A 57,671-nucleotide genomic window follows, 5' to 3' on the forward strand; every position below is an offset into this window, starting at 1 on the left:
ATAAAAGCGCTAAGGCCATATCGGTGACATCTTCGGTTAAAATGCCAAGAGTGGTCGTGACATCAATATTGCGGCGGCGCGCCTTTTTAATGTTAATTTTGTCAAAGCCGACACCAAAAACCGCTATGAGCTTTAAATTGGCTAGGCGATCAAACCAGCTCTCATCAAATCCCGTCATTGGCGAAACGACAGCATATTGAACGCTTTTTAGAACATCATCGCTAGGATTATCCTTGGCGAATATTGGTGTTGCAACTGCTTCGATACCAGCGATAATTTTTGCTGGCAAGCTGTTATCAAGAATTAGGCACGATGGTAGCATAAAAACTCTCCCTAAGCTAAAGGCTATAAAACAAGTATATAGCAAGTTTAACAAGGAACGGCACAAATAAATGTTATTTAAGTTTTTCTTAGTAAAGCATGTTCCATAAAACATGGTGCGCCAACTGTATTGTTTCCCCCAATGGATTTTAAATATGGATCGTGCTAGGGTCAGGACCTATTAATTTTTTGGATTCCTTTTTTTGTTGATTTGTGATTCATTGGTTTTGTGGAGGTGAAACTAATGAGTGATTTGTTTTTATTGAGCGAAGAGCAGAAGGCGCGAATATCGCCCTGTTTTCCACTGTCTCATGGGGTTGCTCGTGTCGATGACAGGCGCGTTATCAGCGGCATTGTCTATGTCATCAAACATGGTCTGCAATGGAAAGATGCGCCCCTCGGTTATGGTCCGCATAAAACGCTCTATAATCGCTTTATCCGCTGGAGCAGGTTGGGTGTATTTGACCGCATCTTCGCAATGCTGGCCGGACAGGGCCCCAAACCTCAACGCATCATGATTGACGCCACACACCTCAAGGCGCATCGCACGGCTGCCAGCCTGTTAAAAAAGGGGATATTCCCCGCCGTATCGGGCGCACGAAAGGCGGCTTGAATTCAAAGCTGCACACGGTCTGCGATCAAGATGGAAAGCCAATATGTCTGCTACTAACTGAAGGGCAGATGAGTGACTACAAAGGAGCCGCTCTTTTGCTAGCGCATCTGCCAGATGCCAAGGAACTCATTGCAGACCGGGGGTACGATGCTGACTGGTTCCGGCAGGCATTGCTTGACAAAAAAATAAAGGCTTGCATTCCGCCCAGAAAGGGCAGAACCACCGAGATAGCTTATGACAGGCAAACTTATCGGTTGCGTCACATAATCGAAAACCTCTTTGCCAAGCTAAAAGACTGGCGGCGCATCGCGACACGCTATGACCGATGTGCACACACCTTCTTCTCGGCTATATGCATCGCCGCAACCGTAATATTCTATCTTAATTAATGAGTCCTGAGCCTAGATTAGTTAGGAAAATAGATTTTTCTTATTTTTGTTAAATATTTGGCTTTAACAGCAATTAACATAAAACATGGTTTATCGCCCGTTGATTCCAATTATCTCGTTTTGTTTGGCTGATTGATAATTTAAAACCTTGCTTGCCATTATTATTGGTAATGGCTTGTTAATTTTGATTTTTACCTATGCTTTACACGATAAAATGCTACAAAATGTCATAAGCTTATAGACAAATGCTAGGTTTTTGTGCTATCGGCTCTTCACATTCTTCTTGATAGGTAATCAAGAGCAGAAGTTTTGACTTTATTTTAATAAGATCACCGGTTCTATTGTAGTGCTTATGTGCTGCTTAATTGATAGCAATCGTGTGAAAGTTTAACCAATATAAAGATTGCATGTAAGTGCATCTTTTATGGAGAAAAGCAGGATTACAAGTGCAGGTACTCGTTCGCGATAACAATGTTGACCAAGCGCTGCGCGCGCTTAAGAAAAAAATGCAGCGTGAAGGTATCTTCCGCGAAATGAAAATGCGTGGCCATTATGAAAAGCCTTCTGAAAAGCGCGCCCGTGAAAAGGCTGAAGCTGTTCGTCGCGCTCGTAAGCTCGCTCGTAAGCGCGCACAGCGTGAAGGTTTGGTTTCAGGTCGCGCTGCTCGCTAATTTCTGCGTTGCAAGAATCAAAAATACCATTATTGAGGGCAGGCGTTTACGTCTGCCTAATTTATTTTTAGACCAAATTTATTTATAGAATCAGCTTTTATCTGGCGTTTGCTTAAGTTTTATAAGCATGGTCAACACCAATATGATCTTCATTGAAGTGATATGCTTTAATGGGAAATAGTGTGATTCCATTAAATATTAATGGGTCTATAATTACATTTAACCTGCTCCAAAATACACAAGGCCCACTATTTGCAGGGTGTGATGAGATGAAGCGCTAATGGTGATTTGGCTATAGTGTAAATCATATTTAAATAAATTATGACTATATTTGCAGCCAATTATGCTATTCATAATTGTTTGTAGTGATTCTGCCTTGATCTTGCCATAATAATCATTAACGGCAATTTAGATAAGGGGTGGCACAAGTTGTAACTTTGTTTTTAGCCTGTCATTATCTAAAAATGCGACATTATTTGCATGTTATTTTATAATGGAAAAATTTTGATATGCATTTTGGTGTGGTCGGGCTTCTTTAATTCTTGGGATTTAATATGGGTAAATTTCGTTTGAGCCTATGTGCTGTTTTGTTGCTTGCAGGCTGCACTACAACAAATTTTGTTGGTACTGCTGAGGATCTTGCGCAGGGGTCCAGCGAGAATATTTCTTCGCTCAGCGCGGTTATTCGCAATAATCCTAATGACGCTACTGCTTATAATGTGCGTGGTTCAGCCTATGGGCGTGCAGGTAAATATAGGGAAGCGATTAATGACTTTAATACAGCATTAAGGCTTAATCCGCAATTTGCCGCAGCTTACGCTAACCGTGCTTTGATTAATCGTCATATGAAAAACGATCAGGCAGCTGTAGCTGATTATTCGCGTGCCTTGGAGATGGATCCAGGTTATACGTCCGCGCTTGTCGGGCGGGGTAATGTTTATCGTGAAAATAACCAGCTTGATCTTGCCTATAATGATTTTTCACAGGCAATTTCACTTGGTACCACTGATGGTCGTGCTTGGTATGGCCGTGGTTTGGTTGAACAAGCGCGTGGCCAACATACACAAGCAATTGCAGATTTTGGTGCCGCAATTTCGCGTCAGCCAAGTCAACCTGCGCCCTATAATGGTCGTGGTGTTTCCTATGTCGCACTAAATGATTTGGAAAATGCGCAGGATGATTTTACGGCGGCGGTAAGGTTGGATAAGCAAAATGCTGAAAGCTGGTATAATCAAGCAACGGTATTAGAGCGTCAGGGCAATAAGCCTCAAGCCTTTCAGTCCTATCAACGCGCCTCGCTTCTTGATCCTAAATATCAAGCTGCCCGTGATGGTATGACACGCACTAGATAATATATGATCTATATTTGGTAAGCTTGCTGTTGATCAAATCAATAGATAGGTGATTACATAAATGTGGGTTTGACCTTGAGTTGCATTTATATTAAAGATCATGCTGCACATAATTGAATGAATGCCAGATTTTTGGCCAAAACCACGTTGGATTGAATTAGGGAAAATAGATGCAAAAGAAAACTTTACTTTCCTGCTTGTTTGCCTTGGGTGCATCTGTTGCCTTTGCTATGACACCGGCATCAGCAGATAGTTTAAAAGATGCATGGGCGCAGACATATAAAAATAATCCAACGCTTAACTCTGCGCGTGCTAATGCTCGTATTACCGATGAAGATGTTGCTATTGCGCGCTCAGGTATGAGACCAATTATTCAGGGAACAGGTAGCCTATCACGTTCTCGCTCGGCTCAAACGGGGTTGTACACCAATAGTGGGTCTTTAGCTATTCAAGTTAGCCAGTCATTGTTTGATGGTTTCCAGACCGCTAATAATGTACGTGCAGCACAAGCTCAGGCAGCAGCTCAGCGTGAGGCTTTGCGAAATGAAGAGCAAAATCAGCTAACCAATGCCGTATCTGCCTATGCTGATCTTTATGCAAAGCAACAGATCGTTGGTTTGCGTCGTCAAAATCTTGCAGCATTGGATGAGCAAGTGCGCGTTGATCAGTCGCGCCTTGATGTTGGTGAAGGTACGCAAACCAATTTGGCGCAGTCGCGTGCAGCTCGCTCGCAAGCCTTATCAGAATTAGCCCAAGCAGAAGCTGCGGTTAAATCTGCACAGGCCTATTATCGCCAAATTATCGGTGTTGAACCAGGCCAGTTAGAACGTCCTGCGCTAGCAAAGGCGCTCGCTGCTAATTTGAATGCTGGTTATACAATTGCAGATACAGAGCATCCTGCAATTGTTGCTTCAAAATACGCACTTGATGCGCAGCAATTTAATGTTAAGTCGAAAGAAGGTGCTTTATTACCACAGGCTGACCTTTCTGCTAGCAGTTCCTATAATCATATTTATAAAGGTCTCCCAATTGGTGAAGGCCGTGCCAATAGCGCTGGCGTTTCAGTTACTGTTCCGGTCTATCAAGGTGGGCGCTTGTCGGCGCAAGTTCGTCAATCTAAAGAACAAGTCAGCCAGGCAACGGTTGAAGTGGAAGTATCACGCGACACAGTACGTAGTGCTTTAACGTCTGCTTGGTCTCAGCTTGAGGGGGCCCGTTCTGCTGTATCTGCTTATAATGATAGTGTTAAAGCGGCACGAATTGCACTAAATGGTCGCAGTGAAGAATATCAAGTTGGCCAAGCAACTACTCTTGATGTTTTAGAATCTCGTTCAGTGCTGATCAATGCGCAAATTGCTCTTGCGCAATCAGAGCGTGATACGGTGATTGCGAGTTATAATGTGCAATCAGCTTTGGGGCGCATGACTGCTGATTACTTAGGGCTTGATGTTGATAAATATGACCCTATGAAACATTATGATGCAGTGCAAAAAAAGTGGATTGGTATTAATACTCCACAATAGAAAGTACTTCTTTTCTATTAGATTTAACTAATATTAATTTAGAATTATTAGAGTTTATAGTAATAACTATAAACTCTATTATCTTATTTGGAACTTTTTTATTGATTTATATTTTATATTGCATTAGTTGTTTCCCTATTATTAATTTATTCGGTTATGGGAAAAAATATGCAAAATAACTTCAATGTAAATCCAGAAGAAGCAAAGGGTTTTGTGAAAAACCTCTTGAGTTTAGATAAGTTTGTTACACCAAAACTTATACATGTATTCTATATTATAGGTTTAATTTGTTTGGCCATATTCTTTGTGGTGACTCTCTTGAGTGCTTTGATGGCTATTTTACAGGGCAATCTTATGGGGGGATTGGGGGTTTTATTGTTGTCTATTGGTGGAACAATAATATATACGCTTCTTTTGCGCGTTTCTGTTGAAATGACAATTTTGGCATTTAAAAATAACGAGTATTTGAAAAAAATTAGTGAAAAATAGTTAGAAGTTAACTTTTTAGATCTAATGATTTAATTATATTGATGAGAGCACCTTGAACTTACTATTGAGTTCAAGGTGTTTTTATTTGATTTAGACGTAAGACTTTCGTTTCAGGTCATCATTACTTGTACTTAGAAGAAAAGGCTTAAAATATAAATATGCGGCGTCCTAATTATCTATAGGGCTAAAACAACGCTATTTGATAATATTAGGTTAGATAGGCAATAAAATATATATTGTTTTAAAAAGAAATTAACTGTGCTATAATGTAAAAATTGTTAATGTGACGGGCTCTAGGAGGCATTCTGGAGGCCGTTTCTTTTTTGCATACTTTGTGTTTGCAAGTGTAAGAAAGGACAGGACATGGATAACGTCCCAATGACCAAGGCTGGTTTTCAACAGCTTAAAGAAGAATTGCGTGAGCGCCAACAAGATGGCAGGCCAAAAATTATTGAGGCAATTGCTGAGGCACGTGCTCATGGCGACCTTTCTGAAAATGCCGAATATCATGCGGCGAAAGAAGCACAAAGTTTGAACGAAGGGCGCATTCACGAGCTTGAAGATTGGATAGCGCGTGCTAATGTGATTGATATCGCAAAGCTTTCAGGCGACAAAATTGTTTTTGGTGCGACTGTAACGCTTATTGATGAAGAATCCGAAGAAGAGCGTTCCTATCAGATTGTTGGCGATCAAGAAGCTGATGTAAAAAAAGGGCGCATTTCTATTTCCTCGCCCATTGCTCGCGCGCTAATTGGTAAATCTATCGGCGACACAATTGAAGTGAATGCGCCCGGTGGTGCTCGTTCTTATGAAATTATAAATGTAAGATTTATTTGATAAAGCAATGCGTATATCGTTAAGTGAAACAGAAGTTATTGCCCCGAATTTTAAAAAACGTTTATCGGGGGTAACATCAACCATTGTCCAGCTTATTCCATTGCAAAGGAAAAGCGGTATACGCATTTCGACACTTGGGCCAGGATTGCCAGAAGACCTTCCCTCATTATCATATTTTTCGCTTTTTGGGCTTTGGAAAAAGCCTAAAGATCGTCGGTTTCGTATTTGGCATGCACGCCGCAATGTTGAAATGATTGCAGGCATATTGATGCGCGATATTTTGCGTATGAAAATAAAACTTATTTTTACGTCTGCTGCCCAACGTGACCACAAGTCTTTTACCAAATTTCTTATTCGGCGTATGGATCGGGTTATTGCTACCAGTGCTCGCTCAGGCTCGTATTTGCAAGTGCCGCATAAGGTGATCATGCATGGTGTAGACTTGCAGCGTTTTCATCCGCCACGCGATGCCGAAGATGATTTTAGCGTTAGTGGATTGCCAGGAAAATATGCAATTGGCTGTTTTGGGCGGGTGCGCCACCAAAAAGGAACAGATCTTTTTGTGGATGCTATGGTTGCGCTTTTACCAAATTATCCTGATTGGACAGCGGTTATCACGGGGCGCACCACTGCAGAGCATGCTGATTTTGAAGAAGATCTTCGCAAAAAGATTGCCGCTGCTGGCTTGGAAGACCGTATTTTTATTTTAGGCGAAGTGCCCGATGTTCGTGTTTGGTACCGCCGGGTCAGCCTTTATGTAGCGCCATCGCGCAATGAAGGCTTTGGTTTAACGCCATTGGAGGCAATGGCATCGCAAACAGCTGTGGTTGCCAGTGATGCAGGTGCTTATGCAGAGTTAATTACACCACAAACAGGTAGCGTCGTTGCTGCAGGTGATGGTGAAGCATTAACGAAAGCAATTGCACCTTGGCTCGCCAATATAGAAGATACAAAGGCAGCTGGGCAGCTTGCCTTGCAGCATGTCTGTGAAGCCTTTCCTTTAAGCAGAGAAGCTAATGCTATTGCGGAAGTTTACGAGGAATTGTTTTCTCAAAGCTGAAATTCAATCTATTGGCGCATAAAGATATTATCGTTAATTATACAGGCAAAAGGGTAACATTGATTGGGTGATCTATTCATAATCACTTCTATCATTTTGCATCTAGTATAAGTAATTTAAGCGCTTTACTCATAAGGTTTAAAATACCCAATGTCAACTTGCAAGAAAGTGCAGGCTTATTATTGATAGTTGAAATGATCTAAGATGAAATTATGATGGAGGCCTCGCCCGGAATCGAACCGGGATACAAGGATTTGCAGTCCTCTGCGTAACCATTCCGCCACGAGGCCTCACAAAGAATATTTAAAATATTCTTCAAATACCAAAACTGAATCACACTTTTAAATTGAAGTGAATTAAGTCAGTAGCAGCTCATTAAGTGATCAAAATCATTCCGTCAAGTAATTCTAAGCGGCTTTACGATTTTTTTTGAACATTTTCGTGAATTCTTACCTTTTTCAGGTGTTTTTGAAAGGCGAGTAGAATGCCACCATCGCAAAATGCGGACTTCTTGTTCACGGCGCCACCTTCTTATTTTAGGTGAGTCTTGCGACAGAACAAACAAGCCTACAGGAATCATCCAATATCCAAGAATTGGTAAAAAGCCTAACATGCCTCCAACCACTAAACTATATCCCAATATTTTCCGCATAAGACGTGATTGGGGAATCGGTATTTTTTGATTGAAAATACGAATCTCATGTCTTTTGGAAGCATTTTTCAAAATTTTCTTCTTTCACTTTAAAAATTTATAAAATGTTGGTGAATTTATCCACTAATTTAGATAATTTCTGCAAAGAAACAAGTTAATATCACGATTATTAGAAAAATTTGATGAAAATGTGTTTTTCCCTCTTGGCAAATCACTTTTTCTTTTGCTATAGGGCGTTCAGCACTTATTCAATTGAGCACTGTTCCCCGGTAGCTCAGTGGTAGAGCAACCGGCTGTTAACCGGTTGGTCGCTGGTTCGAATCCGGCCCGGGGAGCCACTTTTAAAAATCCAATAAATGACTATATTTCTTACTCTTGCAAGCTTTTGTGATGACTGTGTACTCATAGAGTTTTTCAAATTTAATTCATGTCTTCTGATAATCGAGCTATTCACCTTTAATTAAATTTAGGTATTTGAAATCGCTTTGGTCTTTATGAGAATTGGTGGTGAAGTTATCCCCATTTTTTACTTTTTTGATCTAATTTTGCATTTTTTTAATTTTTTCTCTTGGCAAATCAGTTCTTCTTTTGTATAGGCATTCATCACCAAGTGATTGAGCACTGTTCCCCGGTAGCTCAGTGGTAGAGCAACCGGCTGTTAACCGGTTGGTCGCTGGTTCGAATCCGGCCCGGGGAGCCATTTCATAATCGTAGATGGTTATTTATCAAGCAGATATAATCTGCTTTTATTTTAGCGCAAATATAATCTCTCTGTATGTCTATGCGCTAATATTTTTATCTTCTTAATAATTTTTTCTTAAATATCATCATTTTCAAATCTACAGCCAGTTTTAAAGGTAACATTTGTTTTGTTGGCTTTGAAATTAAAAAAATCTTTAGATATTAGAACTCTTTCAGATAGCATTTATTAGCATAATAAAAAATATGATAGTTTGGAATAGATCTATTTATTTATTGAATAATTTATATAATCATCGTCATTTTATTGCAATAAAATATGAAAAAAAATAAGATAATATAATGTACGAAGTGTTTTATAAATAGATAAAAGATTATCGATATATCTTGTATAAAATACAATAAATGCACTTGCGGAAATTTTAATTTTATTCAATGATGTATTTGTAAATTATTACGAAAAGCTTTATGATAACTTAGGATTTAAAAGGGAGTTTTACATGGCTAGAGAAGGCGTTCTTGCCCGTATGGGCCGTTTGATTGCAGGTATTACAAATGCTGCAATTGACAAGGCTGAAGGAACAAATCCCGTAGCAATCGTTGAGCAAGCTATTCGGGAAATAGATGATGCAGCAGAAGAAGCCCGCCTTGTACTTGGCCAATCTAAAGCTGAAGAATATCGCATTAAAACGCGTCGTGGTGCATTGGAAACAGAACGCACTAGTCTTGATGAAAAAATTAGACTTGCTGTTAATGAAAATCGCGATGATTTAGCAAAAGCTGCCATTGCTCGGCAAATTGATCTCGAATCTCAAATAACGGCGTTAGATAAAGCATTAAGCAATATCAGTGAAGATATGACAGAAGGGCAGCAAGCTCTCCAAGCAATTTTGGCGACCCGCCGTGAAGCTGAAGAAAGATTAGCAGAATTGAAACGTTCTTTTGCAGCATCTAGTAAAGGTGATGGTATTAATGGCATTAATCCCCGCGATAATGCTAGCGCACAGGCAGACCGCGCTGCGAGTGCTGTTTCTCGTGTGACTGGCGTACCGAAGGGCGAAAAGAACCAATCTAGTGAACTTGATGAATTAGATCGTTTGCACCGTGATCATGCTATTGCCGAGAGATTAGCCCGATTTAAAACTACCAATTGAGGTTAAAATGGCATTATTGTTTGCCCCTGAATGTCGATTTTTTCTTATCGCATTGGTTGTTATGCTTTGCTTGGTAGCTATTGAAGTTATGGCATTATTTACCGGTGCTTCGCTAAGCGATATTGTTGATAATAGTTTCGATTTTTCTTCAGTTGGTGTTATCAATTGGTTTAATATTGGTGGCGTACCGCTGATTATTTTACTTATCTTAATTTTTGCTTGGTTTTCGGCATTAGGGTTTTGTATTCAAGGTGTTGCTAGTGGATTTTATCATCCAATACCGCAATCATTAGCGGTCATTGGTGCCTTGTTCTTGACTATTCCTGCGGTACGGGAAAGCAGCCGTTTGGTTGCACGTTTTGTTCCACAGGATGAGACCTATGCAGTAGAGGTTGATGATTTTATTGGTCATATCGCTAAAGTAACAGTTGGGCCTTTGGATGAAGGCTTGCCGGGTTTGGTACGGGTTAAAGACAAGCATGGCAATTACCACAAATTGCGTGCGCGAGCAGCGCCTAATGTGGGTAAAATGGCTGTTGGTGAAGAGGTTTTATTAGCAGATATGCAAAATCATATATTTATCGCAATTCCATTTTCTGCAGATGAATAGTCATTTAAGTAGAACTTTACCTATTACAGATGAGCATATTGAAAATAAGCGCAGCTGTGGCGGTGCTTAATATTTGACTTAAAAGAGGGAAAATATGGATATTTTACTACCGGTTGGAATTATTCTTATTGCCATTATTGGTGTAGGCTTTGTGTTGGGATCGCTTTATAAGCGTTCATCGCGTGACCAAGCCTATGTTCGCACCGGACTTGGCGGTCAAAAGGTTGTACTTGATGGCGGTTCTATTGTTCTGCCGATTTTCCATTCCACCGCTTTTGTTAATTTAAAAACTTTGCGCCTTGAAGTACGGCGCGGCGAAAATGATGCTCTTATTACAAAAGATCGTATGCGCGTCGATATTGGTGCTGAATTTTATGTACGTGTAAAACCAGATGCATCTTCTATTGCCCTTGCGGCGCAAACATTAGGTGATAGAACCAATAATGCTGAAGAATTGCGTCTATTGATTGAAGCAAAATTTGTCGATGGTCTTCGCTCAGTTGCCGCCACCATGAATTTGGATGAATTGCAAGAACAACGGGCTGATTTCGTTAAAGCCGTGCAAGAAGCGGTGGGTGCCGATTTACAATCCAATGGGTTGGAGTTGGAATCCGTATCACTTACACGTCTTGATCAAACAGATATCAAGCATTTTAATGCTAATAACTTTTTTGACGCTGATGGTCTTGCTACCCTTACACGTATTACCGAGCAACGGAAAAAAGAGCGTAACGAAATTGTCCGTGATACTGAGGTTGCCATTGCACAAAAAGATCTTGATGCGCGCCAACAACAATTAGAAATTGAACGCACCCAACGCCAAACCGAGCTTAGTCAAGAGCGAGATATTGCGAATATTGCTGCATCTACTCGCGCTGAGACCGCTCGTCAAGAGCAAGAAGCCCAACGCGCTGAGGAAGAGGCGCGCATTGGCCGCGAGCAAGCAGTGGCAGAGCGTGAGGCAACGGCGCGTCAAGCACGTGAAACTGCTAATATTGAATCAAAATTGAATGTGCAACGGCGTGAAACCGAAGCACAACGTGATTTGCAATTGATTGCACAAGATAGCTCGATTGCGGTTGCCGATCGTAGTCGTCAAGAATCCGAGGCTAAGGCTCGTGCTGAAGAAGCCCGCGCTGATGCAATTTCAGCGGAAGAAAAAGTTGCGACTGCGCGAGCTGTTGAAATTGCAGAGCGTGATCGTCGCATCGCAGTTATTGATGCACGCCGTCAGGCAGAACAAGAGGCAACTTCAGTTCTTGTTTCTGCAGAAGCTGAACGCAATGCGGCTAATGATAAGGCAACCGCTGTATTAACGCTTGCAAAAGCTGAAGCAGATGCCGCAGCTGAACGCGCGCGTGGTATTTTGGAAATTGGCCGCGCTGAAGCTGAAGCTGAAGCTGCTCGCAACGAAGCGCGCAATAAATTAAGCGCGCAGGTTATCGAATATGAAATTACCCGCGCGCGTATCCGAATCATTCCAAGCGCATTGGCTGAAATCGTTAAACCAATTGAAAAAATTTCTGATATTCGTATTTTTGATACCGGTGGTATGCTAGGGCGTGGTGGCGATGGTAAATCAAGTGGTGTTGGCATGGGGGAGGGCTTGGCTGGCCAGTTACTTTCTTATAATGCGCAAATGCCGGTGCTCAATGAGCTTTTGAAGACTGCAGGCTTTGATGACAAGGATGCGGTTGCTTCTTTGTTAAACGAAGCAGTTGGTAAAAAAGAGCAAGCCACTGATCCTGAGCCATCGCAGCCCAAAGCACCTATTATTAATAGCCCAAACAAAAGCTAAATATATTACTATTGTTTATGCCGTTAAATCCCACATTTTAAAAATGTGGGATTTTTATTATATATTGCTTAAATTATTGTGGCTTGAAGTTGAAAGCTTACCAAAATTAAAATTGACCTGCTGCCTTTTGATTTAATTATGGCGTATATTAGCAGACACAATCTATTTTAATAATATAAATGCGAAAAACCCCGCCAGCGCGGGGTTTTAAAGTTTTTTAATGATTCGTAGAATTATTATGCAGCAGTGTTGTTTTCAAAAATAAGTTTTTGCAACATTTGTTCAGCTTGGGCTTCGCGCTGTGAACGAGCAATGAAACCGCCACCTAAAACGCGTGAACCATTATCTTCACTTTCATAAACAACACAAGCTTGACCTGGTGCAACTCCGCTTTCACCTTCTAATAATTCCACATTAAATTCGCCATCCTCATAACGAAGAATCGCTTGGCGTGGAGGGCGGGTCGAACGCACTTTGGCGGCAACCTCAATTCCTTCCACGGGAAAATTATTAAGATCATGATCGCCAAGCCAATTGGCATTGCGTAAATAAATGCGGTGGGTATGTAAGGCTTCCCTTTGGCCGACGATAACGCGCGCGCCCTCAGCATCAAGATGCACAACATAAAGCGCTTCACCTGTTGCAATGCCAATACCGCGGCGCTGCCCAATAGTATAATTCATGATACCTTCATGACGTCCCAAAACCCGGCCATCAATATGGACAATTATCACCTGGATTTGCTGCATCAGGTTTTAACTTGCTGATAACATCACTATATCGACCCTGTGGTACAAAGCAGATGTCTTGACTATCATGCTTTTGCGCAACCGTAAGGCCCATTTCTTCAGCAAGTTTTCGCACATCTGCTTTTGGCAACCCACCTAACGGAAAGCGCAAATAATCAATTTGCTCCTGTGTGGTTGCAAAAAGGAAGTAGCTTTGGTCACGTTCTGCATCAATGGGCCGATAGAGTGCGCGGTGAGCACCCTTTTGTTTGCTGCGGATATAATGACCAGTAGCAAGTGCATCTGCTCCTAATTCTTGGGCGGTTGCTAACAAATCAGCAAATTTTACTGTTTGGTTGCATGCAACGCATGGAATAGGTGTTTCTCCATGGGCGTAACTTTCTGCAAAGGGGTTGATTACCGCTTCACGAAAGCGCTGCTCATAATCCAAAACATAATGAGGAATGCCCAAAGTTTCACAAACTCTGCGCGCATCCTCAATATCTTGACCTGCACAACAGGCACCAACGCGGTGTACGGCGGCACCATGATCATAAAGCTGTAATGTTACTCCTAAAACATCATAGCCCTCTTGCTTTAATATACCTGCCACAACGGACGAATCAACGCCCCCGGACATGGCAACTACTACCCGGGTCTCCGCAGGAGAACGTGGTAGATCGAGACTATTTAAAGACATCAATGTCACCTTTCAGACATTATGGAAATATATACCGATCAAGGCTGGTATAAAAGCCATAGACTAAGTCCAACAAAGGAAATGTCGAATTTTGCGGCTATATCGCAAAATACAGCTCATTGTAAAATGAAAACTGGAAGATTGCACTCACAATTATAAAAAAATTTAATAGCTGTAGCGTCGTATATATGAAACTTTTTAAAAAAAATAAAGTGCTTGAAAAAATAAAATACTTTAGAAAAATATAATATTTAATTTAATGTATTGTTTTTAAACGATAAAACTAGAATTTTTATATTTAAATGTTAATTATTCGTTACACAGAGTTTAGTTAAATCTTAAAGCTAATAGAGTATTTTTGAGTCTGTGATTGGGTCCTTGAGAAGAGTAGAGAGTACAATGACCGATCTTGTTAGACAGAGAATAAAATATGTAATTGGTCCAGATGGAAGTCCTTTGACGATGTCTGACCTACCACCAAAAAATACAAGGCGTTGGGTTATACGACGCAAGGCAGAAGTTGTTGCAGCCGTTCGCGGCGGATTATTAAGCCTTGATGAAGCATGTCAACGTTATACACTCACAGTTGAGGAGTTTTTGTCATGGCAAACCTCAATTGACGAGCATGGCTTGGCAGGATTACGCACAACGCGTATCCAGCAATATCGCCATTAGGCAATTTCACATTTTATTTTTAAAATGGAATTACAAGACATTATGGCCGGATCTGATCCGGCCATAAATATTTTTGGATTGAGCGTTTACGCTCATAGGCATATAGCTGTCTTTATTTTTCAAAAATTGACTATATCGCTTACTTTTAAAGATCATTAATATGTGATTTGCGTATTATGGCTTTAATGGCGCAAACATATGACGAGCAATCCGATAATGGAGAATGCAATTATGGTTGATTTAGATGAGGATAAAAGGCGTTTTGGTAATGATCCAAAGAATTTATTTGCCGATAATTTAAAAGCTGTCCATAAGCGTATTGCAATTGCGGCTGCGGCAAGTGGCCGCCTAGCGAGCGATATTCGGTTACTGGTGGTCACAAAGACAGTGCCTGCCCATATTTTGCGGTTTATTCATGATCTGGGCATTGATAATTTTGGTGAGAATAAAATACAAGAAGCAAAGGAAAAGTCTGAAATCCTAGCTGATTTAAATATCCGTTGGAGTATGATTGGCCATTTGCAAAGCAATAAGGTTAAATATCTTGTGCGGTTTGCCTCTGAGTTTCATGCTCTTGATAGCCTTACACTCGCAGAAGAATTAAACCGCCGCCTCGATAATATGGGACGCGATCTTGATGTCTTTGTGCAGGTCAATACATCCGGCGAAGAAAGTAAATATGGACTTCATCCTGATGACTTGCTGCCATTTTTAGAGGGCTTGAAAAAATATCCACGTTTGAAGCCTAAAGGATTGATGACTTTAGCTATTTTATCCGATGATCCTGTGCTAATACGTCCTTGCTTTAAACTTTTAAAGCAATTGCGCGATGCTGCCCGCAACAAATATCCAGAAATTGAAAAACTCTCGATGGGAATGTCTGGGGATTTTGAAATGGCGATTGAAGAGGGCGCTGATATTGTTCGCGTTGGACAAGCTATATTTGGGCCGCGTCCTACAAAAGATTCAGACTATTGGCCAGCTTTATTTCATTAAAATTTTTGTTTTTAAAAGCAGCTTTTTAAAAAGCTGCTTTTAAATTTTTAAGGTGCAAAAAACTCACCAATAAGGCTAAAGCAATCTTTTTTAAGCCGTTAGACGCTTTAATACGAGATCACGATCAAGTAGAAGCAAGAAGCTTGCAAGCTCTGGCCCTGATTGTTCACCAGTCAAAGCAACGCGCAAAGGATGAAAGAGATCTTTGCCCTTGCGGCCTGTTTTATCTTTAATCGCTGCAGTCCAATTTTTCCATGTGGTTTTATCCCATGGGCTTTCTGGCAACAGTTTAGCAGCTTCGCATAGGAATTCTTTTTCTTCTGGCTCAGCAAAGGTGAGGTCGCTATTATTGGCAATATCCCACCAATGTGTTGCATCGCAAACTTTGGTCAAATTTTCATGGACTACATTCCAAAAATCTTCAGCCTTATCGCCATCAATACCAAGTTTTTCTAAACGATCTTTAACATCAATATAGCTATATTTATGGACGATTTGCATATTCAATGCATTAAGATCAGCAGGATCAAATTTAGCTGATGATTTTGAAACTGATTGAAGGTTGAAATGGCTAGCAAGCTCATTCATATCAAAACAGGAAATGACATTTTCAGCCGTGCCGGTAAGGGTCGCAAGTGAGCTGATAGCCATTGGTTCTAAACCATCTTCGCGAAGGCTGCGTAATGACAAATCACCTTTACGCTTGGATAGGCCTTCGCCTGAAGCTGTCGTTAAGAGATTGATATGACCAAAATTTGGCACATCACCACCCAAGGCTTCAAAAATGGCAATTTGAACACCAGTATTTGTAACGTGATCGTCACCACGAATAATGTGGCTGATCTTCATTTCAATATCATCGACAACCGATGGTAAGGTATAAAGATAAGTGCCATCTTCACGCACGAGAACGGGATCCGACATTGATGATAAGTCGATAACTTGTGGGCCGCGTACGATGTCATTCCAACGTACTTCACTGCGCTGGCGTTCAAACGGTGAGGACGCAAAATTAGGAAGCAAAAAGCGCCAATGGGGTTTGCGTCCCTCTTGCTCAAAAGCTTGCTTTTCGGCGTCAGTTAATTTTAGTGCATCGCGTTCATAAATTGGTGGCAATTTACGCGATAATAAAATTTTACGGCGGCGGTCTAATTCTTCTGCTGTTTCATAACAAGCATAAAGCAAACCTGCAGCTTTTAGTTTTTCAACTGCCGCATCATAAACATCAAAGCGTTTTGACTGGTACCAAATTTCATCGGGCGTAATACCAAGCCAATCAAGGTCTTGTCCGATGCCATTAATATATTCTTGTTTGGACCGTTCAATATCTGTATCGTCGAAACGTAAGATATATTGCCCTTTATTGGTTAGCGAATATAACCAATTAAAAAGTGCAATACGTGCATTACCAATATGAATATAGCCCGTTGGTGAGGGCGCAAAACGAACGCGTACCATGGTTCTCACTTATCTTTATTCTTGTTGTAAGTTCTAAAGCAGTTTATGCCTTTAAGAGGTAAAATGCTTTTATCATTTCTTTTATACTGCCAATTGATGATTGTCGCGATAATTATCACAATTTTATTGAATATTAATCACCATTTACTTATCGCGGAAGCGATTGGTAATCGGATAGCGTCTATCACGACCAAAATTCTTAGGCGTAATTTTTACACCCGGTGCCGATTGGCGCCTTTTATATTCAGCAATGTAAAGAAGATTTTCAATGCGCTTTACGGTTTCACGATCAAAGCCACGCTCTACAATCTGTTCAACACCCATTTCTTGCTCAATCAAACATTCAAGAATATCGTCAAGCACGGGATAAGGAGGCAAGCTATCTTGATCTGTTTGGTTTTCCCGCAACTCTGCGGAGGGTGCTTTTTCAATAATGTTTTGCGGAATAACCATGCCTTTAGGACCTAGGGCACTTTCTGGGCGATGATGATTACGCCAGTCGGACATAGCATAGACTTGCATTTTATAAAGATCTTTAATTGGATTAAAGCCGCCATTCATATCGCCGTAAAGCGTTGCATAGCCAACCGACATTTCCGATTTATTGCCTGTGGTTACCACCATTGAACCAAATTTATTGGAAATAGCCATAAGAATTGTGCCGCGTGTACGGCTTTGTAAATTTTCTTCGGTGATGCCGCTATCCGTACCTGCAAAAACTCCATCAAGAGCAGATAAAAAGCCCTCAACAGGGGCAAAGATCGGCACAGTTTCATATTTGCAGGTCAATAATTTGGCACATTCTTCTGCATCAGAAAAAGATTCTTGCGATGTATATTTATAAGGCAACATAATTGCCCTAACGCGTTCAGCGCCGAGCGCATCAACAGCAATTGCGGCGCAAATAGCAGAATCAATGCCGCCAGATAGACCCAAAACGACATCTTTAAAGCCATTTTTATTAACGTAATCGCCAAAACCAACCATGCAAGCGCAATAGTCTGCAGCAAGGCCTTCCAACAATTCTTCATTTGGGCCGTTTAAGAAATTCCAGCCAAATTGGTTTTCTTCCCATTCGGTTATGCTAAGATCCGATTGGAAATGTTTCATTTGAAAGGCAAGATTGCCGCCGCCATCAACACCAAAGGATCCACCATCAAAAACCAACTCATCTTGACCGCCAAATTGGTTGACATAAATTAAAGGTAACTGACAATTTTGCGCTTGAACCGCAGCAACAAGTGGTCTGCGTGCAGGCTTGTTGCGTGTATAGGGGGAGCCGTTGATGACAATCATCATTCGCGCCCCTTGGTCGGCTAGATATTTGCAAAATTCTTCGTCATTCCAGATGTCTTCGCAAATTGGCAGTCCAAGACTTATACCGCGATATTCAATTGGCTCTGGCATTGGTCCACAGCTAAAGACGCGCTTTTCATCAAATTCGCCATAATTGGGTAAATCAACCTTATAGCGCTCGCCGATGCAGGTACCATGGTCGAGAACCATGACACTATTATAGATTGCATCATCTCTATGCAGCGGGGTGCCAATGATAACGCCTGGTCCACCATCTAATGTGTCTTTGGCTAATTCCATCACGGCTTTTTCGCAAGCCTTGGTGAAAGCCGGTTTTAGCACAAGATCTTCTGGTGGGTAACCACTAATAAAAAGCTCTGAAAAAACAATGAGATCCGCATTTTGTGCTTTTGCTTGCAGTCGCGCATTGCGGGCTAGTTGCAAGTTTTTTTCAACGTCGCCCATAACGGGATTTAATTGTGCAATGGCAATGCGCAAAATTCGATTATGATTTTCATTGATCTCAGTTTTGGTCATCAAGTTACCTATAAATCTTTATTTTTTTACATATGTGGCAGAAGAATTAGAGCGTTTTCCAAAAAGTGTGAAGCGGTTTTTGGACAAAAAACGCGGTGTAAACAATGGATTGGAGCGCCGATCTGATCCAATCAGATCGAAATGCGCTCTAATTATTCAGATATGCTTTAATGTTTTATTAAATTGATAGCAAAAGGGCCACTTGGTAAACCAAATGGCCCTAATTTTTTAACTAGCCGCAGCCTTGCCCGCGCTTTCAGCATCGCGGTCACGCTTTAATAGCTCCGCCACCAAAAACGCTAGTTCAAGAGCCTGGTCGGCATTAAGACGAGGATCACAATGGGTGTGATAGCGGCTTGATAAATCATCACCGGAAATAGCTTGCGCACCACCAATACATTCAGTGACGTTTTTGCCGGTCATTTCAATATGGATGCCACCTGGATGGGTGCCTTCCGCACGATGCACATTGAAGAAAATTTCAACCTCTTTCAATATACGATCAAATGGGCGGGTCTTATAGCCAGCAGCCGTAATGGTGTTACCATGCATAGGATCGCATGACCAAACAACCTTACGACCTTCACGCTCAACAGCACGAATAAGTTGCGGCAAATGATCTTCAACTTTATCATGACCAAAACGTGCAATAAGGGTTAAACGACCTGCTTCATTTTCTGGATTTAAAATATCAATAAGGCGTAAAAGATCATCTGGTTCTAAGGATGGACCACATTTTAAGCCGATTGGGTTTTTAATGCCACGGCAATATTCAAGGTGAGCATGGTCGGCCTGACGCGTGCGGTCGCCAATCCAAAGCATATGGCCAGAAGTTGCATACCAATCACCACTGGTGGAATCCACCCTTGTCATGGCTTCTTCATAACCAAGCAGCAAAGCCTCATGGCTAGTGAAGAATTCTGTTTCACGCAGCATGTGGTTGGTTTTGGCAGTAATGCCAATGGCGCGCATGAAATCCATTGTTTCGGATATGCGCTGGGCTAGTGCCTCATAACGTTCACCTTGTGGACTATTGGACACAAAGCCAAGCATCCATTTATGGACATTTTCAAGATTGGCATAACCGCCCTGAGCAAAAGCACGTAAAAGATTGAGAGTTGCAGCCGATTGACGATAGACCATGGCCATGCGTTGCGGATCTGGAATTCGCGACTTTTCGTCAAACTCGATGCCATTGATAATGTCACCGCGATAGGATGGTAGTTCAATACCATTAATTGTTTCAAAATCACTGGAACGTGGCTTGGCAAATTGGCCGGCAATACGCCCAATTTTAACCACTGGCTTTGAAGAACCAAAAGTTAGCACAACCGCCATTTGCAAAAACACACGGAAAAAATCGCGGATCGTATCAGCCTCATGCTCAGCAAAGCTTTCCGCGCAATCTCCGCCCTGCAGCAAAAACGCCTTACCTTCAGCAACATCAGCAAGCTCGCTTTTAAGGTCTCTTGCTTCCCCGGCAAAAACAAGCGGTGGGAAACGGCTTAAACGGCTTTCTACATCGGCCAAAGCGGCGGCATCAGGATAGGCTGGAACCTGTTTAATCGGCATTGATCTCCAGCTGTGCGGTGTCCAGTTTTTTGTCATGGCTCTTAACTCACTTACCTTAATTCAAAATCTGCGTGAGGTCTCTCCCCAGAAGATAGTGAAACTTATAAGACATATAAATAGAAACTTCTAGTCCCCAATATAATAATGGCAGCAAATGCTGCCATTTGTTTTGTTAGATTTATTTAGATTAAAGATTAACTATCAATACGCACGCCGCTTTTATAAATATAGCTTGGCTTATACATGGTTACCAATTCTTCAGCTGCGGTTGGGTGTACTGCCATAGTTGCATCAAAAATATCCTTGGTTAGTTTGCCTTTGAGGCAAATGCCAAGAACTTGAGCAAGCTCGCCAGCATCAGGTCCCATAATATGGGCGCCAATCACAATACGGCTATCGCCATCAACAATAAGTTTAGTTAACATGCGCTCGCTATTTCCCGAAATTGTATTGCGCATTGGGCGAAATAATGCGCGGTAAACCTCGACATTGGCATATTGAAGGGCTGCTTCTTCTTCTGATAGGCCTACAGTGCCAATTTCTGGCTGTGAGAATACTGCGGTTGCAATAAGATCGTGATCGGGCGCCGTTGGATTACTGTTAAAAGCAGTTTGCAAGAAACACATTGCTTCATGAATAGCAACGGGGGTTAATTGCACACGGTCGGTAACATCGCCAACAGCCCAAATATGGGGATTGCTAGTGGTAAGATATTGATCCACAATAATCGCGCCATGCTTGTCGGTTTTAACGCCTGCCTTTTCAAGGCCAAGCCCCGATGTATGGGGAACGCGTCCAAGTGCTAGCATAACTTGCCCTGCTTCAAGCAATTCACCATTGGATAAGATAACGCTATAATCTTCGCCGGTTTTAGCAACCTGCTTGATGGATGCATTATAAATAATTTTAATGCCTTTTTGGCTCATTGCATCATGCAATAATTGGCGCAAATCATGGTCAAAGCGGCGTAGGATTAAGTCACCACGATAAACCAATGTTGTATCAACACCAAGGCCATGAAAAATATTGGCAAATTCAACGGCTATATAACCGCCACCTGCAATGACAACAGATTTTGGTAATTGTGGTAGGTCAAAGACTTCATTGGAAGATATGCAATATTCGCCACCGTTGATTTGCTCGGCCCCCTGTGGGCGGCCACCCGTGGCAACGAGTATTTTTTCGGCGGTTATTTTTTCACCTGTATTTTTAAGTATAAGGGTATGCTCATCAAGAAACTCAACGCGGCTTTCAAAAATAGTAACCTTACTATTTTCAAGGCCCATACGATAAAGACCTTCAAGGCGGGTGATCTCGGTGTTTTTTTGGTCAACAAGATAGCGCCAATCAAATTTGGGCTCATTAATTGTCCAGCCAAAGCCCTTTGCATCATGAATGGTTTCGCGATAATGAGAGGCATAGACATAAAGCTTTTTAGGAACACAGCCACGAATAACGCAGGTTCCCCCCATGCGATATTCTTCCGCAAGACCAACTTTTTTACCCAAGGCGCCTGCAAGACGCGCGGCGCGCACACCGCCAGAACCACCACCAATGACAAATAAGTCAAAATCAAAAGAAGACACAATTAACTCCAAAATCTATGCGCAATCGGCAATTTCTATTAAAATAATGACTATTGCATAAAACAATAATAGGCAATTGTTTTAGGCTTGTTTTCGTCATGTTTAATAAAATTATATAGGAAGTGATGAATGCGGCTTTTAGTGCTGCGCGCTTAATAAATCTGTCTTACTAAATATTGAGCCACGTGGATGAAACGCATAGTGGAATTAAGGATCCTATTAAAAGCAAAAAGACCTTAGCCATTATAGCTAAGGTCGGTATGATAAAACGAAATAAATCTCGTCAATTTTATTAATTTGCAGGCTTAGCTTCTTCAGTTGCAGGCTTAGCTTCTTCGGTTGCAGGCTTGGCTTCTTCGGTTGCAGGCTTGGCTTCTTCGGTTGCAGGCTTGGCTTCTTCGGTTGCAGGTTTTGCTTCTTCAGTTGCAGGCTTTGCTTCTTCGGTTGCAGGCTTTGTTTCTTCGGTTGCAGGCTTTGTTTCTTCGGTTACAGGCTTTGTTTCTTCAGTTGCAGGCTTGGCTTCTTCGCTTTCTGTTTTTGGTGCATTTGGATCAACAATAACATTATTTTGAACAAATTTGGCATTTAACTCTTTGCCAACATTGGCAGCTAAGTCCTGCGCAATTGCTTGACGCCATACATCAAAAGCCTTGATTGTTTCGCCAACGGCTTCAGGTCCTTTGCTTAAAAGTTTTTTTCCTGCTTCCGAATTATAAAATGCTGCAATATCATTTAATTCTTGTTCTGAAAAATATTTCGCATAGGCATAGGCAGCTTCACGCTCAAGATCGGCACGGCGAGAAACCAAAGCTAGCGCTTGCTCATTTACAATCTCTGAAATGTCTTTTTGCAAATTGGGATCACGGCGCATTAATTCATTTTTTAACTCGCGGGCTGTGTCTGGTAAAAATGAATCAAATTGATCTGTCGCATGAATTGCAGAAATAGCTTTTCTAGCGGCCTGCAAATGGCCTTCCGTTACGGATTGCGCAAAGCTTGGCAATAGGCCAAAACCTAGGATAGCCGCCACAGATAAAGGCATGGTAATCTTGTGCGCAATACGGCGAACATTTTTTGCAATAGTCATAAACTAATTTCTCCAATTTAACCCCCTTAATAGGGGAGTAGCATTTTCTTCTGGTAAGGTTTTACCAAGCCAAATTATCATCTGTCTACATTTTTAAAACCAATGTAACGATAAAATGATATATTTTATTATATTGTCCATCTGCCAAAATTTAGGCAAGATCACTTTAAAAAGATTTTTGATAAATTGATGCTTTGTACAATAAAAAATTCTTACATTTTGACAAAAATCAGATATTTCAATCTAATTCAATATCAATTTTTTCTCTTTCCAGATAGTTTTGCCCGATGAGGCGCTAATACTGGTTAGATATTTGATCAAATTATCATTTTTTACCTGTTATTTGGATACGGCAATATTTACCTAATGGCACAACTTTATATTGAAAAGTATTATCGGGACGTGCTTAACGGGATAAAACCAAAATTTCACCTTGCTTATCCGCGATAATGGCAATGCCTGCAAGACCAAGAAACATGCCATGTTCAACTACGCCTGGAATGGATACCAAGCTATCGGCTAAAGCCTGAGGTTGTATGATAACGCCAAAGCTCGCGTCAAGAATAAAGTGACCGCCGTCAGTTACATATGGTTTGTTGCCATCATGTCGTAAGCTCACTGCACCGCTTAGCCCAAGGGTAAGGGCTGCTTTTTCGATGGCGTGTTTTGTTGCCGCCAAGCCAAACTGATTTACTTCTATAGGTAATGGAAATGCACCCAACTTTTCCACAATTTTAGAGCTGTCAGCAATTACAAGCATCTGCTTTGAAGCTGCGGCAACAATTTTTTCACGGAGTAAGGCGCCGCCACCACCTTTAATAAGGCTCAAGTTTGGGCCAATTTCGTCAGCGCCATCAATGGTTAAATCAAGTTCAGGCATTTCTTCAAGTGTTGCCAAAGGAACGCCAAGTTCGCGGCATAAATCCGCACTGCGCTGTGATGTAGGCACACCGCATACACGTAAGCCATCATTTACCCTTGTTGCAAGAAGTTTGATGAATTCATTTGCTGTTGAACCAGTACCTATACCAAGACGCATGCCGTCTGATACATATTCAAGTGCTTTTGCTGCAGCGGCAATTTTTAATTGATGAGCGTCTTGCATGATGATTCTTTCCCTAAATACGTGTTTTCCATTAATATAGCATATTTGTAATTCTGTTAACCCTTCCTTGCTCTCCTAGTTTAAGTAAGATTGGAACGTTATCCACAGCTAAGCCTAATTATTAAGTATATACATATCTTAATTATTTTTGGAAATAAACTTCAAAATGCGTCATTTCTCTTTACAGTTTAGACTCCCTCTAAACTAGATAAAAAAAATCCATCGCTATAACTTAAAAATTGACGCTTAAACTTGTGTTTTAATGTCATGTTTAATATATTGACAAAATTCAATGGGTCAAACTCATTGTTTCCATTATTGAAATCAGTTTGGCGTCACCTTCTGGTTGTCTTTTAATGGCTGGTCAAAATCCTGGTAAGAGAGTTGACTAACATGATTGTTTGCCAATGTAATGTCCTTAGCGATAAAGAAATTGAAGGCATTATTTGGCAATTTCTTGAAGACGATTGTTGGACCCTTGTGGTGCCCGGTCGTGTATTTAATGCTGCAAAAAAGCTTGGACGCTGTTGCGGTTGTTTCCCGAACATAGTAGAGACAATTATCAAAGTAACAGAGGCTTACCACCTCGCTCATGTTCGCGATGAAGAGAAAGTCATTGATTTTCTTGACAGAGTTCGCGCGCTGAGAACCAAGTTCGGGAGTATGGAATACCATGAAAGGCGACGCAAGAGTTATAGAGCGGCTTAATGAAGCACTCTTTTTAGAATTGGGCGCAGTAAACCAATATTGGATGCATTATCGCTTGACTGAAGATTGGGGCTTAACCAAGCTTGCCAAAAAAGAGCGCGAAGAATCCATTGAAGAAATGAACCATGCTGATAAGCTGGTTAAGCGCATTATTTTCCTTGAAGGTCATCCAAACATGCAGACCCTTGCGCCATTGCGTATTGGTCAAACAGTTAAAGAAGTATTGGAATGTGATCTAGCTGGCGAATATGAAGCTCGTGAATCCTACCGTAAGTCACGTGAAATTTGCGCAGAACTTTCCGACCATGTATCAAAGCAGCTTTTTGATGAGCTTCTTGCTGATGAAGAGGGTCATATTGACTTTCTTGAAACTCAGCTCGAACTTTTGAATAAAATGGGTGAAGCTAAGTACATTCAGCTTAATGCTGGTAGTGCAGATGTAGCCGAATAATTTTATAAGTTTGTTATGCTAATATTATCATTTAATACTAGGTTATTTGGTTATTAATTGATTGCATGCAATTGAGATGCAAACGGCAGCTGCGTATAGCAGCTGCCGTTTTTTTTATTTTTAGTGTTTCGATCTGTTTGCAGCTTTTAAGAAAGGCACTCTATCTTATTTTTGAGTTGTATGATGTCGTAGTTTTGGGGATCAAAAAGCGCCATCATTCTGTTATATTTTTATATTTTTTATAAATCATGGAAGCCAATTAAATATACTTAAATATTGAGTTTTATCATAGTCGCTAACTATACTGCTTAAAATTCATTTTTTGTATTTTGGCTGTCATACATGTTTGCTCTTTAGTTTCTTAATAGCTTCCATTGTTGATGGGGCTTTATTTAAACCCTTATGCCAAGCGTCGCGTCCAATATTTTTTTTCTTTTGGAAGAAGCGAAGGAAAAATATATAATAGATTTGATATCAATTGAGTAGAAATTTCTTTTATTTTTCAATAATTGCAAAAAATACTGAATTACGATTGTTTTATGGGGATTTTAATTTTATTTAATCTGTTGCAAAAATACACATGTTATAATTAAATTTTTTTATATTATGTTTACTTGTTGCTTGGTTTTCTCGACCACTATATGTTTGCTAAACTTTAGGGGTGAATAATTTGGGAAATATTATTCGCGAATTTTAACTGATATATTTTATAAAAACTTGTTTTTTAAAGTATTATTGGCGAGGGACTATAATGCAAAAGAAAATTTTGAAATCTGCGGTTTCGGTATTGGCTCTTTCTACTGCTGCTATTGCACTAATGCCAATGGCTGCAAGTTTTGCCGGTTCAATTGATTATGACGGAACGCCTGCAGACCAATCTCTTTTGCAAGAAGAGTTTATTCAGGATAATGATCCCAATACAACTTGGTATAGTTTGTATCCTGGAACCTTAAATGCACCAGGAAATACAGGAAATATTATTAACGTAACCAATACAACTGGTCTTGTAATTGATCATGATCCTTTAAATCCCTTGCCTGATTCAGCTTATTATAATGCCCCTCATAGTGTGTATGGTGGCTATACTGATGCAATTGGCGTTGCAATTACCGATAATAAAGTTTTTGTGTCGGGCGGACTGATTTCTAGCGATGTTCGTGCTGGCCGTGGTAAGGATGTTGTTACTGGAAATAGTGTTGATTTTAGCGGCGGTTGGGTGTTGGGCTCAATTTATGGTGGCTGGAGTGACGCTACTATTAACTCTTCTAATAATAGTGTCAGCATGACAGGTGGCCAAGTTAATGGTTCTGTTTATGGTGCCTTTGCAGCTAGCGATGGCATAGCATATGTTTCAGGCAATAAGGTATCAGTTTCAGGTGCAAGCACTGAAGCTTGGTTTGTTGTTGGTGCTGAAGGCATGGGTGAAGGTGAAGTTAATGTTTCAGGTAATAGCGTTGTAATTAATGATGGTGCTAAGACAGGCCGTGTGTTTGGTGGTGCAAATAGCACGACGGGTATCGTAACAAATAATAATGTCATGATTGCAACAGGTGCAACAGCTGAAGCTGTTTACGGTGGTGCAACTTATGGTTCAGGACTTGTATCAGGTAATTCCGTTAGCGTTAATAAAGCGAGCGTTAGCGATGAAATTTATGGCGGCTATGGTGATGATGTTGGTGCAGTCAGCAATAATCGCGTGAATGTTGAAAATGAGTCAACTGTTAATCAAGTTTTTGGTGGTTTTTCCAATGGCAGCGGAGCTGTTTCGTCCAATATTGTTACGCTTACAAATAGCACATCTTCAGATAAGGTTCATGGTGGGGCGAGTTATGGTTCTGGTCTTGTAGATAGTAACACTGTTAATATAAACAAGGCAAAAACTGAAGCGCGAGTTTATGGCGGTTATGGAGATGGTACAAGTGCCATCAGTAACAATAAGGTTATCGTTGAAAATGGATCAACGATTAATCATGTTTACGGCGGCTTTTCAAACAGCAATGGAACAGTTTCATCAAATAGTGTGGTGTTTGCTGATAGTACTTCTGTAGGTGAAATTTTCGGTGGTTGGTCTGTCGAAGGTGATGCAAACAAAAATAGTGTTTCCATTTTAAGCGGTACAATAGAAAATCACGTGGTTGGTGGTTATTCTTCTAGGCTTGGCAATGTTAATGATAATAAGGTGACAATTGCTGGGGGGGCTCAGATTACTGGTTCGGTATATGGCGCAATTAGTGAAACAGGAGGAGGCAATGCCGCAAATAACCTTGTGGACATGAGTAACGGCACAGTCTTTGGTGAAATTCATGGAGGCGCGGCTTTTGCTGGAACTGCACGCTTAAATAGTGTCTCTATGACAGGTGGTCTGTCAAAGGGTAGTATCTATGGCGGTTCAAGTGAGAGGGGCGAAGCTAATAATAATGCCGTTAGCATTGTAAATGCAGCGGTTGAGGGGCAAATTAACGGCGGCGTGGGGCTTAGTTTAGCCGCTGAAAATAGTGTGACCTTGTCAAATGCTGTCGTAAGTAATTTAGTTATTGGCGGGCGTACTTTTGAAGCCTCTAGCAGTGCAGAAGGAAATAGCGTCATTATTTCTAATGGTACAATTGCTGCAGAAACAATTGCGGGTGGTTTTAGTCAATTTGGTAAAGTTTCAAAAAATACAGTGAATATATCTGACAGTAATATCGCGCAATCGGTGTTTGGCGGCCGTGTTGATGATGGCACACTTAATAATAGCTATGCGAATAATAATAGTGTGGTGATTACTAATAGTACTATATCGGGAAGAGTTTCTGCAGGCGAAATTACTGGCAGTAATAATACCATAATCGGTAGTGGGGATGTTATTGCAAATAAATTGACAATTACTGGAAGCAGCATTGCAAGAGATGCAGTTGGCGGTTGGGCTGATGCTGGTTTAGTACAGCTCAATAATGTAACTGTGTCGAATTCAATATTATCGAAAAGTGCTGTTGGCGGTTATGTTGGTGTAGGCGCTGGCAATGCAGAACAAAATAGTGTTACATTGACCAATAATACAATTGTCACCGAAATGGCTATCGGTGGATATACTGCTAGCGGCAATGCAACCGGAAATAGCGTTTCCGTTACAGACGCTAAAATATCTCAAAATGTTTATGGTGGTTGGTCAGCCAATGGTGATGCAATTAACAATACGGTTACTTTAAACGGTACCAATGTTAATATTGCTGGTTTTGTTTATGGTGGCTTTAGTGTTGATCAATCCGGCGATCAATTTACTGGCAATACATTAAATCTCAACGGTTATCGTGGTAGCGTTGCAAGTATCTATAACGTGCAAAATTATAATTGGGTGCTGCCTAAAGATGTTGTGAATAATGATGTATTGGTTCATGTAACAGGCGATGCTGTTGACCTAAATAATACCAACCATACTGTTGCCATTGAAAATGACGGTAATAGGTTGAATGCTGGTGATCAAATTGTCATGATTGATAAGGCGACCGGTGCACCTTTAACTACGCCAACCGAAGCTCAGCAAGGGCAATTTATTATTTATGAAGTAAGTATGGCTGTCAATGCTGACAATAAATTTGTGTTGAGTGTAGCCAATCAGAAGGATGATACGCCAACTGAAGGCAATGCTGATAATGGTGAAACTGGCAGCAATACTAGCAATGAAACGAGTACTAATACTGGTAATGGTGAAACTCAAGATAACAATGTAAGCACTATTATTAATGAAGCTAGTCGCCCAAGTGTTACACCCGCAGGGCGCATCAATCCGCGTACAAAGGCTTATTCTGAAGGACGTGCGGGTGCCCTTGCCTTTGTCAATCAAGGCGGTGACTTAATTGCGGGCAGTGGTATACAAGCCGCTCTGACTGCAATTAACGCTGAAAGTGGCAGCGCTCAGCGCTTCACTGTTGCTCCTTTCATGATTTTAAGTGGTTCATCACAACGATTTAACACAGGTAGCCATGTCGATATTGATGGTTTCAATATGGCAGTTGGCCTTGCTGGTGCTGCTCAAGTTGAGGCTGGACATAAAATTATGTTCGGGGCTTTCTATGAATACGGTCATGGCAATTATAAAACTTATAATAGCTTTGACAGGTTGGCATCTGTTCGTGGCGATGGTGATACAGATTACAATGGCGGCGGTATTTTAGGACGCATTGAATTTGCTGGAACGGGTTTAGGACGTGTTGAAAATCTTGCTAGCACCCAAACGGATGGGCTTTACCTTGACGCATCATTGCGTGGTGGTAAAACCAAGTTAGCGTTTGATACTAACGATCTTTATGACGGTGACGGCTATCGCGGTCATTATAATAGTAAAGCTAGCTATATTGGTGCACATGGCACACTTGGTTATGTTTTCAACTTTGACGAAAAGCAAGCGCTTGATATTTACGGTCGTTATTTATGGACGAGAGTAAATGGCGATAATGTGGTGATTGGTAAAGATACATTGCATTTTGATCGCAGCAATAGTTCGCGCGTACAGCTTGGTGGACGTTATAACTATAGCTATAGCCAGCAATTTATACCCTATGTAGGTTTGGCCTATGAGCATGAATTTAAAGGAACAATTTCTGCTAATGCCTATGGTCTTGCTCTTGGGGAGCCATCATTGAAGGGTGATTCAGGTATTGTTGAAGCCGGATTTATGGTTCGTCCGATTACCACAACACCAAATTTGTCAGTTAATATTGGTGGCCAAGGTTTCTTTGGTAAGCGTGAAGGTGGTGCTGGCTCGTTAAAAGTGAAATACCAGTTTTAATATTGTTCGACTAGCTATCTTCAATCTCTAGTCTAAATCATCAATGAAATGCCAAGGGCTCATAAGGCGCTTGGCATTTTTGCTTTTCTTGAGTTGCAGCTAAATTATCAATCCAATGCAGTTATTTTGAATATTGTCAGAAATAGTAAAAACTTTAGTGATTTTACAAATTAGGCTCCAATGTTTCCGATCAAATGGGGCAAGTTACTTGGAAAATACGTTTTTAAAATAATGATTTAAACTATTTGTCAAAATATTCATATTTGTTATAGGGTTACTATTTTTATTTACCTGCGCAATAGATAAAATAGTGACCTTGTTGCTGGTTGATTTATAAGATATTATTATAATAAAAGAGATACTATATATTTTATTGTCGCTGATTATACTTTGAAAGTTTGTTATGAAAAATAGCCCCGTTAACAATATAAGTATTGATGTTGAGCTTTTGCAAAAGATTGAGAAAATCGCCGCAATCAAGAATTGTTCAGTTGATGAGCTTATTTATGATGCGCTAAGTGCGTTTATTGCTCTTAATATTGAAGCCGAAGGTTCAAGAGAAAGCATCATGCGTGCTTATCAAGAAAGTCATAAAAAATATGCCAGCCTTTATGAAAGGCTTGCCCAATGACTTTATATTTACGGCCAATTGAAGCGGAAGCCATTCATAAAGACCAAATCGCACGTTATGGCGGCGGAGATGGTATTCGTGATTATGGCTTGTTTGAAGCGGCTCTTTATCGGCCGCAACAGGGTTATTATTCTAGCCTTTTACAAGAAGCGGCTGCCCTTTGGGAAAGCTTAGGGCAAAACCACCCTTTTATTGATGGTAATAAGCGTACGGCTTTTGCCGTTACCTATACATTTTTAGCTATTAATAACATTGAAATGACCGCGAATGCTGATGACATATTTGATTTTATTATTAAGCAATATGATGCAAAAGCATTTACATTTGCCAATCTTGAAAAGTGGCTTATTAATAATACCAAACAGCGCAATTAGACCACATTTTGTGGTTTAATCCATTTAGGCTCTATACCATTTTCACTTAAAATATACCAAAAGATGGAACAATCGGCCTAGAAGTGGTTGTGTTTTATAAAAAGGCTTCCTAAATAGACTTATAATTGCGTCGTTAATTGCTAAAGAAGGATGACGGCGGCAGATTAGGAGTTCATTATATGATAGATCACAAACCAGATACAATTTACGGCACAACCATTGTTACAGTAAGAAAAGGTGGCAAGGTGGTTATTGCTGGTGATGGTCAGGTATCGCTTGGGCAAACCATTATGAAGGGAAATGCCCGCAAGGTACGCCGTATTGGTTCAGGTGGCCATGTTATTGCCGGTTTTGCTGGTGCAACCGCTGATGCTTTTACTTTGCTTGAACGCCTTGAAGCAAAGCTTGAACAATATCCAGGTCAATTAATGCGTGCGAGTGTCGAACTTGCCAAGGATTGGCGTACCGACCGCTATTTGCGCCGTCTTGAGGCTATGATGTTGGTTGCCGATAAGAATGTAACCCTTGCTTTAACCGGACTTGGTGATGTGCTAGAGCCTGAAGATGGTATTATGGCTATTGGATCGGGTGGTAATTACGCCCTTGCTGCAGCGCGCGCCCTTGCTGATACCGATATTGATGCTGAAATCATTGCACGCAAAGCAATGAAAATTGCTAGCGATATTTGTGTTTATACCAATAGTAATTTCACCGTTGAAACATTGGATGCTGAATAGGCATTATCTTGGTAAATTCTAGTAGAAAACCATTTATATTATTTGAATTATAAAAGCTGAAAGTATTATTAATGAGTAATAATTTTTCTCCCCGTGAAATCGTATCGGAACTTGATCGCTATATTATTGGTCAAAAGGACGCAAAGCGTGCCGTTGCTATTGCTCTTCGTAACCGTTGGCGCCGTTTGCAATTGGAAAGCCCAATGCGCGAAGAAGTTATGCCAAAAAACATCTTAATGATTGGACCGACAGGCGTTGGTAAAACCGAAATTTCACGCCGTTTGGCGCGTCTTGCTGGTGCACCTTTTGTAAAAGTTGAAGCAACCAAATTTACTGAAATTGGTTTTGTGGGCCGTGATGTTGAGCAAATTATCCGTGATCTTGTTGAAGTAGCAATTAATCTTGTACGTGAAAAAAAGCGCGAAGAAGTTCGCGCTAAAGCCGAAGTTAATGCTGAGGAACGCGTTCTTGATGCGCTGGTTGGTAAAACTGCAAGTCCTTCAACGCGCGATTCATTCCGCAAAAAATTGCGCGAAGGCGAGCTTAATGACCGCGAGATTGAAGTTGAAGTAAGCGATAATAGCAATTCTGGTGCGCCAACTTTTGATATTCCGGGTATGCCCGGTGCCCAAATGGGGGTAATGAATATTGCTGACATTTTTGGCAAAATGGGTGGTCGTACCAAAACCCGAAAAATGACTGTTGAGGAATCTTTCAAACCATTAATGACCGATGAGTCAGATAAATTATTGGATGAAGAACAAGTCGTTCAGGAAGCATTACGCCTTACAGAAAATGAAGGCATTGTGTTTATCGATGAGATAGACAAAATTGCCGTAAAGAACTCTTCGTCTACTAATACGCCGCGTGAAGGCGTGCAACGTGATCTTTTGCCATTGATTGAAGGAACAACCGTTTCAACTAAGCATGGGCAAGTTAAAACTGATCATATTTTATTTATTGCATCGGGTGCGTTCCATATTTCTAAGCCATCGGATCTATTGCCAGAATTGCAGGGGCGTTTGCCTATTCGTGTTGAATTAAATGCGCTAACCCGTGAGGATTTCCGTGCAATTTTGACCGAGCCAGAGGCTAGCCTTATCAAGCAATATATAGCTTTGATGAAAACTGAAGGCGTAACGTTAGAATTTGCCGAAGATGGTATTGATGCTTTGGCCGATATTGCTGTCGATCTAAATTCTACGATCGAGAATATTGGTGCAAGGCGTTTGCAAACGGTTATGGAACGTGTTTTGGATGAAATTTCCTTTGCAGCCCCAGATCGCGCCAATACTAGTCTTACCATTGACGCTGATTATGTGAAAAAGTCAGTTGGTGACCTTGCTGCCAATACTGATTTATCGCGCTTCATTTTGTAATTTTTTATAAAAATATTCTGCCCCAACGAGATTAAACCTTGGGGCAGATTTTTTACTTAATTACTGCCATACAGGGTAGCATAATTGCCATGAAAGAAAAATTTCAGGATTTTATTGCACCCTTGGGTGTTAAAAACATTCCTTTTGGAGCTTTTTACAATTTTCCCCATGCTTTAAGATTTGAACTGGGTATTGGTGAAAATAGAATAAAGCGGATGGTATCTGCATTTGATCGCGCAAGAGCGATTTGTAATCATATTTTAGAGATGCAGATAGATGAAATCTATGCTGTTTTTCGCATTATCGATGAAAAGCGAAGATCATTCAATAAACAGCGATTTTTTGAAACTATGTTGGATTATCTAAATATTAAGGCAGACGATTTTATAAATTTAGGCATCGTTGAAATGCCTGATGGATTTAACAATGATGATGATAGTTTATGCTGCTATTGGTATGCGGTTAAATTAAAAAGTCTGGAAGATATAGATGGATTTTTATGGTTTCCTGTAAGTGCAGAAATGGGATTTAAGCCAATATTACTTGCAGATCTTTACATTTATGATCGCAAAAATGCTATTTTAATTCATCCCTATGATGATCGAGGAATGGATGTAATTGCTGCCCAAAAACAAAGTTTAGTTAGACTTTACCAAGATTTTAATGGTTGGTTGTTAGATTATAATAGAACAAAAATGGATGAAAACTTTGCTTCTTTCAGTGATTAACCCAATTATTATATTATGCAAAATAATAAACCGCTTTTAACTATTATTGGCAATTTCTGCGGCATTCATATTATCTTCTTGTTTTTTCCACGCACCAGCCGTTTGTGGTTTCACAAAAAATCGCACTATTTCAGGAATGGCTTGTTTTAGTTCAACTTCCAATCGCTCAACACAATTTTCAATTTCCGGTGCGGTCAAATGATCTTCAAATTCAAGACTTAGATTAACAAGAATCTGATGTGATCCAAGTTGTGCTGTTAAAACGCCGTTGACCTTTTGCACGTCTTTATCTTTTGAAGCAATATTGATAATTGTTGCTTGCATTTCAGGCAATGCCTGCTCACCCACTAAAAGCCCCTTACATTCTCGTGCTAAAAATATGGCTGTTAAAGCCAATACTAAACCGATGCCCATAGAAGCTATGCCATCATAAATAGGATTATGGGTTACAACACTTGCGGTAATTCCTATACCCGCTATAAATAGACCTAGTAAGGCTGCGCTATCTTCAAACAACACTGAAAAAACCGTAGGATCCTTTGATTGCCTTACTGCCGCAAAATAGCCGAGCTGCCCTTTTTGCATGCGAAAGGCGCGTAGAGCAACAAACCATGATGCCCCTTCAAAAATAATAGAAGCACCAATAACAATATAGTTCACAAAAACATCGCGTATTGGTTCAGGGTTTAAGACATGGATAATGCCTTGATAAAAGGAAACACCGGCGCCAAGCGCAAAAACCAATAGAGCTACAATGAAACTCCAAAAATATAGCTCTCTGCCATAACCAAAAGGATGGGTGCGGTCGGCAGTGAGGGCGGCGCGCTTTAAGCCATAAAGCAATAATAATTCATTGCCAGTATCGGTAAGTGAGTGTACGCCTTCGGACATCATCGCTGACGAGCCAGTAAAAAAGGCCGCAAAAAATTTGGTCATCGCTATAAAGAAATTACCAGCAAGCGCCGCATAAACTACAGTTTTTGAGCCTTTTGGTGTCGCCATTATCGGATTTCCTTGCACTATGGCTGAAATGGATTGTTGCCTTTAATTAAAGAGCTTTCAATGTCTTTTGGCTTGGATAGCAATCTGCAGCTAAGCCGTTTTTTTGCTGCCATTCACCTATGGAGCGGCGTGTTTTAAATCCTGCCAAACCATCAGCCTTGCCGATGTCATAGCCTTGTTTTTGCAAATATTGTTGGATTTTTAAAACATCAGAGCGCAGCGTAACATCAACATTTTGCCATTTTGCGAAAAATTGCGACGTGCCACCAATGCCATCAGCGACATGGCCAATATAAACGGCATAAAGATCGCTCATATTATAGCTTTTAATGACATAGAAATTGGGTGTCACCAAAAAGGCAGGCCCAAAGCGACCCGCTGGCATTAATAAAGAAGCTGGCGTTTTTAGATCCGTATTTGAAAAATTGCGCCTATCGGCACGCTTGACGCCAAGTTGCTGCCACTCAGCAAGGCTTTTTCGCATGTCTGGCCCTTCCAATGCGCAAGAAACGCTTTGCGGCAAAATCACCTCATACCCCCAGTTAAATTTACTATCCCAACCTTCCAGCTTTAGATAATTGGCAATGGATGCAAGGCTATCAGGAACGCTTTGCCAAATATCGCGATGGCCATCACCATCAAAATCAACCGCATGTTTCAAATAGGAACTTGGCATGAATTGTGGTTGTCCTAAAGCACCCGCCCAAGAGCTTTTTAATTCATTGGCATTTATATAATTTTTTTCAACAATAATAAGTGCGCTTAACAACTCACTTTGAAACATCTCTTTACGGGTTGCCATAAAGGCTTTGGTTGCTAAAACCTCAAAAGCATCGTAGGGAATTTTTACACTGCCATAGGCTGTTTCTCTTCCCCAAATTGCAAGTATAATATTTTCTGGCACGCCATAGCGTGTCTTAATTTGTGATAATAATTGCCCATATTGGCTTTTACGTTTCTTACCACCATTGACAATAATTTTAATTTTTTGCTCATCAAAATAGCGGGCAGGGGAGGAAAATTCTGCCTGAGTTTGTGGCTTTTGCGGCTTAGGTGCAGCGCCCGGTATAACAAGATTAGGCAGTTTCCAATTGATTTTAACATTCTTCAACGCGCTATCAAAGGTTTGGCGGCTGATACCATTGGCTTTAGCAATGGGCCAAAAATCATTTTCTAGCCATTGCTGAAAGCTTTTTTCAATTTGTGGCTTGTTGACTTGTGCAAAAGCCGTTGCACTTAAGCTAAACAGACAAAGGCATATAATGATAAAATAAGATTTTATGCTCCATAGTCTCATTATAAAATTTCCTTTTAATCTGTAAAACTTGCTTTAGTTGTGATCTATGGTGTTTATCAGCCAATGGGATAATTCCACCACCGATGGAAATAATAAGTCACAATTGTTTTGCAACTGCTCTTTGCTGCCAGTGCCGGATAATACGCCAATTGCAAGACCTGCATTGGCGTTGCGTGCGGCGCTTATGTCGTGATTATTGTCGCCAATCATGGCAATTTCATCAAGATTAAGTCGCGTTGTTTTGCTAAAAAGCATAATTTGATCGCCTGCCGGCTTAGCATTTTCAACTGAGTCCCAACCGATAATTTCGCTAAAATATTCTTGCCAGCCAAATTTTTCGACGCATTTTTTTGCACTTAATTCAGAATCATTCGTGGCAATGCCAAGGATATAACCTTGTTGTTTTAGTGCTTTTAAACTTTGGCTAATACCATCAATTTCGCAGACATAGAGCATAGATCTTTCTGCTCCATGATTGCGGTATTCAAGCACTTTATTATCAAGTGCTATGCCGTCAAGTTCAGGATGCCATAATTTGACAAGGTCAAGCAATGAACCAGATGCCATTGGACTGTCGCCCTTAAAACGTTCTGTTGTAAAATCATAACCACCTAATTCTAAAAGGTAGCACGCTTTATCATCATTGCCATTGGCTGCCATTAAGGCTTGCTCATAGGCGATAGCAAACCATGTCTTTTCAAAGTCGATTAATGTACCATCCTTGTCAAATAGTAGGCCACGAATTTTTTTAGCTTTTAAAATAGGCATATCATTACCAAAATACATCCAAAATCATTTTTTAAACACATAGCGTGTTTAATCCATTTAGGTTAATCAGCGCTGCATTTTTACAGTGCAACGCTTGTTTCCTTTAGTTTATTTATTGCGTTTGGCCTTAATATGCGCCAAAAGTCCAAGGGTAGAGCTGTCGCGATTTTCTGCTTTTTTCTCGCCGCTTATCATGGGCAATAATTCAGTTGCCATGGCTTTGCCCAATTCAACTCCCCATTGGTCAAAGGAATTAATATTCATTAACACGCCTTCAACAAAAACCCGATGTTCGTATAAAGCGATTAAGCGGCCAAGGGCGTAAGGGGTGAGCAAATCTTGCATCAAGGTTAGTGTAGGGCGGTTGCCGTCAAATTCCTTATGTGGGCAAAGGTTTTTCGCATCATTTTTGCTCATGCCTTGCTGTTCAAGCTCGTCACAAACAGATTTTTCATTTTTGCCAACCATTAAGGCTTCTGATTGCGCCAAGCAATTGGCAAGCAGCATATCATGCTGGCGTTGTAGTTTTGGCTCATGGCCATTCACTGCAACGATAAATTCAATCGGAATAATATCTGTGCCCTGATGTAAAAGCTGGAAAAATGCATGCTGGGCATTTGTGCCAGGTTCGCCCCAAACCTGAGGACCAGTTGGTGTGGTTACCGGCTTACCGTTAAGGTCGATATGTTTGCCATTTGATTCCATGTCAAGCTGTTGCAAATAGGCTGGGAAACGCTGTAAACGCTCTTCATAGGGAATGATAGCACGTGCAGGATAATTACAAATAACACGATGCCAATAGCCAACCAAACCAAGCATCATTGGCAAATTGGTATTAAGCGGAGCATCTTTAAAATGCATATCCATGGCATGGGCACCAGCAAGGAATTTTTTAAATTGTTGGGCGCCAATTGCTAGCATTAACGAAAGGCCAATGGCCGACCAAATGGAATAGCGACCGCCAACCCAGTTCCAAAAACCAAAGGTTCGCTCATGGTCAATGCCAAATTCTGATACTTTATCAAGGGCAGTTGATACCGCTGCAAAATGCTTGGCAACCGCTTCTTCGCCAAGGGCGTTGCAAATCCATTGCCGTGCCACGCGGGCATTGGTCATGGTTTCAGCCGTGGTAAAGGTTTTGGACGATATGATGATTAATGTTGCCGCAGGATCAAGCGGTTTTAAGACATCAGCAATATTTGCGCCATCCACATTGGAGACAAAATGACATCTTGGGCCATCATGATAAGGTTTTAACGCGGCCGTTGCCATACGTGGCCCAAGGTCAGAGCCACCAATGCCGATATTGACAATATCAGTAAAGGCTTTGCCACCGGTGCCATTAATATCGCCATCGCGCACTGCTGTTGAAAATTTAGCCATATGATTTAATACGTCATGGACATCTTCAACAATATTTTTATCGCCCAGGATAATTTCGCTGTCTTCTGGCATGCGCAGTGCAATGTGAAGGACCGCGCGCTTTTCTGTAATATTGATCTGGTCGCCGCGATACATGGCATTACGGTGGCCAACAATATCTGCCGCATGGGCAAGGTCATCAAGCAGGCAAAGGGCTTTTTGGCTTAATGCAGTTTTTGAATAGTCAAATAATAGGTCTTCAAAATTGAGCGAGAATTTTTCGAAACGTTGCGGATCATTTTGAAATGAGGCGCGTATATCAAAGGACGCGTCATTTTCTGCGTATGCTTTTAATGCGGTCAATGCTTTGTCAAACTGAGCTGCATCACGTGCCATATTATCCACTCCCGTTCATAGGATTTATTGTTAAAACAATTAAATAAAATTTTTGTTGAAACTCTATCAGTAAATGTCGCGATAAAATAGTTTATAGTAATCGATTAAAAGATAAATGACATTTTTGTGCCAGTTTTCCGTAATAAACACAATTTTGATATTATTTAGAAAAGATTGTGGATTTGCATGGAAATACGAGGTGAAGAGCACATTGCAGCTAGCCCTGACGCGGTTTGGCGTACGTTGAATGATACAACTTTACTAATTGATTGTATTCCTGGTTGTGAAAAATTAGAGCGGATATCTGAACATTTGATTGAGGCAACGATCGTGGTTCATTTAAGCCTAATTAAATTGCGCTTTCACGGGCGGTTAATTTTGTCTAATTTAAATCCACCCTATTCTTATACAATTGCTGGCGAAGGCGAGGGGTCTGTATCAGGTCTTGCAACTGGCAAAACTGACGTTAGCCTTGTGGCTGATGGTGATGGTACCATATTGAGCTATGTGATGTATGGGTCAGCTGAAGGGAAAATTGCCAAATTGGGTTCCGCTCTTTTGGCAGGTGTTGCGCGAAAAATTGCGGATAAGTTTTTTGCAAATGTTTCAAAAGTAGCAAGTACATTGCCTAATATGAATCTTGTAAACTGAAAGATAAATATATGACTTTGAAACGCCGTGATTTATTATCATTTGGCTTGCGGGTTGGTTTGGGATTAAGTTTTGTACCACTCTTTTTGTTGGGTAATAGTGTAAAGGCTAATCCACAACAAAATGAGCGGCGTGCATTAATGCTGATAGATGCGGCGCGCGCGCAAATTGGTGTTACAAGGTTTTATAGTGGAGCTTACCAAAAAATATCCTTTCCCAATGGTGATATTGACCGTAGCATCGGCGTTTGCACCGATGTGGTGATTAGGGCTTATCGTGATGCTTTTCAATATGATTTACAAAAGCATGTGCATGAAGATATGGCAGGTAATTTTGGACAATATCCTAAAATTTGGGGTTTAAAGACGACCGATCGCAATATTGACCACCGCCGCGTGCCTAATTTACAAACATTTTTTGCAAGAAAAAACGCGCGTATTCATTCAAAGCTTGATATGGCTAATTTGCAAGCAGGCGATATTGTCACTCAAATGGTCAATGAAAAGCTGCCGCATATCGTTATTATATCAAACAGAAAAAATGCTAATGGTATTCCTTTGGTCATTCATAATATCGGCCGTGGCACACAAGAGGAAGACCGCTTGTTAGAGTTTCCCCAAACGGGTCATTATCGCTTTTTTAGCTAAATTTTTGGCGATGCTAAATTTTTAGCGATGATTGTATGGCATAATGGGTTGTGAGACTGATGCTAGCCGCGTTTTTTTAAAACTTTTAGTTTTATGCTTGTAGTTTTATGAAGCAGGTGCCAATGGGTCGCGGTCTTACTTAAATTAGCTAAATAGATACCAACAATATTCAAAGTGCAGTGCCCAAGATTGTTGCTATATTTATGGGTGAATTATAACTCATCTTCATTGAATTCGTTTTTGAAGCTCTTTTAGGTTTAGCAATAATTATCATCCCATTATTGCTATTATCAGCATATTACTACGTTCAAATTATCAAATCCATACCTTGAGTAATAAATGACAATGAAACCCCATTTTTTACGGCGTATAGAAAATCTGTAAAAAATCATTATTGCTATTGCAAATCATTTGCAATATTGCCAAAAATAAAATGAAGCTGATTTCAAATGTTTCATTTGTGCCTTTGGGATCAAAAGCAAGCTCCTTTTATATGAATTTATGAAATGAATGGTTTGGCATCCAATGTTATATATTCCTGAAGAAATAAGAAAAGGTTTGCTCTCTCAGCAAGTCATAACCTCCAAACAAAAACAAGCAATTGCGAACATGCTGCGGTCGGTCGATGTGCGCCCAACGCGACCAAGGCTCATCGTTGCCCATTGTCTTTTTCGCGAAAAAAATAGGCGAGTTACCCCTGATGAGCTATATCGTGAAGTGACCGATGGGCGGCTGTTTATCTCACTTGCAACCGTCTATAATTGTCTTAACTTATTTGCGAGCGTTGGTCTTTTGCGCAAATATAGCATCACCGGTGATAAGACTTATTTCGATACCAATGTTGATGGCCACCGCTTTTTTTATTGCAGTGATAGTGATGCCATTTTGCCACTTGCGGTACCTACACTTTCACTTGTTGGCCAGCCGGATATCCCCGATGGATTTTACCTAGATAAGGTGGATATCATTATTCATTTAAAACAAAAGGATTGCAAAGGGCAGAGGTAATTTCGGGAAGAAAGGCCGTTGTGGTGGATAAAATATTTCCCAATTTTAATGACAATCAATTAAAGAGATGAAATTATGGGGTTCTATACTGATAATATTAAGGAAAATTCCAAACAAGAGTGCAAAAACACGGGGGCTGATGGGCTGCGTGTAATTAATGGCGGCGACCAAGATTGGCAAAATTATACAAAATTGGCCAATGAAGCTTTTAAGCATGGCGAGATAGAGCAGGCAGTGCATTTTTATAGCCAAGCATTTGGTGAAGCAGAAATATTATTTCATGCAGCCATAGCCGGTGAGGGGTGCGATACTGCACCTATGCTTTACAATATTTCTTGTCATAATTTAGCAGCTTTAGAAATGTGGCGTAATAATCGGTTAGAAGCTGATTATTATTATTACAAAGCCTATCATCAACTTCTTGATATAGCTTCTGCGGTTGATACTTTTCCAAATTTACGGCTGGCTTGTGTTCAGCATCTAAAATTTTCATTAATAGCTTTGGTAGATCATTTGGTAAGACATCAAATCGACAAGGATCATATTATACAACTTAAGCAGGATGCGGCAAAGGTTGCGTTAAATGTTTATCATATGGCAGAGCATATGCTTAAGGCCGAGCAGGATTGTCCCCATTGCTCGCCCCATTAGGCTTGATCGTCACCTTGGTGTTATGCGTGCGCATATTGCTAAAATGTTCAAGTTTAGAAAGTTTGTTGCAGTGAGAGTAGATAGATAATTTAAATATAAGGATAGGATATCCATGCTTAATGATGACATGAAAAGTTTATTGGCCAAGCAATTGCCAATTCAAGCTACAACGAGCAAAATGGGAATACCAGATATTGGTCCTAAGCGATCATTGCGTGTATTTGATGATAATACTCTAATTTATAATGAAAATACGGGCGGTCAAACATTGCAAAATTTGATTGATGGTTCAAAAATAGCGGTTGCAGTTATTGATAGGGAAGCCTTGGATGGCTATCGCTTTATTGGTAGTGCGCAAATTATTGATGATGGTGAAATATGGGAGCAAGCAAAGATCTATGCAGATGAAAGAGGAATGAAAGCACCTAAATGTGCGGTTCTTATTCATATTGAAGCGGTGTTTAGTCTTCGCTCTGGTTCAACTGCAGGACAAAAAATTATCTAGTTATAAAAGCTTATTTTACCAGTATTATATGCTTAATTATTTTAGAGGCAGGACTCATTAATTGTAATAAAAGATGACAGCTGCAGCGATATATATTGCTGAGAAAAAGATATGAGCACATCTGTTGTATCTTGTAGCGATATGTCACTAAATTTTAAGTTTTGCAAAAAAGTTCTCAATTTTATTTAGTATTGTAACCTTTGTCCGCAATGAGTTTTTGCGCATCAGGCAAAATAGGTAGTAAAAGAGCAGCACCTTTTTAATCACTCCTCTCACCTTCTGACAATAATAGGCATATAGGTTTTCCATCTTGATCACAGACTATGGTTATTTTGAATATCACTAGATATCAACCAAAACCCAATTAAATCCAGATTTTACCCGTATTATTACAATATGTTATCTTATTGCTATAGTGAATTATGTAAAAGTCATCATTGATGTAAGAACTGCCGATGGTGGTATTTGTGGTGATATTAAAACAAACATATCAAATTATACTGGATAGATGGACATTTTATATCCCAAATAGCTTGAAAACAATTTAAATCTTTATGCTATTGCTAATGTTTGACGGTGATCTTCGCCCCAATTTGCCATAGCGCTTAATATGGGTTCAAGCGTTTTACCGCGTTTGGTTAAGCTATAATCAACCCGTGGCGGCACTTGCGCAAAAATTTGTCTCGTGACTATGCCTTGCTCTTCCAATTCACGCAAATTGGCTGTTAGCACTTTTTGCGAAATATCGCCAATGCTTTTGCGCAATTCGCCAAATCGTTTGGTGCCATTAAGCAAGTCGCGAATAATCAATGGTTTCCAACGATTGCCTATAACAAGCAAGGTAATTTCAACAGGACATGGTGGTAGCTTAAGCATTTTATACCCTTAATACTCGATTATTCAACATTAGTATCTTTTAGTAACCTATATAACAAAAAGGTGCCTACTTTACAATAGCGCCTATCATGTTATGGTTTGCAAAATAAGGAGTAATTATCATGAAAATAGCAATTATTGCGGCCAATGGCCGTGCAGGTCAATTAATAACTAAAGAAGCTCTCGATCGCGGCCATGATGTCACAGCGATTATCCGCAAAGGCAATGCCGCTGATCCGCGTGCAAAAACTTTTATCAAGGATCTATTTGACTTGAACTACCAAGATTTGGCTGATTTTGATGTTATTATTGATGCATTTGGCGTTTTTACCCCCGATACATTAGACCAATATCAAACTTCGCTTGCACATCTTACTGATATCTTGGCTGGTCACGCCAATCGTTTGCTAATTGTTGGTGGAGCAGGGAGCCTTTATTTGGATAAAAGTCATACGACACGTTTGGTCGATAGCCCAAACTTTCCTGAAGAATATAAGCCTCTAGCGCTTTCTATGGCGACAGCGCTTGATGCGCTTAAAAAACGTCATGATATCAATTGGACGTTTTTAAGTCCTGCTGCTGACTTCATTGCGGACGGTGTTCGCACTGGAAAATATCAAGAAGGTGGTGAAGAGTTTATCGTTGATAATAATGGTAAAAGTGAAATCAGCTATGCCGATTATGCCATTGCAATGATTGATGAAGCAGAAAAAGGCAATCACATTAAGAAACGCTTCAGTGTCATTTCACAATAACTTCTCAGGCAAATTAATGTAAAGAAATTGGGCTTAAAATATCAGCTATGAAAAAATTTCAAACCTATCATTATATTGGTTATGATTTTATTTTAGTGAGATGATAAGTTTGGTTTTGTGCTTTATTGAGGAATTGGCTTTAAGTGGCTGTGTCTCAAAATTGAATGGTTATGATTGCTTTAGGGGCAGGATCCATTAATTTAAATGAAAAGGTACGAGGAAATTTTTGTGAGAACGCAAATATTAAATGTGAGAACAGCTAGCCGGAAATATGAATATCTTCAAGGCTCTTTAACAAATTAGCGTTAAAATTGAACATATCCTGAAAGGATATAAAAACAGCCGTAATCTACTGTGCCTTAAAGCTTAAATGGGTATACCATCCACTTTCCGCTTGTTTCCATGTATATTAAAAATGTATATTTTTGCTGTTTATTGTGCCATTTCATTTAAATTAGTGGGCCCTGACCCTAATCAAAGCTTGTTTGCCATTCCAATCATATTGGCAAACATATCTAGTATTTCTAGTTGCAAGAATTTTACTGTAAATGTAGGTTTAATGAAAATTCTTATGCCAAATTACGTTCAATGCGCTGCAATAATTCAGTTAAAATAGTAATCTCATCATTGCTAACATTATTTAATGCCGTCTTTTCTATAGCGTTAAGATGAGTTTGTAACCTATTGACGATATTTAACCCTTTTGACGTGAGGGAAACAAAGCTTTGGCGTTGATCTTCCGTTGACGTGTTTTTTTCAACAAAGCCTTGATTGGCTAGACGTAAAATTGTTTTTGTGATTGTTGGTGGGCGGACATCTAGTTCATGAGCAAGCTGTCCAAGTGTCAATTCACCTTTCAATGAAAGGGCTAGCAAAACATTATCTTGCCCAGGGTAAAGGCCTTCCTTTTGCAGTTCTTGCGCTAAAGCAGTGCGCAAAAAACGTGATGTTGTTTGAAGTTTTTTTAAAAGACCTTGTCTGTCAGGCATTATTGGGCTCGCTAAAAAAGCACCTTATTCACAAAATTATATACCAAACATAATGCAATTAAGGTGCTCGTGTTTTAAGTGACTATTCATTGATAGTGGCAATTTTGCATTCTTAAACTTTATTATTAATACATGCAAATATAATAATAATCTATTATTCCAAACTTGGTAGATATTATCAATGTCTATTTTAGTAAATTAGGAGGTTATATTAAAATTTCAACATAAAAGGTGGATTTTTAAGCAAACTAATTGTGAACGCTTGTGCTAGGGTTTATTTATTTTATCAAAGCTGTACTAATTCAAGTTTGAATATCGGCTATAATGCTTAATGTTTTCAATTGTTTTTTTGCAATTCCATCATAGTTCTACAAGGATAACTTTGCCTGATTCTGAAAGATCAAGCTCTTTGATATAGTTATTTTTATCATAAGAAAGTTTTGCTCGCTTATTTATGGTGTGTTTAGTTTGCAATATCTAAGCCTTATAGCTTTGCCAATGATCGGTATCATACAATATTGTTTGGCGTAATTGTCAAAATATTGAATAATATTTGACAATGAATAGATTACGATGACAGATAGGCTTATGGAAACGTTATGTAATAATATTGATCAAACATCGCACATTGCAGTTCTGCCTCTTGGTGCCTATGAGGCTCATGGTCCCCATTTGCCTTTTGAAACCGATGCATTGATTGCGCAGGCTGTTGTTGATCATGTTGCGGCTATTTTACCTCTCCATCTTAATGTCAGTTTTTTAAATGTTGAACCAATTGGTTATTCTATTGAACATAAGCGGGTAAGTGGTACCAAGACACTTAGCTTTGATGAAGCAGTGGCACGTTGGATCAAAATTGGTGAGGAACAATTTAAAAAAGGTACTGATAAATTTGTGTTGCTGAATGCTCATGGCGGAAACTCGCCTCTAATGACTATTGTTGCGACAGAACTGCGCGCGCGCTATCCGATGCTTTGCGTTACAACCAGTTGGACGCGCTTTGGTTTGCCAATTGGACTTATGAGTGAAGGTGAAAAAGCGCTTGATATTCATGCTGGTTTTATTGAAACATCGGTTATGCTTCATATCGCACCGCATTTGGTTGTAATGGAAAAGGCTAAGAATTTTAGCAATTTTCAAGCACGTTGTCATTGCGATTTTAGCTATTTGCGTGCTTATGGTCGCCATAGCTTTGGTTGGTTAATGCAGGATCTTAACTGCGAAGGGGCTGCAGGTGACGCAAGCCGTGCCAGTGCAGCGGTTGGAAAAGCAATTTTAGATCATGCGGCAAAAGGCTTTATTAGTTTGCTTGAAGATGTTCATCGTTTTGATACCGAGCACTTTCAAAAAATTGATGAGCTCTTTCCTCAATCGACATAGTCATTGCTGGATGATTAAAAAATCCGCAATTATGTTTGTGAGCTATCTTCTACAAAAATTACAAATGAAATTTGTTATACTATTTCAATTTAAACAAAACACGCTTATATCATACCATATCTTGTCTTTTTAAAAAGAGGTTTAAGCCATGAGCGAGGCAGTAAGTGAAATCAAGAAAATTCCGGTAACCGTTTTAACCGGCTATCTTGGATCAGGAAAGACCACATTGCTCAATCGGATTTTGAGTGAAAATCATGGCAAACGCTATGCGGTGATTGTCAATGAATTTGGTGAAATCGGCATTGATAATGATCTCATTGTGGAATCAGACGAAGAAATTTATGAAATGAATAATGGCTGCATTTGCTGCACTGTTCGCGGTGATCTTATCCGCGTTGTAGAAGGCTTAATGCGGCGGCCTGGTCGTTTTGATGCTATTTTGGTTGAGACCACTGGTCTTGCTGATCCCGTTCCTGTCGCGCAAACATTCTTTATGGATGAAGATGTTCGTTCTAAAACCATGCTTGATGCGGTTGTCGCATTGGTTGATGCCAAGCACTTGCCGCTTCGCCTTAAGGATAGCCGTGAAGCTGAAGATCAAATCGCTTTTGCTGATATTGTCTTATTAAATAAGACTGATCTTGTTAATGCTGACGAGCTTGCATCGGTTGAAGCAACAATTAGGGCTATTAATCCAACTGCTGTCATTCACCGCACCGAGCGTGCCTCAATTGATCTTGCTAAGGTGCTCGACCGTGGCGCATTTGATTTAAAGCGCGCCCTCGATAATGATCCTTACTTCTTAGAGCATGGTGAAGAAGGTCACATTTGCGGCCCCGATTGCGGCCATGACCACAGCCATGAGCATAATCACGATCATAGCCACAGCCATGAGCATAGCCATCAACACGATCACGGTCACCATCATGAGCATGGTGCGGCCATTCATGACGTTACCGTGCAATCGGTGTCACTGCGTAGTGGGGAACTTGATCCAGCAAAATTTTTCCCATGGTTGCAAAATGTAACGCAAGCCCAAGGGCCAAATATTTTGCGCCTTAAAGGTATCATTGCTTTTAAAGGTGATGAAGACCGTTATGTGGTGCAAGGGGTTCATATGATTATTGAAGGCGATCATCAACGGCCATGGAAAGACGGTGAGAAACGTGAAAGCCGTCTTGTCTTTATCGGTCGCCAATTGGACGCTGAAAAATTAAAATCTGGCTTTGAAGCCTGTGCGTGAGAGGTTTTATGCCGACAATAGCTCCAATTGATATTCAAAGCCATTGCCTGTTAGCTGGCTTTCTTGATGATAAGCCATTTTTTATTTCGGCTGATGGTGTTCTGCATCATTTAGGCGAAGGCGAAAAGCAAATTGAGATCGGCAATGGTATTGCTAGCGCCAAAATTGCCGAAAACGGTCGTTTTGTGCTTACTGGCGGTGAGGATGGCCGTTTATGTAAGGTGAATGCCGATTTTTCCGTTATTGAATTGGAAAAAATTGGTAATAAATGGCTTACAGCCGTGGCAATTGGTCCTGATGATGCCTTTGCTTATGGTACTGGGCGCGTCGCCTATGGTAATGTACAGGGCAAAAGTCAAGAAATGCCCCATGAGCGCAGCATTGAAGATTTGGCTTTTGCGCCAAAAGGTCTTCGTCTGGCGCTTGCTCATTATAATGGTGTTACATTGCATTGGCTTGGTACGGAAAGCAAACCCGTGTCGCTTGAATGGAAAGGCGCCCATACAATGGTGAATTTTTCACCCGATGGGCGCTTTCTCGTCACGGCGATGCAGGAAAATGCCTTGCATGGTTGGCGGCTTGCTGACAATCAACATTTACGCATGTCTGGCTATCCTGCTAAGGTTAAAAGCTGGTCATGGAGTAGTAAGGGGCGTTACCTTGCAACGTCCGGTGCGCCTGCGGCCGTAGTTTGGCCGTTTTTAGGCAAGGATGGTCCAATGGGTAAAGCCCCATTAGAGCTTGGCACGAGAGCCAATATATTGGTGACATGTGTTGCTTGTCATCCAACTGAAGAAATGGTGGCCGTTGGCTATGAAGATGGCATGGTGCTTTTTGTGCGTTTTGCTGACCAAAAGGAAGCATTGTTACGTCGCCCAGGGCAAGGGGCTATCAGCTCATTGGCTTGGGATAAAAGGGGCGAAAGACTGGCTTTTGGTTCACAAGCAGGTGATTGCGGTATAATTGATATAACTGGGTAATTTTCTACCTGTCGTTTAAGATTTAAAAGGCATTTTCATTTTTTAAAAAATTGAAAATGCCTTTTATTTATGCGATTTTTTAATTCTTAAGCCTTATCGAGAGTTGGATAGTCGGTATAGCCTTCTACTCCTTGGCCATAAAGCTTGTCGGCTTTTAACTCATTAAATGGCCCATTTTGCTTTAATCGTTCAACAAAGTCAGGATTAGCAATGAAAGGTCGGCCAAAGGCGACGAGATCAGCATAGCCGCTATCAATGGCTTTTTCCGCCATGGCGCGATCATAGCCATTATTGGCAATCCACGCAGCTTTACCCCCTGCATCGCGATAATGTTGGCGTAAACGATGATAGTCAAAGGGATACGGAGCCTCTTGATAATTACGGTCTGCCCCTGTTGCTCCTTCGATAATATGAATATAGGCAAGGTCATAAGCGGCTAATTCATCAATCAGCGCATCAAATAATGGCTGCGGATCATTATCATGAGCATCGTTAACCGGGGTTACCGGCGAGATGCGAATAGCGGTGCGATGGGCGCCAATTTCGCTAATAACCGCTTCAACAACTTCCAAAGTTAGGCGGATGCGGTTTTCGATAGATCCACCATAATCATCATTGCGCTTATTGGAATTTTCACGCATGAAGGAATCAAGCAAATAACCATTAGCGGCGTGGATCTCTACTCCGTCAAAACCGCCTTCTTCTACCGCGCCTTTAGCTGCGCGTTTATAGTCTTCAATAACACGGCTAATCTCGTCAAGACGCAGCGCGCGCGGCTCAGACGTTGACGCAAATTCTCCTTCACCCTTATCATTGCGTATATATGTGTGGGCATCGGCTTTAATTGCTGATGGGGCAACAGGTGCACCGCCATTTGGTTGTAAGCTCGTATGGGAAATGCGACCAACATGCCAAATTTGAGCAAATATCTTGCTACCTTTTTCATGAACTGCACTGGTTACTTGTTTCCAGCCAGCTAATTGTTCTTTGCTGTAAAGGCCGGGAACATCAATATAACCTTGTCCTTCTTGGCTAATGGCAGTGCCTTCAGAAATAATGAGACCTGCACTAGCGCGCTGGCTATAATAAATGCGGTTTAACTCATTAGCAATGTTGTTGGGCGAGCGATTACGTGTAAGCGGCGCCATAACAATGTGGTTTTTTAAGTTTAATGTATTAGATTTAAAGGGTTGAAATAATTTGCTCATTCTGCCTATCCTTAGTAACTATAATAAAGAGATAGGGCTTAAAAGGCAGTTTAAAAAGAAGTGAGAGATAATTTAAATGGCTTTCTTGATCACGATTGCGCCATATTAGTGATAAAAGATATTGAGTAGGTTTTTAACAATGAACGAAAAATTCAAGTCTAATGCTTTCCTTAAGTGTTAAAAGGTATTAGAAGTTAAAAACAATTTCGAAATAAGATTTAAAAAGTGAATTAGTGTTTGATGACAATGAGTGTTTCGCAAAATAATAACCCGGCTATGAGTCAAGTATTTGATATCGCTAAAATTATTTCCACCGAAGTTAATGCCCGCCGTGAGCAAGTGGATGCTGCTATTGCATTGATTGATGAAGGAGCAACAATTCCCTTTATTGCGCGTTATCGTAAGGAAGTAACTGGTGGCCTTGATGATACGCAATTGCGTTTGCTTGGTGAGCGATTAACCTATTTGCGAGAGCTTGAAAGTCGCCGATCGACTATTTTGCAAAGCATAGAAACACAAGGAAAGCTAACGGATGATTTGCGCAATAAGATTGCTGCCATCACCACTAAATCAGAGCTTGAAGATGTCTATCTGCCCTATAAGCCAAAACGCCGCACTAGGGCGCAAATTGCCCGCGAAAATGGTTTGGCGCCCCTAGTTGATGATATTTTTAATAACCGCGATAAATCACCAGAAGTTTTAGCGAAGTCCTATATTAATGATAAGGTTGCAGATACTAAATCTGCTCTTGAAGGTGCGCGCGATATTATTGCGGAAAATATGTCAGAAAATGCTGATCTATTAGGAATTTTACGCCAATATATGAAAGATCATAGTGTTCTTCATGCCCGTGTTGTTGATGGTAAGCAGAATGACGGTGCAAAATTTGCCGATTATTTTGACCATAGTGAACGCTGGGCAACTGTGCCAGGTCACCGTGCCTTGGCGATGTTGCGCGGCCGCAATGAAGATATTCTAGCTCTTGATTTAGAACTTGATATTGATGATCCAGCACCAATAAAGCCGGCGCAAAAACTAATTGCAAAAGCCTATGAAATCGGTTCAAATCTGCCGGGTGATTTATTCCTGATGGATGTTGCAGGTTGGGCTTGGCGGGTAAAACTGTCACTATCCTTAGGGCTAGATCTTATGCGCGAAATGCGTGAACGTGCAGACCAAGAAGCGATTGATGTTTTTGCCCGTAATTTAAAAGATTTGCTTTTGGCAGCTCCTGCTGGTTCGCGCACCACAATTGGGCTTGATCCGGGTATCCGTACAGGCGTTAAGGTTGCCGTTATTGACAAAACGGGCAAATTGCTTGAAACGGCAACTATTTATCCTTTCCAACCGCGTAATGACATTACTGGTTCAAAAGCAGTGTTAGGTGCATTGATTATGCGTCATAAGGTCGAACTGATTGCTATAGGCAACGGTACTGGAAGCCGCGAAACAGAAAAGCTGGTTAATGATCTTCTTAAAGATGTACCAGAGCCTAAGCCAATTAAGGTTATTGTGTCAGAAGCTGGTGCATCGGTTTATTCCGCATCTGAACTTGCTGCGCGTGAATTCCCAGAGCTTGATGTGTCATTGCGCGGTGCAGTCTCTATCGCACGGCGTTTGCAAGACCCATTGGCAGAGCTTGTAAAAATTGAACCAAAATCCATCGGTGTTGGTCAGTATCAGCATGATGTTGACCAATTCCAATTGGCGCATTCGCTTGATGGGGTGGTTGAAGATGCGGTGAATGGTGTTGGTGTTGATCTAAATACCGCATCAGCTCCACTCCTTTCACGGGTTTCAGGTCTTGGCAAATCCTTGGCGGAAGCGGTCGTTGCCCACCGCGATCAAAACGGCCCATTTAAAAGCCGCAAAGGCTTGTTGGATGTAGCGCGCCTTGGTGCAAAAGCATTTGAACAATGCGCCGGTTTTTTGCGTATTCGTGATGGCAGTGAACCGCTTGATGCATCTAGCGTGCATCCCGAAGCCTATGATGTGGCACGTAAAATTGTAGCATCTTGTGGGCGTGATGTCCGTGATCTTATGGGCGATAGTGCAGCGTTAAAAAATATTGATCCTCGTGAGTTTGTGTCAGGGCGTTTTGGCTTGCCAACTATTCGCGATATCTTGTCAGAACTAGAAAAACCGGGACGCGATCCGCGCCCAGAGTTTAAAACCGCAAGCTTTACCGATGGTATTGAAGATATCAAGGATTTAAAAGTTGGTATGGAGCTTGAAGGTACGGTTACCAATGTCGCTGCCTTTGGTGCTTTTGTTGATATTGGCGTGCATCAAGATGGCCTCGTGCATATTTCTGAAATTGCCGATCGGTTTGTTAAAGACCCTCATGAAGTGGTTAAGGCTGGCGATATTGTTAAGGTAAAGGTTTTGGAAGTGGATGCACCACGAAAGCGTATTTCGCTTTCTATGCGTAAAGAAAATCCAGGTAGCGGTGCTGCGCAATTGCGTAATAATCATAGCCAAAGCCACCAAGCTGCGCCACGTCAAGCTAATGCGAATAACCAAGGCAAAGCTAAAGCAAATCGCGCTAAGCCGCAAGAAAATGCTAGCGGCGGCGCATTTGGTGCAGCACTCCTTGATGCCATGAAACGCAAGAAATAGTCTATGCGGATACTTTACTGCCATAATCTTCGTTTTAACGATTATGGCAGTATTTTTGTGTAAAGGTTTTGCAACGATACGCAGCTAAATAAATAAGCCAAAGGCGATGCGGTTATAATTGGCATTTAACGCAATTAAAGCTCGTTTTATAAGGCCAAGTTGAACTCATATATTCTATCAGGTCATGAGTGAGGCCACGATGTCAAACGATAAAACCAAATATGCCGCAGATTCCATTAAGCTTTTAAATGCCGGTGATGCTGTACGTGGACGCCCCAGCATGTATATTGGTGATATTCATGATGGTTCGGGGCTGCATCAAATGATTTACGAAGTCGTTGATAATGCAATGGAGGAAGCCTTTATTGGTTATGTTGACTTATTGACCGTGACGCTTAATGGCGATGGTTCATGCACCATTGCGGATAACGGTCGTGCTATTCCTACAGATATAGATGCGGGACAAGGCGTGTCTAAAGCAGAGATTATTATGACGCAAATGCATGCAGGTCGTAGGCCGGATCACAATATACAGACCGATGGTATTGACGAGTCAGCTGGTCGTTGGCGTGGTTTAAATTTTAATGTCATTAACGCGTTATCTGCCTATTTAAAACTAAGCATTAAGAGCGCTGGTAAAATTCATGAAATGACTTTCAACAATGGTGTGGCGGATGCGCCATTGGCAGTTGTTGGCGATGCTGGGGATGAAACTGGAATAACAATTCGTTTTTTGCCAAGCGCTGAAGTTTTTACTAAGGTTGATTTTGATTTTGATAGGCTTGAGCGGCACCTGCGGGAACTTGCATTATTGAATTGCGGCGTTCATATCTTGCTTGAAGATCACCGCAACGTAGATCCTCGTACTGAGGAATTCTATTTTCCAAAAAGCAAGATATAAATATTTTTACCTCCTCTTTTTCTAAAGTTGGAAAGTATGGTGGGAATGTTCTTTAAAGCTTTTACCGATCTTTGCTCGAGTTCAAAATGTATAAAAAAATATTGCTCTGCTAATTTAATGTTTTTTGTAAAATTTAGGTAATATCCACGTAAAAAGACCGGCATTTATTTGGAAAATCAACGCATTTGCCTTATATATATTAGATTAGATTTTCTCGATTCGGATTTAAATATGTGATTGATCGTAAGTTTCAATGATTGATATTTAATCCTCAACTTTACGCTTTTGGAAAGTGTATTTATTTGCAAGGGGAAGCTCTTGCATTTTTGGTGTGCGGCAAAAATAGCAAAGGTAATTGTTTTATCTTGGGTTTTGCTGGCAAACCTACACGTGCCAATCTGCGGTTTTTAAAATGGATCAGTTCATGAGTGACGCAACAATGCCAGAGAATAACGCCGAATATGGCGCGGATTCAATCAAGGTTTTAAAAGGCCTTGATGCGGTGCGTAAACGCCCCGGCATGTATATTGGTGATACCGATGATGGTTCGGGTTTACACCATATGGTGTATGAAGTTGTTGATAATGCGATTGATGAGGCCTTGGCTGGTTATGCAGACTTGGTGACTGTAACGCTTAACGCCGATGGTTCTTGTACCGTAACCGACAATGGACGCGGTATTCCAACCGATATTCACACTGGTGAAGGTGTTTCTGCTGCTGAAGTTATTATGACGCAATTGCATGCCGGTGGTAAATTTGACCAAAATTCCTATAAGGTTTCTGGTGGTTTGCATGGTGTTGGTGTTTCCGTTGTTAATGCTTTGTCGGTTTATTTGAAGCTAAGCATTAAGCGTGCAGGTAAAATTCATGAAATGACCTTTACCCACGGCGTTGCAGATGGGCCATTGGCAATTGTAGGGGACGCAGGAGAAGCTACTGGTACGGCTGTAACTTTTTTACCAAGTACTGAAACTTTTACCAAAGTTGAGTTTGATTTTGATACGCTTGAGCGCCGGTTGCGCGAACTTGCATTTTTGAATTCAGGTGTACGTATTTTCCTTGCAGACCGCCGACACGCGGATCATCGTGAAGAGGAATTGCATTATGATGGTGGTTTGATTGAGTTTGTAAAGTATATCGATCAGACAAAAACACCTTTGATTAGCGAGCCAATTTATATTAGCAGTGAAAAAGACGGTATGACCGTGGAAGTTGCTATGTGGTGGAATAATTCTTACCACGAAAAGGTTTTGTGCTTTACCAATAATATTCCTCAGCGTGATGGTGGTACCCATTTGGCTGGTTTCCGTGGTGCTTTAACCCGTCAGGTGAATGGCTATGCCGAAAGTTCTGGCATTGCTAAACGAGAAAAAGTGCAGCTTACTGGTGATGATTGCCGCGAAGGCTTAACGGCTGTTTTGTCGGTTAAGGTACCAGATCCTAAGTTTTCATCGCAAACCAAGGATAAGTTGGTTTCGTCAGAAGTTCGTCCTGTTGTTGAAAGCCTTGTTAATGAAGCTTTGGCAAGTTGGCTTGAAGAACATCCAACCGAAGCGAAAATATTAATCGGTAAAGTGGTTGAGGCTGCGGCAGCGCGTGAAGCTGCTCGTAAAGCACGTGAGCTAACCCGCCGTAAAGGTGCGCTCGATATTTCGTCACTGCCTGGTAAACTTGCCGATTGCCAAGAACGTGATCCAGCCAAATCTGAAATCTTCATTGTTGAGGGTGACTCAGCTGGTGGTTCTGCTAAAAGCGGTCGTTCGCGTAAAAATCAGGCTATTTTACCATTGCGTGGTAAGATTTTGAACGTTGAACGCGCACGGTTTGACCGTATGTTGTCATCAGATATGATTGGAACGCTAATCACTGCCCTTGGTACGTCTATTGGCAAGGACGAATTTAACGCCGATAAATTACGCTATCACAAAATCATTATCATGACCGATGCGGACGTTGATGGTGCGCATATTCGTACTTTGTTGTTGACGTTTTTCTTCCGGCAGATGCCTGAACTTATTGAACGTGGTAATATCTATATCGCGCAGCCGCCGCTTTATAAGGTAACGCGCGGTAAATCATCACAATACATCAAAAATGAGTCAGCATTTGAAGAATTTTTGATTGATTCAGGACTCGATGAATGTTCATTGGAATTGCATTCCGGTGAAGTGCGCCGAGGCCAAGATTTGCGTCAATTGGCTGAAGAAGCCCGTCAATTGCGTCAATATTTAAATGGTTTACATACGCGTTATGACCGCTCTGTTGTTGAGCAAGCAGCCATTGCTGGGGTTCTTAATCCTGATGCGGTTGCCAATAATGAGCTTGCACAAATTGCCGCCGATAAGGTAGCAAGCCGTCTTGATCTTATTGCTGAAGATATGGAGCGCGGTTGGAGCGGCCATGTTATGGATGATGGTGGCTTGCGCTTTGAGCGTACCTTGCGCGGTGTTAAGGATGTCGCCTTTGTTGATATGGCGCTTATTGGCTCGGCTGATGCACGTCAGATTAATCGTTTTTCAAGCCAATTAAATGAAGTTTATGGCGAGCCTGCAAAGCTTTCGCGTAAAGATAAGGTTGAAACTGTTACGAGTGCTAATAATTTGCTTGAAAGTATTTTTGCAAGTGGTCGCAAAGGGCTTTCATTGCAGCGCTATAAAGGTCTTGGTGAAATGAATGCCGAGCAATTATGGGAAACAACTCTTGATCCTGATGCACGCACTTTATTACAAGTTAAAGTGAGTGATGCGACTGAAGCAGATTCACTATTTTCACGCTTGATGGGCGATGAGGTAGAACCGCGCCGCGATTTTATTCAAGAAAATGCCCTTAATGTCGCAAATCTTGATGTTTAAGATTTTACTATTTTGATAGTTTTAGCGCTGGTTGAGGTTCTCGTCCGGCGCTTTTTTATGGGGTGAAGTAAAGTCTTTTGTAATTGCGGTTAATTTTTTTTAAAAATTCTATGATTTCGGTCATCATAAAGAAGGCGTTTTTATCTTTTAAAGACTAAAAGTAGGATATTAGCATTTATTTTTATATAAATGCTGATCGGTTAAGGCAGTTTTAACATAAAACCTGCACCTATAGGGAATTCATATTTTTAATTAGATGGGGCATGGCTCAATTACAATGGTTGATTCTAGGTTTAAGAGTTTTTTTGCAGCGAAGCGCTTTATCGTTCAAGCAGTATTAGTTATAGGGCTAGGTCTTGCGGCCCAAACAGCAATTGCACAAAAAAGCGAACATTTGTTTGAAACCCTTCGGTTGTCACCGCAGCAGACCGAAATTTTTGGTTTAGAGCGCAAGGTTTTTGATTTTAAAAGCCCAAAGCTCAATTTTGAAACGATTGTGCCAAAAGGTGCTCAAATAACCCTTAACCCTTACGAGGATCAAGTTGTAGAGGAGGGGCAAATCGGTCGTGTTCTTCCGCTTGGTAAGGCTATTTTTAACCTGGACGGCGTGGAAATTGAGGATAATATATTTTCCTATAAACTACGCTATGCACCTGCTGCCTTACGCACATGCCAGTGGCAGATGCAGAATGATGAGTATTTTATTTTTCACTCGGTGGCTAAGGATAAGTTAGCCGAAGCTGAACTTTTTGGTGTACAGTTTAAAGGTGAGAAAAAAGTACCAACCAAGGCAGAATTTGGCTATTGCTATGCGCGTGGCGATGTTTTAATTGCCCATTTTTTCTCGACACCGCTAGTTGGAAGTGTTCAGCAACAAAGCGCATCAATTGTTAGTTTGCGCAAGGTTGTTTCTTATTTTGCGTCAAATATCCTAATGGCTGATGGCAGGCCAAACTCTATTGACGAAGATTTAATGCAGAGTTTGGCAGTTGACCTTGATGGAGAAACCTTGGTATTGACCTACCCTAAAGGTTTTACATTGGTAGTGGATAATTCTAAGCGTAAGATATTACCTTACGAGGTACATCTTATTCAAAAATTGCAAAATGACGAGATGTTTAGCCATTTATTGCTATGGATTAATAAAGCCAGTGAACCTGAAAGCGAAGAAAGTTTTCGGCGCCAAGCGGATATTTTTGCGGAAATTTACCTCTCATCGCAATTGCGCGTAAATAAGGGGCAAATTAATAGTACAGAGCAAAATGGCGAAGCAACTTCAAATGATGCAGCAATAACACCCGCAGCCGAAGCAAATAATGTTGCAGAAAACGTAAAATATGAATTTATTGGACGTAATTCTATTCCCGGTTTTGCTGAGGCAGGCATTATGGCGCGCTCCTATCAATATAAGATTATCGATAAAAATAATCCCGACCATCCAACATTGTTTTTTGTTTCCGTTATTGGCTACAAGGACAAAACTTATGTTCTTTATTATCATAGTTTAAGGGGTGGTATTTCAAAAGCAAGCGAGTATTTTACTGGTCTTGCTGGTGATATTGCTTATGATAGTATTCGTGAATCTATTTACAATTATCTTGTAGGGTTAAAATAATAGTCGATAAAAGCGAGCTGGTTGATTAAAGTCATATCGTGGATTGTTTAGATTAATTGATATGTGTTTTGATTGTTTTTGCAATTAAATATGTCATAGTTTTTTTGTGTAACCCTTTTATCAACCGCGAGGAAAGTTTATGAAATTACATTCCATTGTAGCGATAGCTTTATTTTCTTTAACAGGAAGCGCTTTGGCTGAAAGTGTGTCAGTTACTATGCCCGGGATATCAGTATCTGTCCCTACTGATGATGCGGCTGCAGATGTTTCAGTGGGCGCA

48 protein-coding genes, 3 tRNA genes and 2 pseudogenes (2 of these 53 running past the window's edge) are annotated in these 57,671 nt (G+C 40.8%); 36 read left to right on the forward strand and 17 right to left on the reverse strand.

Annotated elements, in window-relative coordinates; genetic code table 11:
• On the reverse strand, positions 1 to 322 hold the 5' portion of the coding sequence (locus H3299_RS03090) for a 2-hydroxyacid dehydrogenase (RefSeq protein ID WP_182418865.1). The gene continues 608 nt to the left of window position 1, outside the view; the window shows 322 of its 930 coding nt (coding positions 1-322); its start codon is at positions 320 to 322; its stop codon lies off the left edge, out of view.
• Positions 323 to 565: 243 nt separating this feature from the next.
• Here H3299_RS03090 and H3299_RS03095 point away from each other — a divergent pair.
• The 7 genes from H3299_RS03095 (at position 566) to H3299_RS03125 (ending at position 7,255) form a co-directional block, all read left to right on the forward strand.
• Positions 566 to 1,323, forward strand: a protein-coding gene (locus tag H3299_RS03095) for an IS5 family transposase (protein WP_182418866.1) whose coding sequence is annotated in 2 segments (ribosomal slippage) — positions 566 to 899 and positions 899 to 1,323 — 759 coding nt in all. Because the reading frame shifts where the segments join, the coding sequence is not laid out codon by codon here.
• Positions 1,324 to 1,769: 446 nt separating this feature from the next.
• Positions 1,770 to 1,994, forward strand: a complete 225-nt coding sequence (gene rpsU / locus H3299_RS03100) for a 30S ribosomal protein S21 (RefSeq protein ID WP_182418867.1) — start codon at positions 1,770 to 1,772, stop codon at positions 1,992 to 1,994.
• 554 nt (positions 1,995 to 2,548) lie between these two features.
• A complete protein-coding gene (locus H3299_RS03105; protein ID WP_182418868.1) occupies positions 2,549 to 3,346 on the forward strand; it encodes a tetratricopeptide repeat protein in 798 nt (265 codons plus the stop codon).
• 170 nt (positions 3,347 to 3,516) lie between these two features.
• Positions 3,517 to 4,869 carry a TolC family outer membrane protein gene (locus H3299_RS03110; RefSeq protein WP_182418869.1) on the forward strand — a complete coding sequence of 451 codons (1,353 nt, stop codon included), beginning with the start codon at positions 3,517 to 3,519 and terminating at the stop codon, positions 4,867 to 4,869.
• A gap of 168 nt (positions 4,870 to 5,037) precedes the next feature.
• Positions 5,038 to 5,358 carry a DUF4282 domain-containing protein gene (locus H3299_RS03115; RefSeq protein WP_182418870.1) on the forward strand — a complete coding sequence of 107 codons (321 nt, stop codon included), beginning with the start codon at positions 5,038 to 5,040 and terminating at the stop codon, positions 5,356 to 5,358.
• Positions 5,359 to 5,721: 363 nt separating this feature from the next.
• Positions 5,722 to 6,195 carry a transcription elongation factor GreA gene (gene greA, locus H3299_RS03120; protein ID WP_182418871.1) on the forward strand — a complete coding sequence of 158 codons (474 nt, stop codon included), beginning with the start codon at positions 5,722 to 5,724 and terminating at the stop codon, positions 6,193 to 6,195.
• A 7-nt stretch (positions 6,196 to 6,202) separates the two neighbouring features.
• Complete coding sequence (locus H3299_RS03125) at positions 6,203 to 7,255, forward strand: glycosyltransferase family 4 protein (protein WP_182418872.1); 1,053 nt, start codon at positions 6,203 to 6,205, stop codon at positions 7,253 to 7,255.
• Positions 7,256 to 7,471: 216 nt separating this feature from the next.
• On the opposite strand, the gene H3299_RS03130 is transcribed toward H3299_RS03125, so the two are convergent.
• Together H3299_RS03130 and H3299_RS15625 are read right to left on the reverse strand one after the other, a co-directional pair.
• Positions 7,472 to 7,545 (reverse strand) — tRNA-Cys (locus H3299_RS03130).
• A 107-nt stretch (positions 7,546 to 7,652) separates the two neighbouring features.
• A complete protein-coding gene (locus H3299_RS15625; RefSeq protein ID WP_246708193.1) occupies positions 7,653 to 7,907 on the reverse strand; it encodes a hypothetical protein in 255 nt (84 codons plus the stop codon).
• Between the two features lie 263 nt (positions 7,908 to 8,170).
• Between H3299_RS15625 and H3299_RS03140 the strand changes: the two genes are divergently transcribed.
• The 5 genes and pseudogenes from H3299_RS03140 to H3299_RS03160 all read left to right on the forward strand — a co-directional run bounded on the left by H3299_RS03140 (position 8,171) and on the right by H3299_RS03160 (position 12,168).
• A tRNA-Asn gene (locus H3299_RS03140) sits at positions 8,171 to 8,245 on the forward strand.
• Between the two features lie 287 nt (positions 8,246 to 8,532).
• Positions 8,533 to 8,607, forward strand: a tRNA-Asn gene (locus tag H3299_RS03145).
• A 484-nt stretch (positions 8,608 to 9,091) separates the two neighbouring features.
• Positions 9,092 to 9,760 (forward strand): annotated as a pseudogene (locus H3299_RS03150) (PspA/IM30 family protein); the annotation flags it as partial.
• 7 nt (positions 9,761 to 9,767) lie between these two features.
• The gene (locus tag H3299_RS03155; RefSeq protein ID WP_182418874.1) at positions 9,768 to 10,370 is read left to right on the forward strand and encodes an OB-fold-containig protein; all 603 of its coding nucleotides are present in this window, start codon (positions 9,768 to 9,770) and stop codon (positions 10,368 to 10,370) included.
• Positions 10,371 to 10,464: 94 nt separating this feature from the next.
• Positions 10,465 to 12,168 (forward strand): flotillin family protein, encoded by a 1,704-nt coding sequence (locus tag H3299_RS03160; RefSeq protein WP_182418875.1) that lies wholly within the window; start codon positions 10,465 to 10,467, stop codon positions 12,166 to 12,168.
• Between the two features lie 236 nt (positions 12,169 to 12,404).
• Here H3299_RS03160 and mnmA read toward each other — a convergent pair.
• Positions 12,405 to 13,596, reverse strand: a pseudogene (gene mnmA, locus H3299_RS03165) (tRNA 2-thiouridine(34) synthase MnmA).
• Between the two features lie 399 nt (positions 13,597 to 13,995).
• Here mnmA and H3299_RS03170 point away from each other — a divergent pair.
• Both H3299_RS03170 and H3299_RS03175 read left to right on the forward strand, forming a co-directional pair.
• Positions 13,996 to 14,271: a DUF1153 domain-containing protein gene (locus tag H3299_RS03170; protein ID WP_182418876.1), complete on the forward strand. Its 276-nt coding sequence runs from the start codon at positions 13,996 to 13,998 to the stop codon at positions 14,269 to 14,271.
• 231 nt (positions 14,272 to 14,502) lie between these two features.
• Entirely contained in the window at positions 14,503 to 15,267 is a 765-nt protein-coding gene (locus H3299_RS03175; protein WP_246708125.1) for a YggS family pyridoxal phosphate-dependent enzyme, read from the forward strand.
• A gap of 90 nt (positions 15,268 to 15,357) precedes the next feature.
• Here the strand turns inward: H3299_RS03175 and gltX are convergent, their stop codons facing one another.
• From gltX to rpiA, 6 genes are all read right to left on the reverse strand, one after another.
• Entirely contained in the window at positions 15,358 to 16,725 is a 1,368-nt protein-coding gene (gene gltX, locus H3299_RS03180) for a glutamate--tRNA ligase (RefSeq protein ID WP_182418877.1), read from the reverse strand.
• Positions 16,726 to 16,869: 144 nt separating this feature from the next.
• Entirely contained in the window at positions 16,870 to 18,558 is a 1,689-nt protein-coding gene (locus tag H3299_RS03185) for an NAD+ synthase (protein ID WP_182418878.1), read from the reverse strand.
• Positions 18,559 to 18,786: 228 nt separating this feature from the next.
• A complete protein-coding gene (locus H3299_RS03190) occupies positions 18,787 to 20,166 on the reverse strand; it encodes a class II 3-deoxy-7-phosphoheptulonate synthase (RefSeq protein WP_182418879.1) in 1,380 nt (459 codons plus the stop codon).
• Between the two features lie 158 nt (positions 20,167 to 20,324).
• Positions 20,325 to 21,716: a glutathione-disulfide reductase gene (gene gor, locus H3299_RS03195; RefSeq protein ID WP_182418880.1), complete on the reverse strand. Its 1,392-nt coding sequence runs from the start codon at positions 21,714 to 21,716 to the stop codon at positions 20,325 to 20,327.
• Between the two features lie 292 nt (positions 21,717 to 22,008).
• On the reverse strand, positions 22,009 to 22,803 hold the full coding sequence (locus tag H3299_RS03200; protein WP_182418881.1) for a DUF2059 domain-containing protein: 795 nt from the start codon (positions 22,801 to 22,803) through the stop codon (positions 22,009 to 22,011).
• Between the two features lie 406 nt (positions 22,804 to 23,209).
• On the reverse strand, positions 23,210 to 23,908 hold the full coding sequence (rpiA, locus tag H3299_RS03205) for a ribose-5-phosphate isomerase RpiA (protein ID WP_182418882.1): 699 nt from the start codon (positions 23,906 to 23,908) through the stop codon (positions 23,210 to 23,212).
• Between the two features lie 393 nt (positions 23,909 to 24,301).
• On the opposite strand from rpiA, the gene H3299_RS15630 reads away from it, so the two are divergent.
• The 8 genes from H3299_RS15630 to H3299_RS03240 all read left to right on the forward strand — a co-directional run bounded on the left by H3299_RS15630 (position 24,302) and on the right by H3299_RS03240 (position 33,684).
• The gene (locus H3299_RS15630; RefSeq protein WP_246708195.1) at positions 24,302 to 24,616 is read left to right on the forward strand and encodes a (2Fe-2S)-binding protein; all 315 of its coding nucleotides are present in this window, start codon (positions 24,302 to 24,304) and stop codon (positions 24,614 to 24,616) included.
• Positions 24,582 to 25,067, forward strand: coding sequence for a bacterioferritin (gene bfr / locus H3299_RS03210; RefSeq protein WP_182418883.1), 486 nt, complete (start codon positions 24,582 to 24,584; stop codon positions 25,065 to 25,067). The genes H3299_RS15630 and bfr overlap by 35 nt, the downstream gene beginning before the upstream one ends.
• A gap of 751 nt (positions 25,068 to 25,818) precedes the next feature.
• Positions 25,819 to 29,835 carry an autotransporter outer membrane beta-barrel domain-containing protein gene (locus tag H3299_RS03215; RefSeq protein ID WP_182418884.1) on the forward strand — a complete coding sequence of 1,339 codons (4,017 nt, stop codon included), beginning with the start codon at positions 25,819 to 25,821 and terminating at the stop codon, positions 29,833 to 29,835.
• Between the two features lie 403 nt (positions 29,836 to 30,238).
• Entirely contained in the window at positions 30,239 to 30,466 is a 228-nt protein-coding gene (locus H3299_RS03220; RefSeq protein ID WP_182418885.1) for a hypothetical protein, read from the forward strand.
• On the forward strand, positions 30,463 to 30,840 hold the full coding sequence (locus H3299_RS03225; protein WP_182418886.1) for a type II toxin-antitoxin system death-on-curing family toxin: 378 nt from the start codon (positions 30,463 to 30,465) through the stop codon (positions 30,838 to 30,840). Before H3299_RS03220 ends, H3299_RS03225 begins: the two co-directional genes overlap by 4 nt.
• 179 nt (positions 30,841 to 31,019) lie before the next feature.
• Positions 31,020 to 31,577, forward strand: coding sequence for an ATP-dependent protease subunit HslV (hslV, locus tag H3299_RS03230; protein WP_182418887.1), 558 nt, complete (start codon positions 31,020 to 31,022; stop codon positions 31,575 to 31,577).
• A gap of 71 nt (positions 31,578 to 31,648) precedes the next feature.
• Positions 31,649 to 32,956 (forward strand): ATP-dependent protease ATPase subunit HslU, encoded by a 1,308-nt coding sequence (hslU, locus tag H3299_RS03235; RefSeq protein ID WP_182418888.1) that lies wholly within the window; start codon positions 31,649 to 31,651, stop codon positions 32,954 to 32,956.
• Positions 32,957 to 33,045: 89 nt separating this feature from the next.
• Positions 33,046 to 33,684: a DUF3885 domain-containing protein gene (locus tag H3299_RS03240; RefSeq protein WP_182418889.1), complete on the forward strand. Its 639-nt coding sequence runs from the start codon at positions 33,046 to 33,048 to the stop codon at positions 33,682 to 33,684.
• A 36-nt stretch (positions 33,685 to 33,720) separates the two neighbouring features.
• On the opposite strand, the gene H3299_RS03245 is transcribed toward H3299_RS03240, so the two are convergent.
• From H3299_RS03245 to pgi, 4 genes are all read right to left on the reverse strand, one after another.
• A complete protein-coding gene (locus H3299_RS03245) occupies positions 33,721 to 34,686 on the reverse strand; it encodes a cation diffusion facilitator family transporter (protein ID WP_182418890.1) in 966 nt (321 codons plus the stop codon).
• Positions 34,687 to 34,732: 46 nt separating this feature from the next.
• Complete coding sequence (locus H3299_RS03250) at positions 34,733 to 35,983, reverse strand: lytic murein transglycosylase (RefSeq protein ID WP_182418891.1); 1,251 nt, start codon at positions 35,981 to 35,983, stop codon at positions 34,733 to 34,735.
• Between the two features lie 33 nt (positions 35,984 to 36,016).
• Positions 36,017 to 36,769 (reverse strand): HAD family hydrolase, encoded by a 753-nt coding sequence (locus H3299_RS03255; RefSeq protein ID WP_182418892.1) that lies wholly within the window; start codon positions 36,767 to 36,769, stop codon positions 36,017 to 36,019.
• A gap of 90 nt (positions 36,770 to 36,859) precedes the next feature.
• Positions 36,860 to 38,509: a glucose-6-phosphate isomerase gene (gene pgi, locus H3299_RS03260; protein ID WP_182418893.1), complete on the reverse strand. Its 1,650-nt coding sequence runs from the start codon at positions 38,507 to 38,509 to the stop codon at positions 36,860 to 36,862.
• 186 nt (positions 38,510 to 38,695) lie between these two features.
• Between pgi and H3299_RS03265 the strand changes: the two genes are divergently transcribed.
• From H3299_RS03265 to H3299_RS03285, 5 genes are all read left to right on the forward strand, one after another.
• Positions 38,696 to 39,160, forward strand: a complete 465-nt coding sequence (locus H3299_RS03265; RefSeq protein WP_182418894.1) for a CoxG family protein — start codon at positions 38,696 to 38,698, stop codon at positions 39,158 to 39,160.
• 11 nt (positions 39,161 to 39,171) lie between these two features.
• Entirely contained in the window at positions 39,172 to 39,807 is a 636-nt protein-coding gene (locus H3299_RS03270; protein WP_210276132.1) for a DUF1287 domain-containing protein, read from the forward strand.
• Positions 39,808 to 40,416: 609 nt separating this feature from the next.
• Positions 40,417 to 40,815: a Fur family transcriptional regulator gene (locus H3299_RS03275; RefSeq protein ID WP_182418895.1), complete on the forward strand. Its 399-nt coding sequence runs from the start codon at positions 40,417 to 40,419 to the stop codon at positions 40,813 to 40,815.
• Positions 40,816 to 40,890: 75 nt separating this feature from the next.
• The gene (locus tag H3299_RS03280; RefSeq protein WP_182418896.1) at positions 40,891 to 41,466 is read left to right on the forward strand and encodes a DUF2753 family protein; all 576 of its coding nucleotides are present in this window, start codon (positions 40,891 to 40,893) and stop codon (positions 41,464 to 41,466) included.
• Between the two features lie 112 nt (positions 41,467 to 41,578).
• Positions 41,579 to 41,971, forward strand: coding sequence for a pyridoxamine 5'-phosphate oxidase family protein (locus H3299_RS03285; protein WP_246708127.1), 393 nt, complete (start codon positions 41,579 to 41,581; stop codon positions 41,969 to 41,971).
• A 552-nt stretch (positions 41,972 to 42,523) separates the two neighbouring features.
• Here the strand turns inward: H3299_RS03285 and H3299_RS03290 are convergent.
• Positions 42,524 to 42,847, reverse strand: a complete 324-nt coding sequence (locus H3299_RS03290) for a helix-turn-helix domain-containing protein (protein ID WP_182418897.1) — start codon at positions 42,845 to 42,847, stop codon at positions 42,524 to 42,526.
• A 122-nt stretch (positions 42,848 to 42,969) separates the two neighbouring features.
• Between H3299_RS03290 and H3299_RS03295 the strand changes: the two genes are divergently transcribed.
• Positions 42,970 to 43,602 (forward strand): NAD(P)-dependent oxidoreductase, encoded by a 633-nt coding sequence (locus H3299_RS03295; protein WP_182418898.1) that lies wholly within the window; start codon positions 42,970 to 42,972, stop codon positions 43,600 to 43,602.
• Positions 43,603 to 44,171: 569 nt separating this feature from the next.
• On the opposite strand, the gene H3299_RS03300 is transcribed toward H3299_RS03295, so the two are convergent.
• Positions 44,172 to 44,591, reverse strand: coding sequence for a MarR family winged helix-turn-helix transcriptional regulator (locus H3299_RS03300; protein WP_182418899.1), 420 nt, complete (start codon positions 44,589 to 44,591; stop codon positions 44,172 to 44,174).
• A 588-nt stretch (positions 44,592 to 45,179) separates the two neighbouring features.
• Here H3299_RS03300 and H3299_RS03305 point away from each other — a divergent pair.
• From H3299_RS03305 to H3299_RS03315, 3 genes are all read left to right on the forward strand, one after another.
• Complete coding sequence (locus tag H3299_RS03305; protein WP_182418900.1) at positions 45,180 to 45,971, forward strand: creatininase family protein; 792 nt, start codon at positions 45,180 to 45,182, stop codon at positions 45,969 to 45,971.
• Positions 45,972 to 46,119: 148 nt separating this feature from the next.
• Positions 46,120 to 47,214, forward strand: coding sequence for a GTP-binding protein (locus H3299_RS03310; RefSeq protein ID WP_182418901.1), 1,095 nt, complete (start codon positions 46,120 to 46,122; stop codon positions 47,212 to 47,214).
• An 8-nt stretch (positions 47,215 to 47,222) separates the two neighbouring features.
• Positions 47,223 to 48,194 (forward strand): WD40 repeat domain-containing protein, encoded by a 972-nt coding sequence (locus tag H3299_RS03315; RefSeq protein ID WP_182418902.1) that lies wholly within the window; start codon positions 47,223 to 47,225, stop codon positions 48,192 to 48,194.
• Positions 48,195 to 48,280: 86 nt separating this feature from the next.
• On the opposite strand, the gene H3299_RS03320 is transcribed toward H3299_RS03315, so the two are convergent.
• The gene (locus tag H3299_RS03320) at positions 48,281 to 49,402 is read right to left on the reverse strand and encodes an alkene reductase (protein WP_182418903.1); all 1,122 of its coding nucleotides are present in this window, start codon (positions 49,400 to 49,402) and stop codon (positions 48,281 to 48,283) included.
• A gap of 276 nt (positions 49,403 to 49,678) precedes the next feature.
• Here H3299_RS03320 and H3299_RS03325 point away from each other — a divergent pair, with 276 nt between their 5' ends.
• The 5 genes from H3299_RS03325 to H3299_RS03345 form a co-directional block, all read left to right on the forward strand.
• On the forward strand, positions 49,679 to 52,021 hold the full coding sequence (locus H3299_RS03325; RefSeq protein WP_182419620.1) for a Tex family protein: 2,343 nt from the start codon (positions 49,679 to 49,681) through the stop codon (positions 52,019 to 52,021).
• A gap of 199 nt (positions 52,022 to 52,220) precedes the next feature.
• Entirely contained in the window at positions 52,221 to 52,922 is a 702-nt protein-coding gene (locus H3299_RS03330) for an ATP-binding protein (RefSeq protein WP_246708128.1), read from the forward strand.
• Between the two features lie 439 nt (positions 52,923 to 53,361).
• Positions 53,362 to 55,776 (forward strand): DNA topoisomerase (ATP-hydrolyzing) subunit B, encoded by a 2,415-nt coding sequence (gyrB, locus tag H3299_RS03335; RefSeq protein WP_371739829.1) that lies wholly within the window; start codon positions 53,362 to 53,364, stop codon positions 55,774 to 55,776.
• Between the two features lie 277 nt (positions 55,777 to 56,053).
• Positions 56,054 to 57,391: a hypothetical protein gene (locus H3299_RS03340; RefSeq protein WP_182418906.1), complete on the forward strand. Its 1,338-nt coding sequence runs from the start codon at positions 56,054 to 56,056 to the stop codon at positions 57,389 to 57,391.
• A 139-nt stretch (positions 57,392 to 57,530) separates the two neighbouring features.
• Positions 57,531 to 57,671: the beginning of an MliC family protein gene (locus H3299_RS03345; protein WP_182418907.1), read on the forward strand. Its footprint extends 312 nt past the window's final position; only the first 141 of its 453 coding nucleotides appear in the window; it begins with the start codon at positions 57,531 to 57,533; its stop codon lies off the right edge, out of view.

Source organism: Bartonella sp. HY038, assembly GCF_014117425.1.
In the GTDB taxonomy this organism is placed as follows: Bacteria; Pseudomonadota; Alphaproteobacteria; order Rhizobiales; family Rhizobiaceae; genus HY038.

Coding starts and splice junctions, on each gene's coding strand:
- H3299_RS03105 (WP_182418868.1), top strand. CDS start 2,549: ATGGGTAAATTTCGTTTGAGCCTATGTGCTGTTTTGTTGCTTGCAGGC.
- H3299_RS03110 (WP_182418869.1), top strand. CDS start 3,517: ATGCAAAAGAAAACTTTACTTTCCTGCTTGTTTGCCTTGGGTGCATCT.
- H3299_RS03115 (WP_182418870.1), top strand. CDS start 5,038: ATGCAAAATAACTTCAATGTAAATCCAGAAGAAGCAAAGGGTTTTGTG.
- greA (WP_182418871.1), top strand. CDS start 5,722: ATGGATAACGTCCCAATGACCAAGGCTGGTTTTCAACAGCTTAAAGAA.
- H3299_RS03125 (WP_182418872.1), top strand. CDS start 6,203: ATGCGTATATCGTTAAGTGAAACAGAAGTTATTGCCCCGAATTTTAAA.
- H3299_RS15625 (WP_246708193.1), bottom strand. CDS start 7,907: ATGCGGAAAATATTGGGATATAGTTTAGTGGTTGGAGGCATGTTAGGC.
- H3299_RS03155 (WP_182418874.1), top strand. CDS start 9,768: ATGGCATTATTGTTTGCCCCTGAATGTCGATTTTTTCTTATCGCATTG.
- H3299_RS03160 (WP_182418875.1), top strand. CDS start 10,465: ATGGATATTTTACTACCGGTTGGAATTATTCTTATTGCCATTATTGGT.
- H3299_RS03170 (WP_182418876.1), top strand. CDS start 13,996: ATGACCGATCTTGTTAGACAGAGAATAAAATATGTAATTGGTCCAGAT.
- H3299_RS03175 (WP_246708125.1), top strand. CDS start 14,503: ATGGTTGATTTAGATGAGGATAAAAGGCGTTTTGGTAATGATCCAAAG.
- gltX (WP_182418877.1), bottom strand. CDS start 16,725: ATGGTACGCGTTCGTTTTGCGCCCTCACCAACGGGCTATATTCATATT.
- H3299_RS03185 (WP_182418878.1), bottom strand. CDS start 18,558: ATGACCAAAACTGAGATCAATGAAAATCATAATCGAATTTTGCGCATT.
- H3299_RS03190 (WP_182418879.1), bottom strand. CDS start 20,166: ATGACAAAAAACTGGACACCGCACAGCTGGAGATCAATGCCGATTAAA.
- H3299_RS03200 (WP_182418881.1), bottom strand. CDS start 22,803: ATGACTATTGCAAAAAATGTTCGCCGTATTGCGCACAAGATTACCATG.
- rpiA (WP_182418882.1), bottom strand. CDS start 23,908: ATGCAAGACGCTCATCAATTAAAAATTGCCGCTGCAGCAAAAGCACTT.
- H3299_RS15630 (WP_246708195.1), top strand. CDS start 24,302: ATGATTGTTTGCCAATGTAATGTCCTTAGCGATAAAGAAATTGAAGGC.
- bfr (WP_182418883.1), top strand. CDS start 24,582: ATGAAAGGCGACGCAAGAGTTATAGAGCGGCTTAATGAAGCACTCTTT.
- H3299_RS03215 (WP_182418884.1), top strand. CDS start 25,819: ATGCAAAAGAAAATTTTGAAATCTGCGGTTTCGGTATTGGCTCTTTCT.
- H3299_RS03220 (WP_182418885.1), top strand. CDS start 30,239: ATGAAAAATAGCCCCGTTAACAATATAAGTATTGATGTTGAGCTTTTG.
- H3299_RS03225 (WP_182418886.1), top strand. CDS start 30,463: ATGACTTTATATTTACGGCCAATTGAAGCGGAAGCCATTCATAAAGAC.
- hslV (WP_182418887.1), top strand. CDS start 31,020: ATGATAGATCACAAACCAGATACAATTTACGGCACAACCATTGTTACA.
- hslU (WP_182418888.1), top strand. CDS start 31,649: ATGAGTAATAATTTTTCTCCCCGTGAAATCGTATCGGAACTTGATCGC.
- H3299_RS03240 (WP_182418889.1), top strand. CDS start 33,046: ATGAAAGAAAAATTTCAGGATTTTATTGCACCCTTGGGTGTTAAAAAC.
- H3299_RS03245 (WP_182418890.1), bottom strand. CDS start 34,686: ATGGCGACACCAAAAGGCTCAAAAACTGTAGTTTATGCGGCGCTTGCT.
- H3299_RS03250 (WP_182418891.1), bottom strand. CDS start 35,983: ATGAGACTATGGAGCATAAAATCTTATTTTATCATTATATGCCTTTGT.
- H3299_RS03255 (WP_182418892.1), bottom strand. CDS start 36,769: ATGTATTTTGGTAATGATATGCCTATTTTAAAAGCTAAAAAAATTCGT.
- pgi (WP_182418893.1), bottom strand. CDS start 38,509: ATGGCACGTGATGCAGCTCAGTTTGACAAAGCATTGACCGCATTAAAA.
- H3299_RS03265 (WP_182418894.1), top strand. CDS start 38,696: ATGGAAATACGAGGTGAAGAGCACATTGCAGCTAGCCCTGACGCGGTT.
- H3299_RS03270 (WP_210276132.1), top strand. CDS start 39,172: ATGACTTTGAAACGCCGTGATTTATTATCATTTGGCTTGCGGGTTGGT.
- H3299_RS03275 (WP_182418895.1), top strand. CDS start 40,417: ATGCTGCGGTCGGTCGATGTGCGCCCAACGCGACCAAGGCTCATCGTT.
- H3299_RS03280 (WP_182418896.1), top strand. CDS start 40,891: ATGGGGTTCTATACTGATAATATTAAGGAAAATTCCAAACAAGAGTGC.
- H3299_RS03285 (WP_246708127.1), top strand. CDS start 41,579: ATGCTTAATGATGACATGAAAAGTTTATTGGCCAAGCAATTGCCAATT.
- H3299_RS03290 (WP_182418897.1), bottom strand. CDS start 42,847: ATGCTTAAGCTACCACCATGTCCTGTTGAAATTACCTTGCTTGTTATA.
- H3299_RS03295 (WP_182418898.1), top strand. CDS start 42,970: ATGAAAATAGCAATTATTGCGGCCAATGGCCGTGCAGGTCAATTAATA.
- H3299_RS03300 (WP_182418899.1), bottom strand. CDS start 44,591: ATGCCTGACAGACAAGGTCTTTTAAAAAAACTTCAAACAACATCACGT.
- H3299_RS03305 (WP_182418900.1), top strand. CDS start 45,180: ATGGAAACGTTATGTAATAATATTGATCAAACATCGCACATTGCAGTT.
- H3299_RS03310 (WP_182418901.1), top strand. CDS start 46,120: ATGAGCGAGGCAGTAAGTGAAATCAAGAAAATTCCGGTAACCGTTTTA.
- H3299_RS03315 (WP_182418902.1), top strand. CDS start 47,223: ATGCCGACAATAGCTCCAATTGATATTCAAAGCCATTGCCTGTTAGCT.
- H3299_RS03320 (WP_182418903.1), bottom strand. CDS start 49,402: ATGAGCAAATTATTTCAACCCTTTAAATCTAATACATTAAACTTAAAA.
- H3299_RS03325 (WP_182419620.1), top strand. CDS start 49,679: ATGAGTCAAGTATTTGATATCGCTAAAATTATTTCCACCGAAGTTAAT.
- H3299_RS03330 (WP_246708128.1), top strand. CDS start 52,221: ATGTCAAACGATAAAACCAAATATGCCGCAGATTCCATTAAGCTTTTA.
- gyrB (WP_371739829.1), top strand. CDS start 53,362: ATGCCAGAGAATAACGCCGAATATGGCGCGGATTCAATCAAGGTTTTA.
- H3299_RS03340 (WP_182418906.1), top strand. CDS start 56,054: ATGGTTGATTCTAGGTTTAAGAGTTTTTTTGCAGCGAAGCGCTTTATC.